General features: G+C 72.5%; 41 protein-coding genes (2 of these 41 cut by a window edge). 17 read left to right on the forward strand and 24 right to left on the reverse strand.

Features of this window, described 5'->3' with window-relative positions; genetic code table 11:
* From ACWCQM_RS05140 to ACWCQM_RS05165, 6 genes are all read left to right on the forward strand, one after another.
* Positions 1 to 1,721: the 3' portion of a GTPase gene (locus ACWCQM_RS05140; RefSeq protein ID WP_450913976.1), read on the forward strand. It extends 310 nt beyond the left edge of the window; the window shows 1,721 of its 2,031 coding nt (coding positions 311-2,031); its start codon lies beyond the left edge, outside the window; it ends in the stop codon at positions 1,719 to 1,721.
* 80 nt (positions 1,722 to 1,801) lie between these two features.
* On the forward strand, positions 1,802 to 2,227 hold the full coding sequence (locus ACWCQM_RS05145; protein ID WP_450913977.1) for a single-stranded DNA-binding protein: 426 nt from the start codon (positions 1,802 to 1,804) through the stop codon (positions 2,225 to 2,227).
* 187 nt (positions 2,228 to 2,414) lie between these two features.
* Positions 2,415 to 3,947: a Cys-Gln thioester bond-forming surface protein gene (locus ACWCQM_RS05150; RefSeq protein ID WP_450913978.1), complete on the forward strand. Its 1,533-nt coding sequence runs from the start codon at positions 2,415 to 2,417 to the stop codon at positions 3,945 to 3,947.
* A 225-nt stretch (positions 3,948 to 4,172) separates the two neighbouring features.
* The gene (gene ettA / locus ACWCQM_RS05155) at positions 4,173 to 5,837 is read left to right on the forward strand and encodes an energy-dependent translational throttle protein EttA (RefSeq protein WP_450913979.1); all 1,665 of its coding nucleotides are present in this window, start codon (positions 4,173 to 4,175) and stop codon (positions 5,835 to 5,837) included.
* Between the two features lie 5 nt (positions 5,838 to 5,842).
* Positions 5,843 to 6,265, forward strand: coding sequence for an acyl-CoA thioesterase (locus ACWCQM_RS05160; RefSeq protein ID WP_073746812.1), 423 nt, complete (start codon positions 5,843 to 5,845; stop codon positions 6,263 to 6,265).
* Positions 6,262 to 6,957 carry a hypothetical protein gene (locus ACWCQM_RS05165; RefSeq protein ID WP_450913980.1) on the forward strand — a complete coding sequence of 232 codons (696 nt, stop codon included), beginning with the start codon at positions 6,262 to 6,264 and terminating at the stop codon, positions 6,955 to 6,957. The genes ACWCQM_RS05160 and ACWCQM_RS05165 overlap by 4 nt, the downstream gene beginning before the upstream one ends.
* 156 nt (positions 6,958 to 7,113) lie before the next feature.
* Here the strand turns inward: ACWCQM_RS05165 and ACWCQM_RS05170 are convergent, their stop codons facing one another.
* The 18 genes from ACWCQM_RS05170 to ACWCQM_RS05255 form a co-directional block, all read right to left on the reverse strand.
* Positions 7,114 to 8,088, reverse strand: a complete 975-nt coding sequence (locus ACWCQM_RS05170) for an ABC transporter ATP-binding protein (RefSeq protein ID WP_450913981.1) — start codon at positions 8,086 to 8,088, stop codon at positions 7,114 to 7,116.
* A complete protein-coding gene (locus ACWCQM_RS05175; protein ID WP_450913982.1) occupies positions 8,085 to 10,856 on the reverse strand; it encodes an FtsX-like permease family protein in 2,772 nt (923 codons plus the stop codon). Before ACWCQM_RS05175 ends, ACWCQM_RS05170 begins: the two co-directional genes overlap by 4 nt.
* 1 nt (position 10,857) lies before the next feature.
* Positions 10,858 to 14,196, reverse strand: a complete 3,339-nt coding sequence (locus ACWCQM_RS05180; protein ID WP_450913983.1) for an FtsX-like permease family protein — start codon at positions 14,194 to 14,196, stop codon at positions 10,858 to 10,860.
* 166 nt (positions 14,197 to 14,362) lie between these two features.
* The gene (locus ACWCQM_RS05185; RefSeq protein ID WP_267075680.1) at positions 14,363 to 14,767 is read right to left on the reverse strand and encodes a globin; all 405 of its coding nucleotides are present in this window, start codon (positions 14,765 to 14,767) and stop codon (positions 14,363 to 14,365) included.
* An 83-nt stretch (positions 14,768 to 14,850) separates the two neighbouring features.
* Positions 14,851 to 16,224 (reverse strand): FHA domain-containing protein, encoded by a 1,374-nt coding sequence (locus ACWCQM_RS05190; RefSeq protein ID WP_450913984.1) that lies wholly within the window; start codon positions 16,222 to 16,224, stop codon positions 14,851 to 14,853.
* A gap of 112 nt (positions 16,225 to 16,336) precedes the next feature.
* Positions 16,337 to 17,698, reverse strand: coding sequence for a vWA domain-containing protein (locus ACWCQM_RS05195; RefSeq protein WP_450913985.1), 1,362 nt, complete (start codon positions 17,696 to 17,698; stop codon positions 16,337 to 16,339).
* 128 nt (positions 17,699 to 17,826) lie between these two features.
* Complete coding sequence (locus tag ACWCQM_RS05200; protein WP_450913986.1) at positions 17,827 to 19,197, reverse strand: PP2C family serine/threonine-protein phosphatase; 1,371 nt, start codon at positions 19,195 to 19,197, stop codon at positions 17,827 to 17,829.
* 2 nt (positions 19,198 to 19,199) lie between these two features.
* A complete protein-coding gene (locus ACWCQM_RS05205; protein WP_450913987.1) occupies positions 19,200 to 21,950 on the reverse strand; it encodes a tetratricopeptide repeat protein in 2,751 nt (916 codons plus the stop codon).
* Positions 21,947 to 23,284: a hypothetical protein gene (locus tag ACWCQM_RS05210; RefSeq protein ID WP_450913988.1), complete on the reverse strand. Its 1,338-nt coding sequence runs from the start codon at positions 23,282 to 23,284 to the stop codon at positions 21,947 to 21,949. Before ACWCQM_RS05210 ends, ACWCQM_RS05205 begins: the two co-directional genes overlap by 4 nt.
* 47 nt (positions 23,285 to 23,331) lie before the next feature.
* Positions 23,332 to 24,366: a glutamate ABC transporter substrate-binding protein gene (locus tag ACWCQM_RS05215; RefSeq protein ID WP_450913989.1), complete on the reverse strand. Its 1,035-nt coding sequence runs from the start codon at positions 24,364 to 24,366 to the stop codon at positions 23,332 to 23,334.
* An 11-nt stretch (positions 24,367 to 24,377) separates the two neighbouring features.
* A complete protein-coding gene (locus ACWCQM_RS05220; protein ID WP_450913990.1) occupies positions 24,378 to 25,769 on the reverse strand; it encodes a hypothetical protein in 1,392 nt (463 codons plus the stop codon).
* Positions 25,770 to 26,007: 238 nt separating this feature from the next.
* Positions 26,008 to 26,982 (reverse strand): N-acetylglucosamine kinase, encoded by a 975-nt coding sequence (locus tag ACWCQM_RS05225; RefSeq protein WP_450913991.1) that lies wholly within the window; start codon positions 26,980 to 26,982, stop codon positions 26,008 to 26,010.
* Positions 26,973 to 28,238 (reverse strand): 6-phospho-beta-glucosidase, encoded by a 1,266-nt coding sequence (locus tag ACWCQM_RS05230; protein WP_450913992.1) that lies wholly within the window; start codon positions 28,236 to 28,238, stop codon positions 26,973 to 26,975. The genes ACWCQM_RS05225 and ACWCQM_RS05230 overlap by 10 nt, the downstream gene beginning before the upstream one ends.
* Positions 28,239 to 28,243: 5 nt before the next feature.
* Positions 28,244 to 29,149, reverse strand: a complete 906-nt coding sequence (locus ACWCQM_RS05235) for a carbohydrate ABC transporter permease (protein WP_450913993.1) — start codon at positions 29,147 to 29,149, stop codon at positions 28,244 to 28,246.
* A 1-nt stretch (position 29,150) separates the two neighbouring features.
* Entirely contained in the window at positions 29,151 to 30,149 is a 999-nt protein-coding gene (locus ACWCQM_RS05240) for a carbohydrate ABC transporter permease (RefSeq protein ID WP_450913994.1), read from the reverse strand.
* 11 nt (positions 30,150 to 30,160) lie between these two features.
* Positions 30,161 to 31,501 (reverse strand): ABC transporter substrate-binding protein, encoded by a 1,341-nt coding sequence (locus ACWCQM_RS05245; protein ID WP_450913995.1) that lies wholly within the window; start codon positions 31,499 to 31,501, stop codon positions 30,161 to 30,163.
* Positions 31,502 to 31,618: 117 nt separating this feature from the next.
* Complete coding sequence (locus tag ACWCQM_RS05250) at positions 31,619 to 32,779, reverse strand: ROK family transcriptional regulator (protein WP_450913996.1); 1,161 nt, start codon at positions 32,777 to 32,779, stop codon at positions 31,619 to 31,621.
* A 169-nt stretch (positions 32,780 to 32,948) separates the two neighbouring features.
* Positions 32,949 to 34,016 (reverse strand): mechanosensitive ion channel family protein, encoded by a 1,068-nt coding sequence (locus ACWCQM_RS05255; protein WP_450913997.1) that lies wholly within the window; start codon positions 34,014 to 34,016, stop codon positions 32,949 to 32,951.
* A 316-nt stretch (positions 34,017 to 34,332) separates the two neighbouring features.
* Between ACWCQM_RS05255 and ACWCQM_RS05260 the strand changes: the two genes are divergently transcribed.
* The gene (locus tag ACWCQM_RS05260) at positions 34,333 to 34,869 is read left to right on the forward strand and encodes an HNH endonuclease (RefSeq protein ID WP_450913998.1); all 537 of its coding nucleotides are present in this window, start codon (positions 34,333 to 34,335) and stop codon (positions 34,867 to 34,869) included.
* Positions 34,870 to 34,898: 29 nt separating this feature from the next.
* Here the strand turns inward: ACWCQM_RS05260 and ACWCQM_RS05265 are convergent, their stop codons facing one another.
* On the reverse strand, positions 34,899 to 37,880 hold the full coding sequence (locus ACWCQM_RS05265; RefSeq protein ID WP_450913999.1) for a beta-N-acetylglucosaminidase domain-containing protein: 2,982 nt from the start codon (positions 37,878 to 37,880) through the stop codon (positions 34,899 to 34,901).
* 328 nt (positions 37,881 to 38,208) lie between these two features.
* On the opposite strand from ACWCQM_RS05265, the gene ACWCQM_RS05270 reads away from it, so the two are divergent.
* The 5 genes from ACWCQM_RS05270 to alc all read left to right on the forward strand — a co-directional run bounded on the left by ACWCQM_RS05270 (position 38,209) and on the right by alc (position 43,161).
* Entirely contained in the window at positions 38,209 to 38,523 is a 315-nt protein-coding gene (locus ACWCQM_RS05270; RefSeq protein WP_450914000.1) for a hypothetical protein, read from the forward strand.
* Positions 38,524 to 40,701, forward strand: coding sequence for a 4-alpha-glucanotransferase (gene malQ, locus ACWCQM_RS05275; protein ID WP_450914001.1), 2,178 nt, complete (start codon positions 38,524 to 38,526; stop codon positions 40,699 to 40,701).
* Positions 40,702 to 40,721: 20 nt separating this feature from the next.
* Complete coding sequence (locus ACWCQM_RS05280; protein WP_450914002.1) at positions 40,722 to 40,952, forward strand: hypothetical protein; 231 nt, start codon at positions 40,722 to 40,724, stop codon at positions 40,950 to 40,952.
* An 80-nt stretch (positions 40,953 to 41,032) separates the two neighbouring features.
* Positions 41,033 to 41,956, forward strand: coding sequence for a LysR substrate-binding domain-containing protein (locus ACWCQM_RS05285; RefSeq protein ID WP_450914003.1), 924 nt, complete (start codon positions 41,033 to 41,035; stop codon positions 41,954 to 41,956).
* A 59-nt stretch (positions 41,957 to 42,015) separates the two neighbouring features.
* The gene (alc, locus tag ACWCQM_RS05290) at positions 42,016 to 43,161 is read left to right on the forward strand and encodes an allantoicase (RefSeq protein ID WP_450914004.1); all 1,146 of its coding nucleotides are present in this window, start codon (positions 42,016 to 42,018) and stop codon (positions 43,159 to 43,161) included.
* A 164-nt stretch (positions 43,162 to 43,325) separates the two neighbouring features.
* Here the strand turns inward: alc and pepN (ACWCQM_RS05295) are convergent, their stop codons facing one another.
* Positions 43,326 to 45,902: an aminopeptidase N gene (pepN, locus tag ACWCQM_RS05295; protein ID WP_450914005.1), complete on the reverse strand. Its 2,577-nt coding sequence runs from the start codon at positions 45,900 to 45,902 to the stop codon at positions 43,326 to 43,328.
* A gap of 113 nt (positions 45,903 to 46,015) precedes the next feature.
* Between pepN (ACWCQM_RS05295) and ACWCQM_RS05300 the strand changes: the two genes are divergently transcribed.
* From ACWCQM_RS05300 to ACWCQM_RS05310, 3 genes are read left to right on the forward strand one after another with little or no spacing between them, the layout of a single operon-like run.
* Positions 46,016 to 46,516 carry a DUF1203 domain-containing protein gene (locus tag ACWCQM_RS05300; RefSeq protein ID WP_450914006.1) on the forward strand — a complete coding sequence of 167 codons (501 nt, stop codon included), beginning with the start codon at positions 46,016 to 46,018 and terminating at the stop codon, positions 46,514 to 46,516.
* A 46-nt stretch (positions 46,517 to 46,562) separates the two neighbouring features.
* A complete protein-coding gene (locus ACWCQM_RS05305; RefSeq protein WP_450914007.1) occupies positions 46,563 to 46,793 on the forward strand; it encodes a ribbon-helix-helix domain-containing protein in 231 nt (76 codons plus the stop codon).
* Positions 46,780 to 47,127 (forward strand): type II toxin-antitoxin system PemK/MazF family toxin, encoded by a 348-nt coding sequence (locus ACWCQM_RS05310; protein ID WP_450914008.1) that lies wholly within the window; start codon positions 46,780 to 46,782, stop codon positions 47,125 to 47,127. Before ACWCQM_RS05305 ends, ACWCQM_RS05310 begins: the two co-directional genes overlap by 14 nt.
* A gap of 68 nt (positions 47,128 to 47,195) precedes the next feature.
* Here the strand turns inward: ACWCQM_RS05310 and ACWCQM_RS05315 are convergent, their stop codons facing one another.
* The 4 genes from ACWCQM_RS05315 to pepN (ACWCQM_RS05330) form a co-directional block, all read right to left on the reverse strand.
* Positions 47,196 to 48,224: an aspartate-semialdehyde dehydrogenase gene (locus tag ACWCQM_RS05315; RefSeq protein WP_450914009.1), complete on the reverse strand. Its 1,029-nt coding sequence runs from the start codon at positions 48,222 to 48,224 to the stop codon at positions 47,196 to 47,198.
* 193 nt (positions 48,225 to 48,417) lie between these two features.
* The gene (locus ACWCQM_RS05320) at positions 48,418 to 51,726 is read right to left on the reverse strand and encodes a S8 family serine peptidase (protein WP_450914010.1); all 3,309 of its coding nucleotides are present in this window, start codon (positions 51,724 to 51,726) and stop codon (positions 48,418 to 48,420) included.
* 143 nt (positions 51,727 to 51,869) lie between these two features.
* Positions 51,870 to 52,877, reverse strand: a complete 1,008-nt coding sequence (locus ACWCQM_RS05325; RefSeq protein ID WP_450914011.1) for a hypothetical protein — start codon at positions 52,875 to 52,877, stop codon at positions 51,870 to 51,872.
* A gap of 171 nt (positions 52,878 to 53,048) precedes the next feature.
* A complete protein-coding gene (gene pepN / locus ACWCQM_RS05330; protein ID WP_450914012.1) occupies positions 53,049 to 55,640 on the reverse strand; it encodes an aminopeptidase N in 2,592 nt (863 codons plus the stop codon).
* A 132-nt stretch (positions 55,641 to 55,772) separates the two neighbouring features.
* Here pepN (ACWCQM_RS05330) and ACWCQM_RS05335 point away from each other — a divergent pair, with 132 nt between their 5' ends.
* Together ACWCQM_RS05335 and ACWCQM_RS05340 are read left to right on the forward strand one after the other, a co-directional pair.
* Positions 55,773 to 56,423 (forward strand): mycothiol-dependent nitroreductase Rv2466c family protein, encoded by a 651-nt coding sequence (locus ACWCQM_RS05335; protein ID WP_450914013.1) that lies wholly within the window; start codon positions 55,773 to 55,775, stop codon positions 56,421 to 56,423.
* A gap of 113 nt (positions 56,424 to 56,536) precedes the next feature.
* A protein-coding gene (locus tag ACWCQM_RS05340) for an MFS transporter (RefSeq protein ID WP_450914014.1) crosses the window boundary here: on the forward strand, positions 56,537 to 57,671 show its 5' portion. Its footprint extends 239 nt past the window's final position; only the first 1,135 of its 1,374 coding nucleotides appear in the window; it begins with the start codon at positions 56,537 to 56,539; its stop codon lies beyond the right edge, outside the window.

A 57,671-nucleotide genomic window follows, 5' to 3' on the forward strand; every position in this document is an offset into this window, starting at 1 on the left:
AGGCATCGGCCCGCCAGCGGCTCTCCTCCCGGCACACGGTCGTCGCGATCGCGGGAGCCACCGGCAGCGGCAAGTCCACCCTCTTCAACGCGCTGGCGGGCGTGCAGATCTCGGACACCGGGCTGCGCAGGCCGACCACCTCGTCGCCGATCGCGTGCAGTTGGACCGACGGCGCCGCGGGGCTGCTCGACCGGCTCGCCATTCCCGGCCGGCTGCGGCGCAGGCCGGTGCAGGGCGGCACGCCCACCGACGAGGCCCTGCAGGGGCTCGTCCTGGTGGACCTGCCCGACCACGACTCGGCGGCGACCGGGCACCGGGAGCAGGTGGACCGGGTGCTGGCCCTGGTCGACGCGGTGATCTGGGTCGTCGACCCCGAGAAGTACGCCGACGCCGCCCTGCACGAGCGCTATCTGCGACCACTCGCCGGACACGCCGAGATCTCCTTCGTCGTTCTCAACCAGATCGACCGGCTTCCCGGCGAGGCCGCCGACCTGGTGCTCGACGATCTGCGCCGGCTGCTCGACGAGGACGGCATGGCGGTGGGCGAGCACGGTGAGCCGGGCGCAACCGTCATGTCCCTGTCCGCGCTGACGGGCGAGGGTGTGGGTGAACTGCGCGAGATGCTCGGCACGTTCGTCCAGGACCGCACGGCCGCCGCCCGCAGGCTCCTGGCCGATGTGGACGCCGCCGCGGCCAGACTCCGGCCGGTGTACGTCGCCGAGGGGCGGCCGGGGCTGGGGGAGCGGGCCCGCGAGGAGTTCACCGACCGGCTCGCGGAGGCGGTGGGCGCGTCGGCGGCCGGTCAGGCGGCGGAGCGCGAGTGGCGCAGGAACGCCGGGCGGGCCTGCGGGACGCCGTGGCTGCGTCTGTGGCGCTGGTACGAGTCCACCCGGCAGCTCGGCGGACTGGACCTGATGGCGCAGGCCCTGGCGCCGCCCGAGGAGGAGATCACCGCCAGGCAGCGGGTGGAGCAGGCCGTACGGAAGCTGGCGGACGATGCGGTGGACGGGCTGCCCGCACCCTGGGCGCAGGCCGTGCGCGAGGCGGCGGTGAACGGCGCGGAGGGACTGCCGGAGGCACTGGACGATCTGTCGCGCGCCGCGCAGGCGGGCGGGGGCGGACGGGGCCGGGAGGCCGGGCAGGCCGGCGCGGGTCAGGGGCGGGGGACGGGCAAGGCGGGCAAGGCGGGGACCACCGGGCGGGGCACTGGCTCCGCGGAGTCGGGCCCCACGGGCTCGGCCTCGGTCCCCACGGGCTCGGCCTCGGGACCGGTGGGTTCCGCGGTGCGCGGGTCCGGTTCCCCGGGCAGAACCGTTGCTCCCGTCGCGGGGGCGCCGGGCGGCCGCGGTGCCAGGCCGCCGCGTCCCGCGTGGTGGCCGGCGGCCGTGCTGGCGCAGGCCTCGATGACCCTGCTCCAGATCTTCGGAGGACTGTGGCTGCTCGGCCAGATCGTCGGTGTGCTGGAGCCCGGTCTGCTCGTCCCCGCCCTGCTCATGCTCGCCGGTGTGATCGGCGGGCCGCTCGTCGAGTGGTCGTGCGCGGCGGCGGCCCGGGGTCCGGCCCGCAGGTACGGCCAGGAGGCGGAACGGCGGCTCCGTGAGGCGGCGGCCGGCTGCGGCAGGGCCAGGGTCCTGGACCCGGTGGCGGCGGAACTGGCGCGCTATCGGGAGGTACGGGAGCGGTATGTGGCGGTGACGGAGTTTTCCACAACCGGCCGGTAATCCACAGGCATCGGCAGGAATCCCGCTTTCCGTCCAGAGTGGTGGACAACGCATCGGACGGACACGGACGGGGACGGGAAATGAACGAGACGTTGGTGACGCTGGTGGGAAACGCCGCGACGGCGGTGGACTTCCGGGAGGCGGCGACCGGGCCGACGGCACGATTCCGTTTGGCGGTGACGCCCAGGCGATGGGACCGGGAGCAGCAGATCTGGTCGGACGGGCGCACCAGCTTCTACACGGTATGGGCGCGGCGGACCCTGGCCGCGAATCTCTCCGGTTCCGTCGCGGTGGGGGAGCCGCTCGTGGTGCACGGCCGTCTGAAGGTGCGCGAGGAGGAGCGGGACGGAGTGTGGAAGACCTCCGTGGACATCGAGGCCGTGGCGGTGGGACACGACCTGACCAGGGGGACAGCGGCCTTCCGGCGGATGGCCAGAGCCGATCCCACTCTGACGGCGCCTACGCATCGTCAGAAACCGGCCACGGAAATGGTATCGCTGTCCTGAACAAGAGGGACGCGCCGAAGAGGGCTATAACGATTACGAGTCGGAATGCTTATCTGACGGCATGACGGGGGACTGCCCTTCGCCCGCTCCTTACGATTCCCCAGTACTCATGCGGCACTTGAGTTTGCTGGCGAGACACCTCCCACACGCGCATCAAGCGTGAAGGTCTCGCCCGGAGGGGAATTCTGTGTTTTCTGTGTCTTCAGCATCCACTTCGTCGTCGACGGCGGCGACGGAGGGTTCCATAGGGAGCCGGAGCGGGAGCGGGCGATACGGCCAGGAGCCGGCCGGAACCGGGCGGGGCCGAGGTCTCCTCAGGACGGCAGCCGGCGTTCTGGCCGCCGGTCTGGTCGCGGCGGGGACCCTCGTCGGGGCGACGGCCGCGACGGCGGCGCCGGGCGACGAGACGGGTCAGCACCAGGGCGGCGCGACCGCCGTGCTGGACGGGCTCAAGACCTATGACAGCGCCCTGCTGCGCACCGGCGGCGAGAACGGCGAGGAGGCCGGTACCCAGGAGCTCCCCGCCGGCCTGTTCGAACTGGACGTCGACGGTGGCGGCCAGCTGAAGACGTACTGCATCGACATCCACAACCCCACCCAGGACCGGGCGAAGTATCTGGAGACCCCCTGGGCCCAGACCTCGCTGGGTGCCAACAAGGACGCCGGGAAGATCCGCTGGATCCTGCAGAACTCCTACCCGCAGGTCGACGACCTCGCGGCGCTCGCCGACGAGGCGGGCACCGGGCAGCTCACCGCGAAGACCGCCGCCGCGGGCACCCAGGTCGCCATCTGGCGCTTCTCGGACCAGGCCGATGTCGAGGCCAAGGACCCGCACGCGGAGAAGCTGGCCGACTGGCTGGAGAAGAACGCGAAGAGCCTCGCCGAGCCCAAGGCGTCCGTGGCGCTGGAGCCCGCCGCGGTCTCCGGCAAGGCCGGTGAGCGGGTCGGCCCGGTCACCGTGCGCACCGACGCGGGCCAGGTCTCGGTGACCCCGCCCGCCGACGCTGCCGCGGGCGGCGTCAAGGTCACGGACAAGGACGGCAAGCCCGTCACCGAGGCTGCCGACGGCGCCGGCCTCTACTTCGACATCCCCGAGGACGCGGCGGACGGCTCCGCCGCGCTGACCGTCCAGGCCACCACCTCCGTGCCGGTGGGTCGGGTCTTCGCCGGGCTGACCAAGAGCCAGACCATGATCCTCGCGGGCTCCAGCGAGTCCACGGTCACCGCCACGGCGACCGCGACCTGGGCCGAGAAGGGCGCGGTCCCCGCGCTCACCGCGCAGAAGAACTGCGCCAAGGGCGGCGTGGATATCACCGCGAGCAACAAGGGCGACGAGGCGTTCACCTTCGAGCTGGCCGGTGCGGAGCACACCATCGCGGCCGGCGAGACCCGCACGGTGACGATCCCGGTCGCCGAGGACCAGGCGTACGACTTCACGATCACCGGCCCCGGCGGCTTCAGCAAGAACTTCAAGGGTGTCCTGGACTGCGAGACCGCGGGCACCACCAACCCAGGTGACGGCGTCGGCACGCAGAGTGGCTCCGAGCCCGTGCCCGCCCAGACCGGCACCAGCTCCACCGGCGCCGAGGGCGACCTCGCCGCGACCGGCGGATCCAGCGCCACCCCCGTCATCGCGGGTGTCGCCATCGCCCTCGTCGTCCTCGGCGGCGGCGCGGTCTTCCTCCTCCGCCGGAAGAAGCCGCAGAACAGCGGTGAGTGACTGAGCGCTGAGCGCTGAGCCGAGGGCGCAGCGCGGGAATGCGCCGGTGAGGGCCCGGTACGGACAGCCGTACCGGGCCTTCGCGTACCCCGGGTGCGCCCTCACGGGGCTCCCCGGGACGTCCCCACGGGTGTACCGGGGAACGGACGGGTTTCCGTCCGGGTGCGGACGTCAGGCAAGATGGGTGTATCTGCCCACACCTCTATTGCTGCCGGACGGTTTCTCTTGGCTGAGTTCATCTACACCATGCGCAAGACGCGCAAGGCGCACGGCGACAAGGTGATTCTCGATGACGTCACCCTGAACTTCCTGCCCGGCGCGAAGATCGGTGTCGTGGGCCCCAACGGCGCCGGTAAGTCCACGGTGCTGAAGATCATGGCGGGCCTGGAGCAGCCGTCCAACGGTGACGCGTTCCTCTCGCCCGGCTTCAGCGTCGGCATCCTCATGCAGGAGCCGGAGCTCGACGAGAACAAGACCGTCCTGGAGAACGTCCAGGACGGCGCCGCCGAGACCATGGGCAAGCTCAAGCGCTTCAACGAGGTCGCCGAGCTCATGGCGACCGACTACTCCGACGCGCTCATGGACGAGATGGGCAAGCTCCAGGAGGACCTGGACCACGCCAACGCGTGGGACCTCGACGCCCAGCTGGAGCAGGCCATGGACGCCCTGGGCTGCCCGCCCGGCGACTGGCCCGTCAACAACCTCTCCGGTGGCGAGAAGCGTCGTGTGGCGCTCTGCAAGCTGCTCATCGAGGCCCCGGACCTGCTCCTCCTCGACGAGCCCACCAACCACCTCGACGCCGAGTCGGTGAACTGGCTGGAGCAGCACCTCTCGAAGTACGCGGGCGCCGTCGTCGCCGTCACGCACGACCGGTACTTCCTGAACAACGTCGCCGAGTGGATCCTCGAACTCGACCGCGGCCGCGCCCTGCCCTACGAGGGCAACTACTCCACGTACCTCGACAAGAAGGCCGCCCGCCTCAAGGTCGAGGGCCGCAAGGACGAGAAGCGCGCCAAGCGGCTCAAGGAAGAGCTGGAGTGGGTCCGCTCCAACGCCAAGGGCCGGCAGACCAAGTCCAAGGCCCGTCTCGCCCGTTACGAGGAGATGGCGGCCGAGGCGGACAAGATGCGGAAGCTGGACTTCGAGGAGATCCAGATCCCGCCGGGCCCGCGGCTCGGTTCCATCGTCGTCGAGGTCGAGAACCTCTCCAAGGCCTTCGGCGACAAGGTCCTCATCGACGACCTGTCGTTCACGCTGCCGCGCAACGGCATCGTCGGCGTCATCGGTCCGAACGGCGCGGGCAAGACCACGCTGTTCAAGATGATCCAGGGCCTGGAGACGCCGGACTCCGGCGCCATCAAGGTCGGCGACACGGTCAAGATCTCCTACGTCGACCAGTCCCGCGCCAACATCGACCCGAAGAAGACCCTCTGGGCCGTCGTCTCGGACGAGCTGGACTACATCAACGTCGGCCAGGTCGAGATGCCCTCGCGGGCGTACGTCTCCGCGTTCGGCTTCAAGGGCCCGGACCAGCAGAAGCCCGCCGGGGTTCTCTCCGGTGGTGAGCGCAACCGCCTCAACCTGGCGCTGACGCTCAAGGAGGGCGGCAACCTGCTGCTCCTCGACGAGCCCACCAACGACCTCGACGTCGAGACCCTGTCCTCGCTCGAGAACGCGCTGCTGGAGTTCCCCGGAGCGGCTGTGGTCATCTCCCACGACCGCTGGTTCCTGGACCGCGTCGCCACGCACATCCTGGCGTACGAGGGCGACTCCAAGTGGTACTGGTTCGAGGGCAACTTCGAGTCGTACGAGAAGAACAAGGTCGAGCGCCTCGGCGCGGACGCGGCCCGCCCGCACCGTGCCACGTACAAGAAGCTCACGCGAGGCTGATCGACTTGGCCCGTCACATCTACAGCTGCCCGCTGCGCTGGTCGGACATGGATGCCTTCGGCCACGTGAACAACGTGGTCTTCCTCCGCTACCTGGAGGAGGCGCGCATCGACTTCATGTTCCGGCTGGCGCCGGGGGACGGCTCGCCGTCCTTCTCGGGCGGCTCCGTCGTGGCCCGTCACGAGATCGACTACGTGCGTCCGCTCGTCCACCGGCACGCGCCGGTGACCATCGAGTCGTGGGTCACGAAGATAACCGCCGCCTCGCTGACGATCGCCTACGAGGTCAAGGACCCCGAGCAGGTCTACGTCCGCGCGTCGACGGTCGTCGTGCCCTACAACCTGGCCGAGGAGCGGCCCCGGCGGATCACCGCCGAGGAGAAGCTCTTCCTCCAGGAGTACCTCGACCAGGAGCCCGCCGTCGTATGACAGTGCCCGTACGGTCGCTGCGGTTCGCCGACGCGAGGGAGGCGGCGGATCTCGCCGCCTTCCTCGGCCGGCTGCTGCACTACGACCGGGCCGCCGCCGTCCGCCTCCAGGCGGGCGGCGGCGCGCTGGCGGTCTTCGGCCGCCCGCCGTCCTTCGAGGTCCTCGCGATCCGTACGGTCCGGCTGTCCGGAGTCCACGACTTCGACGTCACCGTCTCCGCCGGTGAACTCCTCGAAGCGCTGGACACCGAGGGCACCGACGAGACCGCGGGCGTGGGCGAACTGCCCGAGCCCGTCACCGGCCCGCCCTGGGCCGGGATGCTGCCCCCGCGCGGCGGCTGGCAGGAGCGCCCCGGGCTGCCGGGGCCCCTCGACCTGAGCAGCGCGCTCGCGGGTGCCGTGGCCGAGTTCAGGGCCCGTGACGCGGCGCTGCCCGAGGAGCGGCGCACCCGGGCGGAACGCGATCTGATCGGCCGCGACATCTGGTCCCGGACGGTCGGGGACACGGAGCTGCCGCTGCGCGCCGTGCACGCGGCCCAGTCGCTCGGCTTCCTGCGCCCCGCGCCCGGCTTCCCCGTCGCGCTGCTGACGTCCGGTGCCTGGCTCCGGCTGCGCACCCCGTTCGGCTCGATCGCCCTGCGCGGCGCGGGCGGCGGCCTCGGCACGCTCGCCGTGACGGTCGGGACGGTCTGAGGCGGAGCGGTTGCCGGTCGGGACGGTCCGAGCCGGAGCGGTTGCTGATCGGGACGGTCCGAGGCCGAGTGGTTGCCGGTCGGGACGGTCCGGGGCGGCGCGGTTGACCGCCGGGACGGTCCGGGGCCGAGCGGGCGCCTCCTGCCGGGGCCCGGTCTACTCCTTCGGCGCGTCCGGCTCCCTGGGCGCGTCCGGCCACACCCCGATGTGGTCCTGTTCGAGCTCCAGCATCACCCGGTGCTCCATCCCCAGTGCCTCCGTGTAGTCGGCGGGCAGCTGGAGCCGGCCCGCCCGGTCGAGCATCGCGTACTCCCGGGCCACCTGGGACTCCTGCCCCGTCGCCGCGTCCACCTCGGTGCGCCGCAGCACCTCGGAGGACGTACGGCCGTCGCGGATCGCGACCGTGCGGCGTACCTCGCTCGCCACCGCCTGGTCGTGGGTGACGATCACGATCGTCGTGCCGAGCTCCTCGTTGGCCCGGCGGAACGCCGCGAACACCTGCTCGCCCGTTGCGGAGTCCAGCTCGCCCGTCGGCTCGTCGGCGAGCAGCACCGAGGGGTTGTTGGCGAGGGCCACCGCGATCGCCACCCGCTGCTGCTGGCCGCCCGACATCTGCGCGGGACGGCGGTCGCGGCAGTCCGCGACCTCCAGCATCCGCAGCAACGACTCGGCACGCGCGGCCCGTTCACGGTTCCGGCCACGACCGCGCAGCTGCATCGGCAGCGTGACGTTCTGGACGGCGGTCAGATACGAGAGCAGATTGCGGGAGGTCTGCTGCCAGACGAAGCCGACGACATCGCGGCGGTAGCGCAGCCGCTCCTTCTGCCCCATCGCCAGGAGGTCGCAGCCCGCCACCTTCGCCGAACCGGCCGTGGGCACGTCCAGACCCGCCAGGATGTTCATCAGCGTCGACTTCCCGCTGCCCGACGCGCCGACCAGAGCCATCAACTCGCCCTCGCTGACCAGCAGATCGAGCCCCTGGAGCGCCTGCACCTCCACCCCGTCCGCGGAGAAGATGCGCACCAGCCGGTCGCACGCGATCAGGGCGTCGTGCCCGTACGAAGGACGGTCGCGGCGCGCGGCGGCCCGCTGTTCGAGCTCCGCCAGAGTGGTCTCTGTCGACGATGTCACCGGGTGTCTCCTGCCCTGAGTTCCTTGATCGATCCGTGGCGGCCCGCCCACCACGCCTGGACGCCCGCCACGGCGGCGGCCAGGACGACGACGCCGAGTGCCGGGAGCGCCAGCGACCACGGGTCGCTCCGCAGCACGGCGGTGTGCGCGGCCGAGGGGTCCGCGCCCGCCAGCGCCAGCGCCCCCAGGTCGATTCCGGGTGCCAGCAGGGCGATGGTCGCCCAGCCGACCAGGAGCCCGCCGCCCGAGGCCAGCAGCGCCTGCGGCATCGCCTCGAAGGCGAGCAGCCGCCTGCCCTGCCGGGTGGTGAGCCCCATGGTGCGCAGCCGCGCCAGCAGCGTGGTGCGCTCGGGCGCGGTCTGGAGCAGGGACAGCAGCACGGCGAGCAGCGCGTATCCCGCGCCCGCCGCGACAGCCGCCCCGTAGATCCGCTCGGCGCCCGACTGCATCGGGGTGTCGACGAGCTTCCCGCGCTCGTCCGACCGCAGCCGCACCCGGAAGTCCGGGCCCGCCTCACTCGCCGCGGCCCGCAGTCGCCCCGCGTCCAGGGAGGCTCCGGTGACCAGCAGGGTCGTGGGCGCGTGCGGGGCGAGCCGCTCCGCGTCCACGATCAGGAAGTCGGAGTCGTCCACCGCGGAGGTGCGCGGCAGGACGGCGGCGACCCGTACCTCGATGTCACCCTTCTGCGACCGGACGGTGAGCGGGCGCCCGCCGAGCCGCTCACCGAGCGCCGGTGAGGCGACGGCCGTGAGCACCCCGTCCTGCCCGCCCGCCTCCGTCAGCGCGGCCACGGGGAAGGCGGGCAGGCCGGTGGCGCGTGCCAGGCGGGCGTACGAATCGGGCTCGACCCCCATCAGGGTCGCCCGCTCCGTGTCAGACCTGACCTCCTGGGACGCCGCCAGCGGGGTCCCGTACTCGATGCGTACGGGAGCGACGTCCTCGACGCCGTCCACCGCGCTCACCCGTCGGACCGCGCCGTCGGAGAGCGGGTCGAGCGCGCCCTCCCCGCTGATCCGGGCGTCCGCGCCGACCGCCCGCAGCGCCGCCTCGTCCCGCGCGTCCGCGACCCCCGCGATCACCGAGCCGCCGAACGCCGCCGTGGTCAGCGCGATCAGCAGGGCGAGCAGCGGCAGCGTGCCTCCGGCCGAGGCCCGGCCCGCTCGCGCCAGCGACAGGAAGCCGACCGCCCCGCGCAGCCTCGCCATCGGGCGGGCCGCCAGCCGCAGAGGCAGCGGATACAGGCGTACGAGGACGAGCGCCGCGATCAGCCCCACCAGGACGGGAGCGGAGCTGACCAGCAGATCGGCGCCCGAGCCCGTCGACGTGCCGCGGCGGCGCAGCGCGGCGACCGCGCCGATCGCCAGGACGAGCACGGTCAGCTCGGCGACCGTACGCCGCCGGCTCGGCCTGGCGTCCATCACGTCCTCGCGGGCGCCGTGCAGCAGCGGCCTGCGGTGGAGCAGCGTCGTGCGCAGCGGCAGCACCACGCAGACCAGCGCGGCCACGGCGGCGGCTGCCCCCACCGCCGGCAGCAGCCGTGCCTCGCGGACGAGCAGCACGGCCGTCAGCAGCCCGAGCGCCGCGGCGGGCAGCACGGCGACCGCCGTCTCCGCGAGCAGCCGGCCACCGATGCCCCGGAGCGAGCCGCCGCGCGAACGCAGCAGGGCTAGCTCCTGATGGCGGCGCGCGCCGATCAGTCCGCCGGTCATCAGGAGGACGACCGCGGCGACCGCGCCGATGCCCACGGCGGCGACGGTCACGACGGGGCCGATCGCGGCCCGCGTCGCGGCGTACGCGTCGAGGATCGCGTCCAGGTCCGTCGTCAGCGTGGTGTTCGGCCCCGTGATGTCGCGCAGGGTCAGGAGCTCGGGGCCGTTCTCCATCGCGGCGACGGCACGGCCGAGCCGGGGCGCGTCGGAGGCGGTGAGATCCGTGGCGTCCGGTGCGAGACGCCAGTACAGCTCCGGTTCGCCGCTGGTGGCCAGCAGCGCGGGAGCGGCGTCCGGGGGCAGCAGCAGGGCCGCCGCCCAGTAGAAGGTGGGCACCGGCGACTGCGGGTCCCTGACCAGGGACGGCGCGCGGTACAGCGGCTCCACCGCCCAGTAGCCCCCGGTGGGACGCAGCGGCGCGACGACGCCGGTGACGCGTACGGTCAGCGTCTCCCCGTTCTGGGTGGGCACCGCGATCTCCGAGCCCGGCTTCATCTTCAGCTCGGCCGCGGTCTCCTGGGTGACGGCCGCCTCCACCTCACGGGTGGCGAGGGTCACCTCGCCCCGCACCTGTGGCCAGCGGCCCGCCTTCAGCGTGCTGTGGTCGGGGAGCGCCGCCGGGGCCGCATAGGTGAGCTGCGGCGGAAGGGCGTTCGGCCGGGGCAGCCAGGGCTCCGTCGCGACGAGGGGCCGCGTCGTGTGCACCCCGTACGAGGAGTTCGCCGCGTCGGCCCGCAGCGGGGCGGCGAGCGCCTCCACCAGCGCGGCATCGGCGTCCGACAGCGCCTCGTCCCGCATCGCCCGCTCGCGGACCGAGGGCGCCTGCCCCAGAGCGGGCGGCGGCGTCGTCACCTCCAGCACGCCCCGGCCCGGCGGCGAGGACGTCACGTCGTGGCGCAGCGCCTTCGTCTCGTACGCGTCCACCGCACGCGGGAACACGGCCGCGAGGAACGCGGTCAGGAACACCAGCAGCGCCAGTGCGGCGGAGATCCCGGGGGCGGTACGCAGTCTCGTACGCACCCACGGGGCGCAGGCGGCCGGGATTTTGGCGGCGTTCATGTCAGTTGTCCCCCTGGTGGCGCAGCGACACCGCGGGATCGGCCCGGCGCAGTGTCGTCGCGGCGACGGTCAGCAGCGGCAGCGCGGCGACCGAGGCCAGCAGCACGGCGACCTGCCAGGCCGGGAGCAGCACCAGCACATCGGGCACGGGCCGCGCCGCCTGCCCGGTCAGCACGACGAGGGGCACCACGGCCCTGGTCAGCACCGCCCCGAGGGCGAGCCCGATCAGCAGGGCCAGAGCGATCAGCACGCCCTGCTCGGCGGCGAGCATCCGGGCCAGCCGCCGGCGGGGCGCGCCCAGCGCCCTCAATACGGCGAACTCGAAGGCCCGTTCGCGCTGCGACCCCACGAGTCCCACGGCGAAGCCGACTGCGGCCAGCGCGGCGGCGACCACGGCGACCGCCAGCAGCGCGGACTGAGGACCCGCCCCCAGCGGGTCGTCGGCCAGTTCCCGCGCCACCTCGTCCCGGACGCGCACCTGCGCGGGATCGGTCCCCGGCAGCGCGCGCAGCCGGGCCGCCACCCGCGGACCGTCGCCGGGCGCGGTGCTCAGCCACCACTCGGTCGGCGCGAGGGTGGCGCCCTCCCGGTGGGCGAGCACCTCCGACACCGCCCTGAGGTCCAGCAGCAGGCCGCCGCCCGGCTTCACGGACGACTCCCCGGCAGGCACCGCCGCGTCGGGGGAGCCCGTGACGGCCGCCCCGGGGCCCGTGGTCGGCAGCTGACGCACCGCCTTCACCAGCCGCACCCGGACCGTGCTGCCCGCCAGGGTGAGATCGACCTCCTGGCCGGGCTTCGCCCCCGAATACGTCAGATACGCGTCGGTGGCCACGGCCTTCAACGCCGGAGCCGCCGGGCGGGCCGCGGTGATCCGGAGCGTGCTGACGCGCTCGGTCCCGAAGAACGAGGTGTCCGGCGGGACCGCTCCGGTGCCGTGGCGGAACGACGGTGCGGCGCCCGCGCCGGTCACCTCCCGCACCTGCTCGCCGGGGCGTGTCTCACCCGCCTCGGTCATCGTGGCCGCGGCCTTCCAGCGCACCGCCTCCGAGGCCGGCACCGGCCGCTCGGTCCCGCCCGAGGTGAGCACCCGCAGCCCCGAGACGGACACCAGCCGCTCCTCCGGGCTGCCCACGGGGGTCTCGCCGTCCACCTCGAAACCGGTCACGGCCAGCCGGCCCGACGCGGACACCGGGAAGGACAGGGTGTGCGCCGCGCCGTCGACGGGAACGGCCCCCGCGCCCACGCGGTAGCCGATGCCGTAACGATCCTCCAGCAGCACGCCGACCAGCGGCGCCGAGCCCGACGGCGACTTCCCGCCCGGCGCCGAGGTGTCGCGTATCCGCAGCTCGAACAGGACCCGGGTGCTGTCCTCGGGCAGCACCACCCCGGCCCGGGCGGTTCTCGGCGGGGCGATCGCGCCGAACAGCTCCCGCGAGGACGTGCCGGCCAGGTCCTGGCGCATCAGCATCCCCTCGTCCGCGTGCGCGGTGTCCAGGGCCAGCACCTCGGCCGTCCGCCCTCCGGAGAGGTCGGCCGTCGTACGGAACGCGGGAGCCGCTTCGCGTACGCCGTCGATGTCCGTGTACGGGGCCGCGTTCGCCGGGTCCCCGGCGAGCCCGCCCACCATGCGCACCGAGGCGCCCGACCTGAAGTCCGCCTGGTCGCCCTGCGAACGGTCCCAGGACGCGCTCTGGCCGATGGCCAGCATGCCCATGGCGACCGAGAGGACCAGGAGCAGCACCGGGCCCGCGCCCCGCAGCGGACGTCTGCTGAACTGCCAGCCCGCCAGAGCCGTGGCCAGCCCCCGGCCGCCCGCCGCACGGCGCTCCGCCAGCCGGGCCGCCGGCGGCAGCAGCCGCAGGGTCAGCACGGTGCCGGCGAGCAGGGCCAGCGCGGGGGCCGCCACCAGCAGCGGGTCGATGCCCAGCTCGCCCTCGCGGTCGCCGGTCAGGGCGCCACCGCCCGATGCCCCTGTCTGCCGGTCCAGCTGCCAGTACGCCACCCCGGCGATCAGCAGCAGCCCGAGGTCGGCGCCCGCGCGCACCGGAGTGGGCAGCGCCGAAGCCCGCGCGCCCCGGCGTCCGCCCACACCCTGCGCGAGCGCGGGCGCGACCACCGCGAGCGCGCACGCCAGCGCGACGGCGGCGGCCACCAGCCAGACCGTGCCGTCCACCCCGCCGTCGAGCCGCAGCCCGATCCGGGAGAGCTCGCTCCGTTCGGCCAGCAGCCGGGTCAGCGGCCCCGCGAGGAGCGGGGCGGCCACGGCGGCGGGCACCGCGAGCAGCAGCGCCTCGATCGCGGCGAGCGAGGCGATCCGGCCCCGGGACCCGCCCCGCGCACGCAGCAGTTCGGTCTCGCCGCCGCGCTCGCTGCTCAGCAGCCGGGCCACGAGCAGCAGCGCGTAACCGGCGAGCAGGACCAGCTGCACGGCCACGATCATGACCGTGGAGCGGGACACCAGCAGCGCCCGCTCGATCTGGTCCACGACGGTCGGCAGCGACGTCCGCACCGTGGCCCCGTCCCCGAAGACCGGGGAGGCCGCCAGCGCCTTCGGGCCGTCGGTCGCCGCCCGGCGCAGCGCCGTGGTCCGGTCCGTCGTCACCGTACGGAAGTCGGCGGCGGCCAGCCAGGAGACCGGCCCCGCGGTGAGCCTGCCGGAGCCGAGCACGGCCGGGTCGGCAAGCAGCGGGCCATAGGTGGTGAAGACGACCTCGCGGACACCGCGCCCGGCGAGCGGGTCCAGCTTCCAGTAGGGATCGGCCAGGTCGGACGCCTCGTACAGACCGGTGACCTCGATGCGGAGCGGGGTCTCCTCCAGCCGCTCGGTGAGCGTGATCCGCGCGCCCGGCCGCAGCTTCAGGGCCTCGGCGGCCTGACGCGGCAGTGCCACCTGCACGGGGTCCCCGGCAGCACCGGCACCGGCGTCCGGCATGCGCCCCTCGACGAGGCGGACACGGCTGCGGTCGAGGGAGGCGAGATGCGTCAGATCCGGCTCGCCGCGCTGCTCGGCGGGGCTCTGGAGACCGCGGGGCAGGGCGTACGGGCCGGAGCTCTCCAGCTTCCGTACGGTCACCGGCAGCCCGTCGAAGGTGTCACGGGCCGCCCGGCGCACCGCGGCGTCGGCCTCCTCCCGCCGCTCGCCGTCCACATCGGCGGAGACGAGGAGACAGGCCCCTTCGGCGGAGCGGTGGGTGAGGGTGTGCCGCAGGGCGGCGTCGCCCATGGCACCCGAGAAGGCGGTGAGCGCGGCGAGGACACAGGTGGTGAGCAGGACGGCCAGCAGGGCGGCGGTCAGCAGGAGCCGGTGCGCGCGAACCCGCAGAAGGACGAACCCCGTCACCTGATCCCCCGAAACTCAGCAGCCGTACGCCCCGTGCACCCCGCACGCCCCCGGCGCATCTCCGGATGCTTTCAGAGCGCACGGCTCCTGGAAACCGCTTGTGAGCGCACCTTGATGGGATCGTGACCGTTATGCGGCGGCGGGTCGCCGGAATCCGCACACGGTGTCAGCCGGCGGTGTTGATCATCGATGCGGCGGCATAGGTGAGGTAGTCCCACAACTGCCGCTCCTGCTCCGGGGGAAGGCCGAGCTCGTCGAGCGCCACCCGCATATGGCCGAGCCAGGCGTCGTGCGCCGCCCTGTCCACCTGGAAGGGGGCGTGCCGCATCCGCAGCCGGGGATGCCCCCGCTGGTCGCTGTAGGTGCGCGGACCTCCCCAGTACTGCATGAGGAACAGCGCGAACCGCTCCTCGGCCGGGCCCAGATCCGCCTCCGGGTACATCGGGCGCAGCAGCGGGTCGTCGGCGACGCCCTGGTAGAAGCGGTGGACCAGGCGCCGGAACGTCTCCTCGCCGCCGACCTGCTCGTAGAAGGTCTGCTCCTGAAGCGTGTCGCGCGGAATCTCTGTCACCCGTCCATCGTCGCAGACGCACGGAGGAGGGCCGGGGTCCTAGGACCCCGGCCCTCCTCCGTGCGCTTCCCGTACCCGCCGGATCAGTCGCGGCGGACCGTGATGGTCGTCCACGCGCCGACATGCACCTGGTCACCGTCCTGGAGCGGGACGGGGACATAGGGCTGGATCGGGTCCTCGGCGCCGTTGAGCGTGGTGCCGTTGGTGGAGTTCTGGTCGACCACGGCCCAGCTGCCGTCCGGCTGCTGCACCAGCACCGCGTGCTGGTGCGAGACACCCGGGTCCTCCGGCGGCCTGGCCAGATCGATGTCGGGGGACTCACCGGTGCTGTGCCTGCGGCGGCCGATGGTGATCTGGTTGCCGGTGAGCGCGAGGCGCTGCTCCGGGGAGTACGCGGGCAGGTTGAGCCCCGTCGCCTCGGGGCCGCTGCGCTGCATCATCGCCAGGAAGTAGTCACGGTCCGGGGCGATCACGGCGGTCCAGCTTCCCGGCGCCTGGTTCTGGCCGCCCTGGGCGGGACCCTGGCCGGGGAACTGCTGCTGCGGCGCCTGGGGCTGCGGGGGCTGCTGCTGAGGCGTCTGCGGACCCTGCTGGAAACCCTGCTGCTGCGGCGGCTGCTGGCGCGACGGCGGCGGCAGCATCCAGTCGTCGTCCCCGCCGGGCTGCGGAGCCTGCGGCTGCGCGGGCGCGGGCGGCGCGGACTGCTGCTGGAACGACGGCGGGGGCGGCGGCCCCTGACGCTGCGGGTCGAACGGCGAGGGCGGAGCCTGCGGGCCGCCCTGCGGTCCCTGCTGCCCCGGCTGCGGTCCCTGGGGAGCGAACGGCGAGGGCGGGCCGGGCGGAGTCTGCCGCCCCTGCTCCTGCTGCTCGAAGGGCGAGGGCGACTGCTGCTGGAACGACGGCGGAGGCGGCGGCCCCTGCCTGAACGACGGCGGCGGGCCACCCTGCTGGAAGGCCGGCGGGGGCGGCGCGCCCTGCTGTCCGCCCTGCTCCGGCGGACCCGGCCGGGAACCCTGCTCCGGCGAGAGCGGCTCGGCCGGGCGGTTCACCTGGGAGGGGCGGGAGCCCTGGTACTCGAACGGGTCCCGCTGCTGCGGCGGCGGCGGACCCTGCTGGGCCTGGAAGCCCGGCGGCAGATTCAGCCCCGGCACCGCCGAGCCCACGCCGCCCTGCGGGGCGAGCGGGGTGTACGACGTCGCCGTGTTCGTGAGGAAGTTCCAGCGGCACTCCTCGCAGAACGGCGCCATCGCCTCACGCGGGGTGCGGCACTGCGGGCAGAGCTCGGCCTGTGCGGTCGGCTCCCCGGAACCCTGCGGGTAGCCGTAACCGGGCGCGGGCGGCGGGGGAGGCGGCGGCGGGACCGCGCCCGCGGGCGCGCCCGCCCCGGCCATGCGATGTCCGCAGACCTCGCACCAGTCCTCGGAACCCGACTGGTGTCCGTTCGGGCAGGTCGGCATGTCGGCGCTTCCCCCTCTCCTCGTCCGGCCCGCAGGCCGCCATGCTTGTCGGTGCACCGCCCGGTCGGCCCGGAGGGCTTTCCGTACGGTTGCGTCATTGTCTTTCGTACGACTATTTCTTTACGCGAACGGTCTTGGTCGAGCGCGTTTCGAGTGTCATCTCGTCCGCTTCCGCCACCCTCGCTTTCAGTCGCACAGTACCGGTCGCCGCGTCGACGACGTCGACCACCTTCGAAAGCAGTTTCGCAGTATCCGCGTTTCCGGAAGCCGACGCGAGCTGCACCGCACGCCCCAGTTTCGCCGTCGCGCCGTCGAAGTCTCCCGATTTACGTGCATCGAGCCCCTGCTGGATGACTTGGGCCAGTTCCGCCTGTCCTGTGTAGTGCGCGACCTGGGGGTTGATCGAGGTGGAAGCCGCCATGTCGTCCGTCCACACCGCCCGTACGAGACCCTGCGAAAGCGTCTGCGCAGGGGCGCCGTCCGAGGGCGGGGGCAGGATCAGGGACACCCGGGCGGCCAGCATCTCCTGGCCGATCCCGGCCTCCGGAACCCTGACGCACACGTGGTAGTCCCGGGACTCGTCGCCCCAGGAACCCGTCGGGTAGTCCCCGGCGCGCGGGGGCGCCTCCGTGCGGCGGCCGGTCAGATCGGCGACCGTGGGCGCCACCTGCTTGACGAACACGATCTCCACGCCCACGGGGGTCCAGAGGCGCAGCGCCACGTCCGCGACCTCCTTGCCCATCGCGTTCTCCATCATCCGCGTGAAGTCCGCGGCGAGGCCCGAGGGATCGGCGACGATGTCGGCCGTGCCGAGCAGGGCGGAGGCGATCGCTGTGACCTCTTTCACCTCCCAGTCCGTCCCGACGCCCCGCGCGTCACAGGTGAACCGGCCCGCGCAGGAGTCCAGGGCGGCCCGCAGATCCTCCGGGGACTCGTGCTCGTTGCGCCCGTCGGTGAGCAGGATGCCGTGCCGGATGTCCACATCGGCGGCCCCCAGCAGCCGGTCCGCCAGCCGCAGCCAGGTCCCGATCGCCGTGCCGCCGCCCGCGCTCAGCCGGCGCAGGGCCTCCTTCGCCTGCGCCTTGGTCGCCGCGTCCGCGGTCGCCAGCCGTCCGTTGCCCGGATACACGTCCTTGGCCACGTGCGTCCCCGCGACGACGGCGAAGCGGGTGCCGTCGCGCAGGGTGTCGATCGCCGCGGCCGTCGCGTCGCGCGCGTTGCGCATCTTCGTCGGCGGGTAGTCCATCGAACCCGAACAGTCGACCATGAGCACCACGGCGGCGTCCGGCGCCTGCCCCGGGGCGCGCGCGGGCACCGGAGCCGCGTCGGACAGCGGCACACCGCCGGTCGTCCCCCCGCCCGTGGAGGTGACGGTGACGATCGCGTTGACCTCACGTCCGCCCTCGGGCAGATAGGCGTTCTGGTACACCTCGACGGAGAACTGCGGCACGTTCGACTTGGAGAAGTTGGCCATCTGATCGGCTCCTTGAGGCTCCACGTAGGTCAGGTGAAGACAGCTGTGCGGACAGAGTTCAGGAGGGTGGACGAGCGGAACGCGGGAGCGGACGGGCGGAGAGGGGAAGGACGGGGCCCGGGCCGGGCTCAGGCCGATCCTGCCCCCCGGGCCGCCACGGCGAACGGCAGCAGCGCCACTGTTACGTTGTCGTGGCCCCCGCCGTCGAGCGCGTGGCCGACCAGCACCTGGGCACCGTGCAACGGCCGTTCGTACGCGTCGAGCGGCACGGCGGCGGCCATCTCCACCGCCGCCTCCGCGTAGTTCCACAGGCCGTCGGTGCACACCACGACGAGTCCCGGCCGGTCCGGCTTGAAGGACGCGGTGTGCGGCTCCAGTTCGTACGCGTCGGCGCCGAGCCATCCCGTGATGGCGTGGGCGCGCTCGTCGGCGTAGGCCTCCGCCTCGTTCATCAGGCCCGTCGCCACCATCTGCGCGGCCCAGGAGTCGTCCTCCGTGAGCCGGGCCGGCGGGTTGGCGCGGTCCTCGGGCACCCAGTAGACCCGGCTGTCGCCGACCCAGCCGACGACCAGCAGGCCGCCCGCCATGATCGCGCCGACCAGGGTGCAGGCGGGGGCGTTCTGATGACGGTGCTGATCGTGCTCCATCGCCTGACCGGGCTCCAGCGCGAGGGAGTTGACGGCCTCGGACGCGGCCAGGATCGCGTCGTGCATCGCCTGCTGGGGGTGCGTGCCGCGCGGCAGCGACTCCAGCAGCGACTCGTTGGCGGCGCTCGCGGCGGCGGCCGACGCCTCGTCGGGGCGGCTCGCGGACGAGACGCCGTCGCAGACGATCGCGACGACGGCGGGCGAGCCGTCGGGCAGGGCGGTGGAGGACACCGCGAACGCGTCCTCGTTGCGGTGGTGGCGCAGGCCGCGGTCGCTGACCGCTGCCACGGAGCCGAGCTCCTGCTCCATGTGGTCGCGCTCGCGGGGCTGGGCGTGGCCGCAGTTCTCGCAGTAGCCGTCGGCGTCCACATGGCCCGAGCGGCAGGCGACGCACACCTTGGCGCCCGTCGCCGGTCCACCCGCGGGGGCGTGTTCCACCGTACGGGGATCGGGCGCGGCCAGCTCGAAGTCGCCCGAGCCCTCCGCCGGACCACCCGTCGCGCCCCCGCCGCCCGGCTCGTCGAGGCGGACCCCGGAAGGGGCCGCCGTGGGGGCCGCCGTGGGCAGGGGCCTGCCGCCCGAGTCCACGCCCGGGAGGTCGGCGGGCCGGTGCGTGGGAGCCGGCAGATCGGAGCTGTCGGTCTCCGAGGCGCGCGGCCACTCCACCGCACCGGCGGGGGGCACGCCGACGCTCTGCGGGGGCACCGTGATGGCGACCGTCGGACGGTCCGCGGGCGTGGGCACGGCCGAGAGGTCGTATCCGCACGCGCCGCAGAACAGGTCGCCCGGCTCCAGCGGTTCCTCGCAGCTGGGGCACCCCGGCAAGGAGGCCTGCTGGTGGCTCTGTGACATCTTCACACCCAGGTCCGGGGGCGGAAACGGTTGGCCCGCTCCACCAGTTCGATCCTCTCGTCGCCCCGCTGCGCGAGCCGGGCGAGCATCCTGTACGAGCGTTCGAGGCCGAACCTGAGGCCCCGCTCGTCCAGCTCGCAGCCCAGCACCGTCCTCGGGCCCGCGGCTGCGGGGGAGGGCGGACCCGGCGGCGGAGCCGTGGGACTACCGGAGAGTACCCAGTCAAGTGCCGTACCCAGCACCTCGGTCGACAACTGTTCACGTCGGACCGCGTCCAGGCCGTAGCCCTTCAGCGCCGTCACCTGGTCGGCGGCGGCCGAGAGATCGTCGATCAGCGGCTCCTGCGGGGCCCGCCCGCGCAGCCGGGCCCGCACCGCCGCCACCCGGGCGGCCGTGTAGTGGATCGACGACTCCGGTACGGACTCCAGGGTGCGCACCGCCGCCGCCCGGTCGCCCGCCGCGATCTGTACGCGGGCCAGGCCGAACGCGGCGCTGACGAAGCTCGGATCGGTCGTCCACACCAGCCGGTAGTACTCGGCGGCGTTGTCCAGCTGGCCCAGCACCTCCGCGCAGATGCCCAGCGCCAGCTTCGGCGCGGGCTCGCCGGGGAAGGCGTCGTAGACCGCGTCGAAGGACAGGGCGGCGTTCTCCTTGTCGCCGGTCACCAGTGAGGTGATCCCGCGATACCACACGACCCGCCAGTCGTCGGGGTGCCGGCCCTCCACCGAGGTCAGCGCCCTCATGGCGGAGTCGAGTTCGCTCAGCTCCAGCCGGGCGCGCAGCTCCCGCAGCCGGGTCTCCAGCGAGGCGGCGGGCACCGAGTGCAGGGCGGAGATCAGCTCGGCGGGCGCCGACGCCATCACCCCGGCGAGGAAACCGGCGTTGGGGTCGTTCGGATCGACGCGGGGGACCGGCAGGGCCAGCGAGGTCGCCCGCGCGTCGAAGACGGCGAGCCGGGGACCGGCCACCGGGAGCCGGACGGGCTCCGGGGCCGCCGCACGGGGAGCGGGGACCGCCACCCGGGCCTGCGCGTACGCGGGCGGGGCGCCGGCCGGGCCGCCCGCGGTGCCGCCCGTCGCGCCGCTCCTGACATGGGTGTCCGGCGCGTACACCGGGGCGGCGCCCGCCGGCCCGGCGAGCGGTGCCGGAGCGGCGGGGGCGGGAGCGGTGACGGCCGCGGGAGCGGAGGCGGGCAGGGCGGCTGCCGGACCGCGACGGCGGCCGAAGCGTCCCCGGCCACCGGACGGGTCCGTGCGCACGCCGAGCCGCGACACCTCGTCCGTCAGCACCGCGAACAACTCCGTGTCCGTCACCCGGAGTTCGGTGCCGAACAGCGTGGAGAGCGCCGGGCGCGGGCGTCCCGTCTGAAGGGCGACCACCTCCCGCAGCACCCCCGTCAGCTGCTCCGCCATCTCCGCGGCCGAGGCGAACCGGCGGGCCGGGTCCGGGTCCGTGGCCCGCACCAGCAGCCGGTAGAACGACTCGTATCTCCGGAACACCTCGATGTTGTCCGGGTCGGGCAGGGAGTCCACGAAGACGTTCGTGTAGCCCTGGAAGTCGAAGGTGAGCACCGCGAGCGTCCGCGCGACCGTGTAGAGGTCCGAGGCGACCGACGGGCCGGCCTCGGCCACCTCGGGGGCCTGGTAGCCGACGGTGCCGTAGATGGCCGACTCGTCGTCGTCCATCCTGCGCACCGCGCCCATGTCGATGAGCTTGAGCTGGTCCTCGGTCTGGATCGCGTTGTCGACCTTGAAGTCGCAGTAGAGCAGGTTGCGGCTGTGCAGATGGCCGAGCGCCTCCAGCGCCTCGATCCCGTACGCGCAAGCCTGCTCGACCGGCAGCGGGTCCCGCTTCCCGGCCGGGGTGCGGCGCTCGTTGGCGATCTCCTTGAGCGCCTTCCCGCCGACGTACTCCATCACGATGTAGCCGTCGAGCGAACCGGTGCGCTGGTCCAGGTGCTCCACGAAGTTGTAGATCCGGACGATGTTGGAGTGCTCGATCTCCGCGAGGAAGCGCCGCTCGGAGATGGCCGCGGCCATGGCGTCCTGGTCGCCGGTGTCCAGCAGGCCCTTCAGGACCACCCAGCGGTCGGAGACCGCGCGGTCCACCGCGAGATAGACCCAGCCGAGCCCGCCGTGCGCCAGGCAGCCCGCGACCTCGTACTGCCCGTGCACGATGTCGCCGCCGCGCAGCTTGGGCACGAAGGAGTACGGGTGGCCGCACTTGGTGCAGAAGCCCTCGGTGCGGCCGGGCCGCTCGCCGCGCGCCCGGCCCACCGGGGCGCCGCAGTCGGAGCGCGAGCAGAATCGCTTCCGCTCGGGAACCTCGGGGTTCTCCATCACCGCAGTGCGCGGGTCGGGGCGGGGCACGTCGGGCACGAGGACCAGGCCCGCGCCCAGCCTGCCGCGCCCGGTCGTGGAGCCCGTCGACGACCCCGAGGAACGCACCGACACCGAGCGGGACGTGGAACTGCCCGAGAGGGAGCGGGAGAGCCGCCCCGAGACCGAACGCCGGGAGGTCGACGAACGGGACGAGGAGCGCGAGGACGCCTGCGAACCGGTCCGCTGCGAGGTGCTGCTGCTTCCCCGGCCGCCGGACGCCCTGCCTCCGCCCGCGATGCCGGTGGGCGGCGAGCTCACCATGCCCGTCGGCGACACGACCGGCGCGAGGCCGCAGGTGTCGCAGTACAGCTCGCCGCCGCCCATGTCCTCGTAGGCGCCCTCGCACGCGGGGCGCTGGCACTGCGTACTCACGATGTCTCCCCCTGTCCGTCGTGCTCGCCCCGACGACGCGGTGTCAGCAGGTCCGTCGCGGCCCGCTGATAGCGCAGCACCGCCTGTTCGGCCACGCGCAGGTCGCACGGCGCGCTCCACAGCATCCGGCGGGCCGCGTCGTACCGCTCGATCAGGAACGGGTCCTCCGCCAGCCCGTGCCGGGCCACCTTCGCCTTGTAGGCGTCCAGCCTGCCGCGCAGCTCCGCACGGACCGCGAGCGGCGCGGTGACGGACGTCAGCGACTCCCGGGCGCGCAGCAGTTCGTCCTCGGCCTCTCGCTCCAGCGAGTCCAGCAGCGGCGACAGCCGGTTCCACTGGGCGTGCCTGCGGTACTCCGACGCGGCGGCCAGCCGCTCCTGGAGGGCGGTCGGCGGGCCGCTGACCGCGGGCACCTCGGAGGCGGCGATCTTCGCCAGCACCTCACCCCGCGCGGAGCGCGCCTCGGCGAGCGTGCGATCGGCGCGCGAGAGCACGTCCCGCAGCTGGACCAGGCGCTGTTCCGCGTCCTGCCGGACGGCGAGCACCGCCTCGATCTCCCGGCGTACGTCCTCCAGGGCGCGGGCCGCACGGTCGTAGCGCGTGGTGTCGGGGCGCCCGCCGCCCGGTGCGGCGCTGCCGGGGCCCGGCAGCCAGAACGCCAGCGGATCGGAGATCACCTGCACCCGCAGCGTGGTCAGCTCCTGGGTGATCGACTCCAGGTCGTCCCCGGCGGGATGCTCCCCCGGCCGCACCCCGACCGAGTGCGCCAGCGAGCGGGTGCGGCGCAGCTCCGCGGCGAGCAGGTCTATGCGGGCGGGCATCGCCGACCACACGGAGTCCGCGGCGACGACCATGTCCAGCGACCGGGCGTACAGGTCGTTCATCCGGGCGACGAGCTCCTCCAGCGTGAACCGCTCGGAGAGCCTGGCCACGCCGCCGGCCGAAGTCGCGGGGACGACCGCGCCCGGGTTGGCGACGGTCACGCTGTCGCCGCGCAGCAGCTCCGTCAGGGCCGCCAGATCGTCCTTGCTGGGATGACGGCGCCCGGCACGGATGCCGCGCGCCCTGGAGAGCGCGCCCGCGTAGGCGTCGAAGTACCCCCACAGCAGGGTGATCGACTGCTCGGTCGCGGCCCAGCGTTCCTTGGTGACCCCGGTCAGGTCGGCGCCCTCCAGGAGCCGGCGGCCGGCGTGGTCCTGCAAGGCCAGGAGCGAGGTCTCGATCGCCTCGTGCTCCGCACCGAGCCGGGCCAGCGCACGGTCAGCCTCGTCCCGGTCCATGACCGGGCCGGGGGGCCTCCCCGCGAAGCCGGGGAAGGAACCCGCCACGCCCATCGATCACCTCTCCGCTCATGCCGCCGGGCCCGGGGGCCCGGACCGCCTCAGTTGCTCCGGTACTTGGGAGCAGGGGGGCCCGTGATCCCGGGCAGCCCCGTCGCCAGCCAGGTGCGGTACGACGTCATCCAGGGGCTGTCCTTGCCGCCCTGGCGGTACTCGTCCAGCACATGGTTGATCCGGGCCACCAGGTCGTCGGAGCCCAGCTTCGCCGCGACGCCGTAGTACTCCGTGGTGAACGGCCCGTCGCCCTTGAGCTCCACCGCCGGGTCCTGGGCCGCCTGGCCCGCCGCCAGGGCGTTGTCCGTGACCACCGCGTCGACCTCGCCCAGCTGCAACCGCACCAGGCAGTCCAGCTGGTTGGGGACGGTCAGCTGGTCCCGGTCCTCCTCGGTGTCCTCGTGCTCGTCCTTGAACACCGCGCCGAACGACTTCTCGTTCAGCGCCTCGAAGGCCGTGGAGCCCTCCGCCGTGCAGACGCGCTTGCCCTTCAGCGACTCGTCGTAGCCCTCGATCGTGGACGCCTTGGGAGCCAGGACCTGCTGGCCCGCCTGGAAGTACGCCGTGGAGAACGCGACCTGGCCGATCCGCTTGCAGTTGATCGTCATCGTGCGCACGACGACGTCGACCTTGTCGTTCTCCAGCGCCGCGATGCGCTGGTTGGTGGGTATCGCGCGGAAGATCACCGCGTCCCGGTCGCCGAGGATGTCCTCCGCGATGGCGTGCACCAGATCGATGTCGAAGCCTTCGAGCGTGCGGCTCTCCGGATTCCGGTATCCCCACTGGAAGCTGTTCTGGTCGACGCCCGCGATCAGCTTCCCGCGTTCCTGGATCTTCTTGATGTTCGGTCCGTCGGCGCTCGACGCGGGGACGCTCGCCTCCGGGTCCTTGCAGTCGTCGGCACGGGCCGGCACCGCCGACGCCGCACCGCTGCCCGCGCTCTGCCCGCCGAACGTCCCGTCCCCGTGCGCCAGCGGCAGCAGGGTGAGCGAGGCCGTGACGACGCAGGCGACCGCCATCCCCGTCACCCCGCCCCAGCCGCGCAGTCCGCCGCGTACGGCCCGGCCCTTCGCCCTGGTCATCGGTCGTCCCCTCACCGGTACTCCGAGAGCCTGCGGTTGACCCCGACGATCGCGGCGACCGCTCCCAGCACGGCGAGCACGGCTGCCCCGACGGGCAGCCCGCCCAGTGCCCCGCGCCCGTCCTGAGCCGCCGCGTCGAACTCGTCCTGCTCATGGGCGAGCGCCTTCCGCAGCGCCTCGTCGACCTGTTCGAAGGACTCACCCGTGGTGTCCTTCGGGCCGATGATCTGCTTCAGCGCGGCATCGTACTCACCCCGGTCGTCCGTCGCCCGGGCTTCCTTGTGACGCTCCTGCCACTCGGACACATCGGCCATGGCGTCCCCCACCGGCTCGCTCCCCGCGGAGTCGTCGCCCGCGAGCTTCTCCGCGGTCCTCAGCTGCGCGCCGAGCTCCTTCATGCCTGTGCTGTAGTCGGTCTCGTACTTGTCCCGCGTGCCGTCCGGGGTGAGCACGGCACCACGGGCGACCAGCGTGAGGTTCTCATTCGCCCGCGCCTTCAGGGAGTTGATCCGGGCCTTGTTCAGGACATCGAGTGACTCCTGCCCCTGAGTCATCGCCGCACGCAGCTCGGCCCTGGCGACCGTGTGTCCCACGGCCAGCCAGAGCAGGACCACCGTGGCGGCGGCCGTCGCCGCGAGCAGCCCGTGGTTGAAGACGCGGTTCGTCCTGCGGTAGTTGCGCCGCTGCATCCACACCAGCGCGGCCAGCGCCAGTACCCCGGCAGCCAGCGAGAGGAAGGGCCACCGCCGGGCGTCGGCCGAGTCGGTGCCGAGCCGGCCGGTCTCCGCCGCGTACAGCCGCTCGGCCGCCGGGAGGAGTTCGTTCGTCATCTTCTGGTTGGCGTACCGCAGATAGGCGCCGCCGAGCGGCAGCCCCTGCCGGTTGTTGGCCCTGGCCCGCTCGATCAGACCGGTGTACTCGGGGAGCAGCTCGCCCAGGGTGGTGATCTCCCGGTGCGAGGAGGTCGAGGCGTCGGTGCTCGCCGCGGCCTGGACCAGGAGCCGGGAGGCCTCCTTGATGTCCCGCTCGTACCGCTCGTGCACGTCCTCGGGCTCCTCGGCCCCCGCCAGGAAGCCGCTCGCCGCCATCGTGTCCGCGTCGGCGAGCGAGCGGTAGATGTCCGCCGCGTCCGCGCTCAGCGGCTGGCTGCGCTCCACCACGTCGTGCGCGGCCGAGGCCCGCGCGGAGATCTCCAGGAAGGTGACCGCTCCGAACACCACGACCAGCAGGGCCAGTGCGGCGCCGATGATCTGGAGCCTGCCCGGCTCGGTCGTCGCGGCGGCGCGCAGCCGCTGGACCGCCTCGGACGGGCCGGCACGGCGCTGCGCGGGTACGCTCACGGGCGCGGCCGACCGATCCGGCTCGGGCTCCCGCAGCACGGTCCCGCTCGGCGGGTATGTCACTCGACCTCCCCCTCGGTCACTGACGGCGGCACGGCCCCCCGGCCGATGGGAGGACTGTTGTCCGGCCAGAAGTATGGCCGGACAGAACGGTATTCACCAGGAACACCCGTGTCCCGCGTCGGATCGATCTCCCCCTCATGAACACGTTCGAGGCATCCGATCGGTTCCCGGGCGGAGCCGGGGGTGCCTCCCGTGGCCCGACGCCCCCATGTCCGCCGCCATGTCCGCCGCCAGTCTGTCAGCTGTAATGGGCACGCAGCCTACGGTGTGCCGCGGGGGCCGCACCCGTACGGTCGAGGCCGAGCAGTGCCGCGCCGAGGACCGGAGGCTGGGCGACCACCTGGATCACCGCCTTCGGGGCGCGTTCGCCCAGGAGTTGGGCGATCCTGCCGTCCAGCCGGGAGTGGCGCGCGGCCAGGACGCTGCCGCCCAGCAGCACGGGCACCTCCTCGGCCAGCAGCCCCAGCCGGTCCAGGGCCACCGACGCCATGGCGACCACCTCGTCGGCCAGCCGGTCGACCAGGGCGCCCGCCACCGGGTCCCCGGCCGCGCTCGTCGCGAACAGCACCGGGGTCAGCTCGTGCCGGCGCCCGCCGGGGATGTGGCCCCGGTGCAGCGCCTCGATGAGCTCGTACATCGAACCGAGCCCGAAGTGTCCAGGCAGCGTGCGCACCAGCTCGGTCGGCTCCCCGCGGCCGTCCTCGGCCCGCGCCGCGAACCACAGGGCCTCCTCGGAGAGTCCCGAACCCCCGCCCCAGTCACCGGAGATGCGGCCGATCGCGGGGAAGCGCGCGGTCCGGCCGTCCGGCACCATCCCGACGCAGTTGATCCCGGCGCCGCAGACCACGGCCACGCCGCGCGGCTCGTCCACCCCGGCCCGCAGGATCGCGAAGGTGTCGTTGCGCACCTCCACCGTGCCGCCCCAGCCCCGGGCGTGCAGGGCCTCGGCCAACTCGGCCTCCTCCACCGGGAGATCGGCGTTGGCCAGACAGGCCGACACGTGCGCCACGCTCCCGACCGGCTCGGCGCAGCCCGCCAGCGCCTCACCGACCGCGGAGGCCAGGACGTCCACGGCCGCCTCCACCCCGACCGTCGGCGGCTGGAAGCCCCCGCCGCGGGCGGTGGACAGGACCGTGCCGTCCTCGCCCACCAGAGCCACGTCCGTCTTGCTGTTGCCCGCGTCGATGGCGAGGACCGAAGCGTTCACGCCCACGGCAGGTGCTCCCTGTTGTGCGCGAGGAGCCGGTCGGTGAGCGACTCGGCGTACTCGAACTGACCGATCAGCGGGTGCGCGAGCAGCGCCTTGAACACCCGGTCCCTGCCGCCGCGCAGCGCCGCGTCCAGGGCGAGGTCCTCGTACGCCGTCACGTGTGAGATCAGCCCCGAGTACATCGGGTCCAGCGACGGGACCGCGAGCGGGACGGCGCCCGTGCCGTCCACCCGGGCCTGCACCTCGATCACCGCGTCGTCCGGCAGGAAGGGCAGGGTGCCGTTGTTGTACGTGTTGACCACCTGCACCGGGGAACCGCCCCCGCCGAGCAGGGCCGAGGCCAGGTCGACGGCCGCCTCCGAGTAGAAGGCGCCGCCCCGCTTGGAGAGCAGCTCCGGCTTCTCGTCCAGCGCGGGATCGCCGTACATCGCCAGGAGTTCCTTCTCCATCGCCGCGACCTCCGCCGCCCGTGACGGCTTGGTGCCGAGCTCCCGGACGACCTCGTCGTGCGCGTAGAAGTACCGCAGGTAGTACGAGGGGACGACGCCGAGCCGGTCGACGATCTGCCGGGGCATGCGCAGGTCGCCCGCGATCGTGTCGCCGTGCTCCGCGAGCAGCGCGGGCAGGACGTTCTCGCCCTCCGGGCCGCCGAGGCGCACCCCGAGCTCCCACGACAGATGGTTCAGCCCGACGTGGTCCAGGTGCACCTCGCCCGGAGCGACGTCCAGGAGCCGGGCGAACTTCCGCTGGAAGCCGATCGCGACGTTGCACAGCCCGACGGCCTTGTGCCCGGCGTTCAGAAGGGCCCTGGTCACGATGCCGACCGGGTTGGTGAAGTCGATGATCCAGGCGTCCGGGTTGGTGCGCCGGACCCGCTCGGCGATGTCCAGGACGACGGGCACGGTACGCAGCGCCTTGGCGAGGCCGCCGGCCCCGGTGGTCTCCTGGCCGACGCAGCCGCACTCCAGCGGCCAGGTCTCGTCCTGGTTGCGCGCGGCCTGCCCGCCGACGCGGAGCTGGAGCAGCACCGCGTCCGCGCCCTCCACCCCCGCGTCCAGGTCGGAGGTGGTGACGATCTTCCCCGGGTGCCCCTGCTTGGCGAAGATCCGCCGTGCCAGGCCGCCGACGAGGTCCAGCCGGTCGGCCGCCGGGTCGATGAGCACCAGCTCCTCGACGGGCAGGGTGTCCCGCAGCCGTGCGAAACCGTCGATCAGTTCGGGTGTGTAGGTGGACCCGCCACCAACTACTGCGAGCTTCATGGTTCTCAGCCCTTTACTCCGGTGAGGGTGACGCCTTCTACGAAGGCCTTCTGTGCGAAGAAGAACACGATGACGACCGGCGCCATGACGAGCAGTGTCGCCGCCATCGTCAGGTTCCAGTTGACCGCGTGGGCGCTCTTGAAGGACTCCAGGCCGTAGCTCAGGGTCCAGGCACCCGGATTCTGCGCGGCGTAGATCTGCGGCCCGAAGTAGTCGTTCCAGCAGTAGAAGAACTGGAAGAGCGCCACGGCCGCGATGCCCGGCTTGGCCATCGGGACGACGATCCTGAGCAGGGTGCGGAACTCACCGCACCCGTCGACCTTCGCCGACTCGATGTACTCCTGCGGAATGGTCAGCAGGAACTGGCGCAGCAGGAAGATCGAGTAGGCGTCGCCGAACGCCATGGGGATGATCAGCGGCCACAGCGAGCCCGAGAGGTGGAACTGCTGGGCCCACACCAGGTACATCGGGATGATGATGACCTGCGGCGGCAGCATCATCGTGGAGATGACGAGGATCATCGCGGTACGCCGGCCACGGAAGCGGAACTTGGCGAGCGCGTAGGCGACCGGCACCGACGAGCACACGGTGAAGACGGTGCCCAGCAGCGCGTACATCAGCGAGTTGCGCCACCAGTCGAGGAATCCGGGGGTGTGGAAGACCGTCGAGTAGTTCGACCAGTTCCACGAGCCCGGCCACAGATCGCCGCTCATCGCCTGGTCGTCGCTCATCACGGACGTGAGGAAGACGAACACGAACGGCAGGACGAAGAACAGGGCGAGCGCGACGGCCACCGAATGGACCGCGATCCAGTTCAGGATCCGCTTGCGGCGCTGGCGGGCCGTGTCGGGGCCGCTCGGACGGCTCTGCACCGTGGTGTCCGGCCTGGTGAGCGTGGTGGTGGGTGTCATGTCAGTCCTCCGCCGGGATGAGGCCGACGCTCTTGCGCATCAGCAGAAGGGTCACGGCCATGGCGATGGCGAAGAGCACGAGGGACAGGACGCACGCGGCGCCGGTGTTGAAGTTCTGGAAGCCCAGCGAGTAGACGAGCTGCGGGACCGTCAGGGTGGAGTGGTCCGGATACCCGGGCTGGATCACCGTGCCCGGTCCGATGGAGACGCCCGAGGCGAGCTTCCCCGCGACGAGGGCCTGCGTGTAGTACTGCATCGTCTGCACCACCCCGGTGACGACGGCGAACAGCACGATCGGGGTGATGGCGGGCCAGGTGACGTAGCGGAACTTCGTCCAGGAACCCGCGCCGTCCAGCTCGGCGGCCTCGTACTGCTCCTTGGGGACGTCCAGCAGCGAGGCCATGAAGATGACCATCAGGTCGCCGATGCCCCACAGGGAGAGCAGGACCAGCGAGGGCTTGGACCAGTTCGGGTCGTTGAACCAGTTCGGCCCGTGCAGGCCGAACCACGACAGCACCTCGTTGACCGGTCCGGTGGACGGGTTGAGGAGGAAGACGAAGGCGACGGTGGCCGCGACGGGCGGGGCCAGGTACGGGATGTAGAAGGCCGTGCGGAACAGCCCGGTACCTGACTTGATCTTCGTGATCAGCAGGCCGATGCCGAGGCCGAAGACCACGCGCAGCGCGACCATCACGACGACCAGCCACAGCGTGTTCCACAGGGCCGGGCCGAACAGCGGCATCTGCTCCAGCACGTACCGCCAGTTCCGCAGCCCCACGAAGGTGGGCGCCTTGATCTGGTTGTAGTGCATGAACGAGAAGTAGACGGTCGCGATCAGCGGGTACCCGAAGAAGACGGAGAAGCCGACCAGCCAGGGCGAGAGGAACCCCAGGGTGCGCAGCCGCTCGCGGTTCCGCTTGCGCCGCAGGGGGGAGTTGCGGGGGCCCGGTTCGGCCGCCCGCCCGGCGGACTTCGCCGGGGTGGAGAGGGACAGTGCCATGACTCGGCTCCTCAGTTTTCCGACTGGAGGTTGTCGGCGTCGATCTGTTCGTCGAGGTCCTTCAGGGCGCGGTGCAGGTCCTTCGTCCTGCCGGCCTCCACGGACTGCGAGAAGTCACCGAACGAGGTGATGTACTGCCCGCCGTTGTTCGAGGGCGGGACCGCCTGGCTGTGCGGGTTCTGGGCGATCTCGATGAAGGCCCGGAAGGCCGGATCGGCGTCCAGGTCGGGAGATTCGAGTGCCTCGAACGTGGACGGCACGTTGTGGATCGCGTTGGCGAAGTGGACGACCGGCTCCGTGTCGATCGTCAGGTACTTCACCAGCTCCCAGGCCGCGTTCTGGTGCATGCTGCTGTGCGCGATGCCGGCCACGGTGCCCGTCAGATAGCCGCGCCCGTAGGTGTCCGCCTGGTCGTCGGGGACCGGCAGCGGGGCGACCGCCCAGTCGAAGTCCGCCTTCGCCTCGTCGAGCATCAGCCCGCGCCACTCACCGTCCAGGTGCATGGCGAGCTTGCCGGTCAGGAAGCCGTTCTGGGACGACATCTCGTCACCGAAGCGGGCGCGGAGCCTCTCCATGGCCGCGTAGCCCCCTTGCGCGTCGCTGAGTTCGCGCATGGTGGTGAAGAAGTCCTGGGTCTTCGGCTCGTCGGCGAGCTTCGCCCTGCCCTCGTCGTCGAAGTACTCGGGCCCCCACTGCGCGAACATCCGGTCGGGGGAGTTCTGGTACAGCTGGAAGTTCGGCATGAAGCCGGCCCGCTTCAGGGAGCCGTCCTTGTTCCTCTGCGTCAGCTTGACGGCGTCGGCCTTCATCTCGGACATGGTGCGCGGCGGCCGGGTGATGCCCGCCGCCTCGAAGGCGTCCTTGTTGTAGTACATGCCGAAGGCGTCGGCGAGCAGGGGCGTCGCGCACTGGACGCCCTCGTACCGCGTGTAGTCCAGCAGCGTCTTCGGGAAGACCTTCGCCTTGTCGATCCCGCTCTTCTTCATGAAGGGGTCGAGATCCACCCACATGCCCGACGAGCAGTACTGCCCGACGTTGTTGGTGGTGAAGGACGTGACGACGTCGGGTGCGTCGCCACCGCCCGCACGCAGCGCCTGGTTGATCGTCTCGTCGCTCACGTTGCCGGTGGAGACGACGTCGATGTTCGGGTGGAGCTTCTCGAACCGGGCGATGTTCTCGTTGATCGCCTTGACCTCACCGGGGGCCGACCAGCCGTGCCAGAACTTCAGCGTGACGGGCTCCGTGGGGTCATCGGTGTTGCTGCCGGTACTCGGATTGGCGCAGCCGGACAGCAGCAACGCGGCTGCGCCGAGCACCAGGGGCACGCGGGTACGAAAGCGCCAGAGCGCCATAGCGGACTTCCTTTGCGGCGGTACTTCGGGGGGGACGGGAGGCGGGGAGCCCTCCGGGTATGGGGGTGCCGTACGCACCGCCCCGTGCGGGCGGCGCGGTGGTGCGTGGAGGCGGGTTCAGGCGGTGTCGAAGACGCTGTCGCGGGCCTGGGCGAGTGCCGTCCGCAGTGCTCCGGTCAGGATCGGGTCGCCCTCGATGTCGCTGACGCGGAGCAGCGGCCGGGGCAGTGCCAGGCCGGTCATCTCGGCCTCGACGAGCGCGCGGAGCTCCTCCCCGCCGGCCTGGGCGACCCGGCCGGAGAGCACGACCAGCTCCGGGTCGACCACGGCGACGACGGAGGCGAGGCCGGTGGCCAGCCTCCGGGCGACCTCGGCCCGCACGGACGCGTCGGCGAGGGCTTCGTCCAGCGGCCTGCCTCCGGCCAGGGCACGCACGGCGGGGCCGGAGACCTGGCTCTGGAAGCCGCCTCCCGCGTCGGCGCCCGCCCAGTCGGCCGCGCCGCCCCGGGCGAGGGGGGCGCCGGGCAGCGGCATGTAGCCGATCTCCCCCGCGCCGCCGGTCGCGCCGCGCAGGAGGGTGCCGCCCAGGACGATCGCGGCCCCCACGCCCTCGTCGACGTAGGCGAGGACGAAGTGGTCGTGGTCCTGCGCGGCGCCCTCGTACTGCTCGGCGATCGCCGCGAGGTTCACGTCGTTCTCGATGACGACGGGCCGTCCGACCACTTCGGCGAGGTCGGCGAGCAGGGTGCGGGAGTGCCAGCCCGGCAGATGGGGGGCGTAGCGCAGCTGTCCGGTGTGAGGGTCGATCGCGCCCGGCGTCCCGATCACCACGGAGGAGAGGTCGTCGTGGCCGAGACCGGTCGGACGCAGGGCGCCGTCCACGGCCTCGGCGACGAGCTGGGCGGTGCGGTGGCGTACGTCCTCCGCGACGGCCTCGACCTCCACGCGGCAGGAGCCGACGACGGTGCCGGTGATGTCGGCGACCACGGCGTCTATGCCGGTGGGCCCGACGGAGAGCGCGGCGACATGGGCGGCGTCCGGGGCGATCTCGTACAGCACGGCGTTCGGCCCTGGCCGCCCGCTCTGGCTGCCCGTCGAGCGCACCAGACCCGCTTCCTCCAGCCTGGCCAGCAGCTGGGAGGCGGTGGGCTTGGACAGGCCCGTCAGCTCGCCGACGCGCGTGCGGGTGAGGGGCCCCTGGGTGACCAGGAGGTCGAGTGCCGTCCGGTCGTTCATGGCGCGCAGGACGCGGGGGGTGCCCGGGGTGGTTCCGGCCATGAATCACGCACCAGCTCTCTGTTAGGAAACTTTCCTATTGGATGAGAGGAAGGTAGGACCCTGGCCGCCGGATCGTCAATGGGGTGCGGCGCAGCGACACCGGAGCGTGACGCGGGGAACGGCAAGGGGCGCCCCGCGGTCTCGCGGGGCGCCCCTTGCCGTGCCTGCGCTACTTCGTCAGGTTGGTGGGCGGCGGTATCGGCGTCGCCGCCAGCGACTGCGGCGACGTCGTGGACGCGTACGCCGACGGAGCCGCCATCGCCGCCGTCGGGTCGGCGGTGGACTCGCCCTCGGTCGGGAGGGGGGTGGCGCCGATCATCCGGATGCCCGCCGCGTCCAGCGCCTGCTTGATCCGCCAGCGGAGCTCGCGCTCGACGCCCAGGGACTTGCCCGGCATGGTCTTCGCCGTCACCCGTACGGTCATCGAGTCGAGCAGGACCGCGTCCAGGCCGAGGATCTCCACCGGGCCCCACAGCCGCTCCGACCAGGGCTCTTCCTTGGTCATCGTCTCGCCGGCCTCGGTGATCGCCTTGCGGACCAGGTCCAGGTCCTCCGTGGGGCGGACCGTGACGTCGACACCGGCCGTGGACCAGCCCTGGCTGAGGTTGCCGATCCGCTTCACCTCGCCGTTGCGGACGTACCAGATCTCGCCGTTGTCGCCGCGCAGCTTGGTGACCCGCAGCCCGACCTCGATGACCTCGCCGGAGGCGACGCCCGCGTCGATCGTGTCACCGACGCCGTACTGGTCCTCCAGGATCATGAAGACGCCGGAGAGGAAGTCGGTGACGAGGTTGCGGGCGCCGAAGCCCAGTGCCACACCGGCGACACCCGCGGAGGCCAGCAGCGGGGCCAGGTTGATCTGGAAGGCGCCCAGGATCATCAGGGCCGCGGTGCCGAGGATCAGGAACGAGGTGACCGAGCGGAGTACGGAGCCGATCGCCTCCGAGCGCTGGCGGCGGCGTTCCGCGTTGACCAGCAGGCCGCCCAGCGCCGTGCCCTCCACCGCCTGGGCGCTGCGGTTCATCCGGTCGATGAGGTTGGTGAGGGCCCGCCGGATCAGATACCGCAGCACGATGGCTATCGCGGCGATGAGGATGATGCGCAGACCGGTGTTCAGCCAGGTGGACCAGTTCTCCTCGACCCAGCCTGCGGCGTTCCCGGCCCGTTCGGCGGCTTCGTCCAGCGATCCGGCTGCCCCGGGGGACGGAGCCGCGGCCAAGAGGGCGGACAGGGACACGGCGGGGACCTCCAGATGGGGCGACAGCAGACCAACCACATTAACGAAGAGGCGGGAGTGGTTCGTTGCCGCCGAGGGAGGAGATACACGTCTCACCCCGAGGGGCGGCGGGTGTGTCCGATCACACAGAGGCACCGGCCGCCCTGCTGAAGCGGCTGTTCCGGTGTCCTTCGGGGTGTCCGCGGCGGGCCGGTGAGAAAAATCCTTCCGGCCCGTTACCCGCACGTGGTGGCGCTCGGACCAGGCATGAGGAGAGACTTGGATCGGATCGTCCCGGCGCGAGCCACGCGTCGCCGGCGTACAAGGAGGCATCCACGTGCCGCACGTCCTGGTTCTCAACGCTTCGTACGAGCCGCTCGGCGTCGTACCTCTCCGCCGCGCGCTCGTCCTCGTCCTCGAGAGCAAGGCCATCTGCCTCGAGGAGTCCGGCGCGTTCATGCACAGCGCCACCCGGGCCCTGCCGGCGCCCAGTGTCATCCGTCTCAAGCGGTTCGTACGGGTCCCCTACCGGGGGCCCGTACCGCTCACCCGCCGTGCCCTCTTCGCGAGGGACGGCGGTCGCTGCATGTACTGCGGGGCCGCCGCGACCAGCGTCGACCACGTCATTCCGCGCAGCCGGGGCGGCCAGCACGCCTGGGACAACGTGGTGGCGGCCTGCCGCCGCTGCAACCACGTCAAGGCCGACCGCCATCTGCCCGAGCTGGGCTGGCGGCTGCGCCACCAGCCCGCACCGCCCAGCGGCCTCGCCTGGCGGATCATCGGGACCGGGCACCGGGACCCGCGCTGGCTGCCCTACCTGCAGCCGTTCGGCGCGGACGACGTGATGGCCCGGATCGATGGCGTTTCCGCCTGAGAGACCGGGCCGTCGGCGTTCCGGGGCCCTCAGTCCTCGACCGCGTACGCCTCCACCGACCACAGCGAGTAGCCGTACTCCGTGGCGCGTCCGTCGCCCTGGATCCGGATGAAGCGGGTGTCCTTCGCGTCCATCCGGACCGGTTCACGCCCGCCCGCGCCCTCCCGCACGGTCGCCGCCGTACGCCAGGTGCGGCCGTCGGCCGAGACCTGGACGCGGTAGCGGGCGGCGTAGGCGTCCTGCCAGCGCAGCACGACCTGACCCAGCCGCACCGGTCCCGGCAGCTCGGCCTGCCACCAGGCGCCGTCCTCGGCGGGGGAGGACCAGCGGGTCTCCGGGTCGCCGTCCGAGGCCGCCGACGCCGGGAAGTCCGGGGTCTCGTCGCCGGACGAGGACGCCCTGGCCGTACGGAGCAGATCGGGGCCCGAGGTGCGCGGGAAGGCCCGCACGGTCAGCGTGCTCTCCTCGCCGCCGAAGCTCAGCGGCACCTCGTACTCGCCCGCCGGGGTGTCCGCCGGCACGGTGATGTCCACCGGGACGTCGGCGCGGGAGCCGCGCGCCACCGTCGTCTGCTTCGGCACCTTCACCTCGATGCCCTTGGGGGCCTTCGCCTTCAACCTGCCCTTGACCTCGGTGGGGCGCCCCCCGTCCAGCCGCGCCTCGACCCGCTGCGGGCCGCCGCCGATCACGGCGTCCGTCCGGTCGCGTACGAGGCCGAGCCGGGCGGCCGGCTCATCGCCGAACCAGGGGACGAGCGCCCGCACCCGCGCCGGCGCCCGGTCCGGGTCCGTGCCCGTGACGCCCGGCGCCAGGGGGCCGGTGAGGAACGGGCGGGCCGAGGGGACCGAGACCCGGAGCGCGTCCGCGCGCAGGCCCTTCACCGCCGTCTGGGTCCAGCCCTGTGCCGACAGGGCGCCGAGGCCGCGCCAGCCCTCACCCGGCACATGGGCTTCGAGGACCGCGTCCTCGGCCCCCTCGCCCGGCCGTGCCAGCGTGGTGACCGCCTCCAGCGGGCGGGCCCGGCCGAGCCGGACCGTGTAGCTCCGCTCGTCCCGGCTGACCTCCCCGGCCGTGCGGTCGGTGCCGTTCCAGGCGTCGGCCTCCTTGCGGACCCGGTCCAGGAACGGGTCCAGGACACCCTTGCCGACCGTCGCCCCGCTCGCCGCGATCTCCTTGCGCAGCGGCTCCAGCGCCAGCAGGGCCTTCCAGGCCGCCGCCCCGTCGCCGCGCTCCTGCGCCCGCAGCAGATCGACGGCGATCTCACCCGCCCGGCCGTACCGGGCCAGCTGCCGGGTCCACGGCCGTACCTCGTCCTCCAGCCGCCCGTCCGCCGCCGTCCTCAGCCGCTCCGGGGCCTGCCGCATCACTCCGAAGGCGGCCCGCAGCTCGCGTGCCGCCTTGTCGCGGGCCGCCGTGTCCGCCGGCTCCGCGGTCGAGCGGGACGCCCAGAAGGCCGCCAGCAGCGGCTTCAGGTACGCGGACTCGTCACCGCCCAGCACCGAGGCGGCGCTGTTGCCCGCCAGCGCTCCCAGGGCCGCCCGTGCCGCCGTGTCTCCGCCCGCCAGCTCGTCCATGGCCGCCTGCCAGGACTCCTGGGGGCGGTATCCCTTCGGGTTCCAGGCGAAGTCGGCCGCCGTGAACAGGGGCACGCGGGACGCCGAGGGCTGCTGCATGGCGTTGGCGAGCAGCGCCGCGGAACCACCGGCCACCGCCGGGTCGCGGCCGGTGTACGGGCCGAGGAAGATCCGGTCCCGCGCGTAGTCGTTGACCGGGTAGTTGTCCATGGTGACCAGGGGGTGGCGGAAGGCCTCCCGCGCGCCCGCCAGCTCCTTGCCCGTGATCGTCCGGGGCACGACCCCGACACCGGTCCAGGCCACCTGCACCCGGTCGTCCAGCTGAGCGGCGAGCGCCGTGCGGTAGTCGGTGGCCCCGTCCTGGTAGAACTCGGTCGGCATCACCGACAGCGGCTCCGCGCCGGGGTGCCGGTCCGCCAGATGCCGGGCCACCGCACTCGCGACCCGGGCCTGCGCCCCGGCCGCCGCCTCCGGCCCGCTGCCGAAGGTCTCCGCGTCCAGGTCGCAGTGCCATTCGCTGTAGCTGACGTCCTGGAACTGCAGCTGGAAGGCACGGACCCCCAGCGCCCACATCGCGTCGATCTTCCGGTTCAGCGCCCGCACGTCCGCGTCCGAGGCCAGGCACATCGCCTGCCCGGGGGAGACGGCCCAGCCCAGCGTCACATGCTCGGCCCGCGCCTTCGCGGCCAGCGCCCGGAAGTCGGCACGCTCCTCGGCCGGGTACGGCTCGCGCCAGCGCGCCTGGCGGTAGGGGTCGTCACCGGCGGCGTAGAGATAGCGGTTCTGCTTCGTGCGGCCCATGAAGCCGAGCTGGGCGAGCCGCTCCTCGCGGGTCCAGGGCTGCCCGTAGAAGCCCTCGGCCATCCCGCGGACGGCGGTTCCCGGCCAGTCGCGGACCACGGCTCCGGCGACCGTGCCGTCCTTCACGAGCTGGCGCAGGGTCTGGACACCGTGGAACAGGCCGTCCTCGCCCACGCCGTCCAGCGCGACCGAGGGGCGGTTCTCCACCCTGCCCACGGCGACGCGGTAGCCACCGGCCGGCAGATCGGCCCGTTCGGGTGCGCCGAGGGCCCGCAGTGCCCGGCCCGCGTCCGTGCCGCCGAGCCGGATCACGGGACCGCCGCCGGGCAGCGCGTCGTGCACGGTGCGTACGCCGGCGTCGAGCAGCAGGGTCCTGAGCGCGTCGACGGCGTACGGATCGGCGTCCGCGCCGGCGAGGAGGGTGACCTCGGTGCCCAGGTGCACGGGCTGCCCGGACGCCTTCAGGGACTGCGGCCGTGGCCAGACGGACGGCAGGGCCGACGCGCCGCTCGTGTCCGACGTGGTCGCCGCGGGGGCGACGGGGGCCGCGACTGCGGCCGGTGCGAACGGCCCGAGCAGCCCGCCGATCACCGCGACGGCGACGGCCGTCGCATGCCTCCTGCGCCCGAGCTGCACGCCGTACTCCCTCGTCCTGACCTCGCCCGGCAGTGGACGTCCGAGCCCACCACCCGGGGCGCGAGGGTGTCAATGTGCGTGGCCGTTCTGGTGTGTATGCCCGATTCAGCGCATGGCGTGACGCATGGGTGTTCGAGGGTGTTCGGAGAAGAGCATGCCGGGCGACGCCAGTTGGCCAAAAAGCGCCCATACCAGGCACTCTGGGGAACGGAATGTGACCCACGGCACGTTGGGCTCGTTGTCATAACGCCTATGTCACGTCCACGCCTGCTCCCGCGCCCTCTGGGTAGGCCTGCTGTGTCCTGTTGTCCACGGCCAGGAGGCCAACGTGCCCGCTTCCGCGCAGCTTCTGTTCTCCGCCCTCTCCAAACAGGTGCCGAGCCTCACGGGCCCCGGTCCGCTGGCGCGCGAGACGTACACCACCACCGCCCCTCCGATGATCAGTGAGCTCCCGCTCGCCGAGGTCTCCCACCTGACCGGTGAGCCGGCGTTCGCCGACGACGCCGCACCGCTCACCAGCGAGCCCCCGCTCGCCGACGCCACACCCCTCACGAGCGAGCCACCGCTCGCCGCCACCGCCCCTCTGACGAGCGAGCCGACAGCGCCCGGCACCGCAGGGGGTCTGGAGTCCCCAGGAGTCTGAATGGGCTTGTCCCGGCTCGCCGCACTGCACGGCGTCGCCACCTCCTTCTCCCCGTCCGCGGATGTCACGGTCCCCGTCCCCGACGACACGGTCACCGCCGTGCTCGCCGCCCTGGGCGTCGACGCCGCCACTCCCGCGGACGTGCGGAGATCACTCGACGCGGCCGAATCGGCAGCGGCCTCCCGACTGCTCCCGCCGACGGTGGTGACCTGGTCGGGAGAGCCGCTGCCGGCCGCCCTGACCGCACTGCCGCCCGGCGCGGTGCTGACGGTCGACCACGAGGCCGGCACCACCGACGCGCCCGTGCCGTTGCGCATGCGGGTGACCTCCGCCCCGCCGTCCAGCGCCCCCGGCAGGCCGTCCTGGTGGACCGAACCGCCCCTGGGCGTCCACCGGCTGACCGTCAGTACACCGGACCACCGCCGGGCCACCGTCACCCTCGTCGTCGCCCCCGACCGCGTACCCCGGGCGCCCGGCCGCACGCACGGATTCCTCGTCCAGCTCTACTCCCTGCTCTCCGCCCGCTCCTGGGGCATGGGCGACCTCGCGGACCTCGCCGACCTCGCCGCCTGGTCCGGGCGGACGCTCGGGACCGGCTTCGTCCAGGTCAACCCGCTGCACGCCGCCGTACCCGGCAGCCCGACCGACCCCTCCCCGTACCGCCCCTCCTCACGGCGCTTCCCCGACCCGGTCCATCTCCACATCGAGTCGGTCCCGGAGTACGGGCACGTCCCCGAGCCCGGCAGGGCGGCCCTCGACGACCTGCGCCAGGAGGCCGCCGCACTGCGCGAGGCCGTGCTCAACAAGGGCGCGCTGATCGACCGGGACGCCGTCTGGGCACTCAAGAAGCAGGCCCTGGAGATCGTCCACCAGGTCCCCCTGACCCCCGGCCGCCGCGCCGCCTACTGCGACTTCCTCGCCGGACAGGGCCGGGCCCTGGAGGACCACGCCCTGTGGTGCGCCCTGGCCGAGGTCCACGGCCCCCGGTGGCGCACCTGGCCCGAAGGGCTGCGCGACCCCCGCTCCCCGCAGAGCGCCCGCGCCCGCACCGAGCTCCTGGAGCGGGTCGACTTCCACTGCCGGCTGGCCTGGCTGACGGACACCCAGCTCGCCACGGCGCAGAGCGCCGCGCGAGAGTCCGGGATGGCCGTCGGGATCGTCCACGACCTGGCCGTCGGCGTCCACCCGGACGGCGCGGACGCCTGGGCCCAGCAGGACGCCTTCGCCCACGGCATGTCCGTCGGCGCGCCGCCCGACGCCTTCAACGCCCACGGCCAGGACTGGGGGCTGCCCCCCTGGCGCCCCGACGCCCTCGCGGCGACCGGCTACGCCCCCTACCGCAACCTCCTGCGCGGCCTCCTCGCCCACGCGGGGGCCCTGCGCATCGACCACGTCATGGGCCTCTTCCGGCTCTGGTGGGTGCCCGAGGGCCGCCCGCCGACCGAGGGCACGTACGTCGCTCACGACGCCGAGGCGATGCTCGCCGTGCTCGTCCTGGAAGCACACCGGGCCGGTGCCGTCGTCATAGGGGAGGACCTCGGCACCGTCGAGCCCGGCGTGCGCGAGGCGCTCGCCCGGCGCGGGGTGCTCGGCACCTCCGTGCTCTGGTTCGAGCGCGACTGGGACGGCACCGGACGCCCGCTCGCCCCCGAGCAGTGGCGCCGCGACTGCGTGGCCACGGCGACCACCCACGATCTGCCGTCCACCGCCGCCCGGCTGACGGGCGACCATGTGACGCTCCGCCACCGGCTCGGGCTGCTCGCACGCGGGCTGGAGCAGGAGCTCGCCGAGGACGCCGCCGACACCGCCGAGTGGCTGGGCTACCTCGCCAGACTGCGGCTGCTGCCCGAGGGCGACGGGGACGAGGAGGCCGCCGTCCGCGCCGTCCACCGCTTCCTGCTGAGCACCCCGGCCAGGATGGTGGGGGTCTGGCTCCCCGACACCGTGGGCGACCGCCGTCCGCAGAACCTCCCCGGCACCTGGGACCAGTACCCCAACTGGCGCCTGCCCGTCGCCGATGCGGAGGGCCACCCGCTCACCCTGGAGGAGATCGCGGCATCGCCCCGGCTGCACCGGCTCATGGAGGTCCTGCCGGCCGCCCCGGACGGCACCGGCGGCACGGGGTCTCCCGGCGGCCCCAAGGCCCGTACGGCACCCCCGGGCGCGCGCCCCTCGTAGGCGTTCGCTACGTTTGCACCGTGGACAAGAAGAACGCTATGCGCGCCGGCGCCGTTGCGGCCGGTACGACGCTGATGATGCTGCTCATGTCGTCCCCGGCGCTCGCCCTCACCCGCGACGACGGTGACGACCCCGGCACGGGGCTGAGCGTGCTGGAGACCCTCGGTCTCTACGTCGCCGCACCGATCGTCCTGTTCGCGGTGATCGCGGGCCTCGTCATGGTCCTCGACAAGTCCAAGAAGCAGGCCTAGCAGCCGTTCCACCGAGTGCGCCGCCGGTACGCAGTGCCGCGCGGCGCACCGGCATGTCCGGGCACCGATAGGTTTCGGCCATGACCGAGTGGGACGTCAGAAAGCTCCGCATCCTGCGCACACTGCGCGACCGGGGAACGGTCACGGCGACGGCCGAGGCGCTCCTCATGACGCCTTCGGCCGTCTCCCAGCAGCTGACCAATCTGTCCAGGCAGCTCGGCGTGCCGCTCCTGGAGGCACAGGGCCGCAGGGTCCGGCTCACCGACGCCGCGCACCTCGTGCTGCGCCACGCCGAGGCGGTCTTCGCCCAGCTGGAGCGGGCCGACGCCGATCTGGCCGGCTATCTGCGCGGTGAGGCGGGCCTGGTGAGGGTCGGCGCCTTCTCGACGGCCGTGTCCGCCCTCGTGGTGCCCGCCGTGACGCTCCTGGGGGCCGAGGAGCGGCCGGGGCCCCAGGTGCGCGTGCGGGAGTCGGAGGCCGCCGAGGCGTACGAACTGCTGTCGGCCGGGGAGGTGGACCTGGCGCTCTCCCTCGCCGCGCACGCCCCCACGGCCCGGGACCCGCGCTTCACCCTGCTGCCGCTCCTGGCCGACCCGCTGGACGTGGCCCTGCCCGCCGGGCACCCCCTCGCCGGATCGTCCACGCTGCGCCTCGCGGACCTCTCCCGCGAACCCTGGATCTTCGGCGGATCGGGCCCCTGGTCGGAGATCACCACCGCCGCCTGCGAGGCCGCCGGTTTCGTCCCGGAGCAGGCCCACAGCGCCGCCGGCTGGACCACGATCCTCGCCATGGTGCGCGCGGGCATGGGCGTCGCGCTGATCCCCCGGATGGTCTCCGCGTCCGACCGGCCGCGCGAGGGCGTGGCGATGCGCGTCCTGGCGGCCGACCGGCCGTACCGCCATGTGGTGGCCGCGGTGCGGCAGGGCGCCGAACAGGGTCCGGCGACCGCCAGGGTGCTGGCGGCGCTGCAGCGGGTGGCGGCGCGATCCGTTCAGCAGAACTGAAAGAACCGTACGGAAACTTTCGATGGACCTGATGGAAGCCGGGCCAGCACAGTAGGCCCATGCTCACCGACAGGAATCAGACGGAGCTCCCTTCCACCGACCCCCACGCGAACGACGCGGCGCCCTACGGAGGCGGCGACCCGTACGCCGACTACCGCGCGGGCGACTTCGCCTTCACCGAGCTGGTCGACCTCGCCGACCGCCGCCTGGGCGCGGGCGTGATCGCCGCCAACGACGAGTTCTTCGCCGAGCGCGAGAATCTCCTGATCCGTGAACCCGCCGTCTTCGACCCCGAGCGCTTCGGCCACAAGGGCAAGATCATGGACGGCTGGGAGACCCGCCGCCGCAGGGGCGCGGACGCGGACCACCCCTTCCCCGCCCCCGAGGAGCACGACTGGGCGATCGTCCGGCTCGGCGCCCCCGGGATCATCAGGGGCGTCGTCGTCGACACCGCCCACTTCCGCGGCAACTACCCGCAGCGCGTCTCCGTGCAGGCGACAGCCGTCGAGGGCGCCCCCGGGCCCGGGGAACTCCTCGCCGACGACGTGAAGTGGGAGGAGATCGTCCCGCCGGCCCCCGTGCGCGGCCACGCCGCCAACGGCTTCGAGGTCACCGGCGGACGCCGCTACACCCACGTCCGCGTCTGCCAGCACCCCGACGGCGGAATCGCCCGCCTCCGCGTCCACGGCGAGGTCGTCCCCGACCCGGCCTGGCTCGCGGCACTGGGCACGATCGACCTGATCTCGATCCTGAACGGCGGCATGTACGAGGACGCCTCGGACCGCTTCTACTCCTCGCCGGCCCAGATCATCCTGCCCGGCACCTCCCGCAAGATGGACGACGGCTGGGAGAACCGCCGCCGCAGGGTCCGCGACACCAACGACTGGGTCCGCTTCCGGCTGCCCGCCCAGGGCGCCGTACGCGCGGTCGAGATCGACACCGCCTGCCTCAAGGGCAACGCGGCGGGCTGGATCAGCCTGCACGGCCGCGACGGCGACACCGGCGAGTGGTTCGAGATCATCCCCCGCACCAGGCTCCAGCCGGACACCCCGCACCGCTTCGTCCTGGACGCCGAGGCCGTGGTCACCCATGTCCGCCTGGACGCCTACCCCGACGGAGGGGTGGCCCGGATGCGCCTGCACGGCACGCCGACCGAGGCGGGCGCGGCCGAGCTGGCCCGCCGCCACCGCGAATCGGCCGCGTAGGGGCGAGTCCCGCGGTCCAGGGCCCACCCGTGGGGCGAGTCCCGCGGTCCAGGGCCCGCCCGTAGGGCCGGTCCCGCAGACCAGGGCCCGCCCGCCCCACCCCAGGTCCCCGCCCGGCGGACGGCTGCGCGACCGCGCCTGTCCGCCGGGCGGTTCCCAGCCGGCTAGGCGGTGGCCGCCGCCGCGTCCGCCGCCTGCGCCTTCAGCGCACGCTCCACGCCTGCCCGGGACTCCGACATCAGCCGGCGCAGGGCGGCGCCGGGCTGCGCCGACTCCAGCCAGGCGTCCGTGGCGTCCAGGGTCTCCTGGGAGACCTGGAGGGCCGGGTAGAGGCCGACCGCGATCTGCTGGGCCATCTCGTGGCTGCGCGAGTCCCAGACGTCCTTGACCGCCGCGAAGTACTTCTCCGTGTAGGGAGCGAGCAGGTCACGCTGGTCGGTCTGCACGAAGCCGTCGATGACCGACTCCTGGAGGGAGTTCGGCAGCTTGTCCGACTCGACGACCGACGCCCACGCCTCGGCCTTCGCCTCCTCCGAGGGCTGGGCCGCCCGCGCGGACGCCGCGTGGCGCTCGCCGGCCGCCGTCCTGTCACGCTCGTACTCGGCGGCGATCTCCTCCTCGTCGAGCAGGCCCGTCGAGGCCAGGCGCTGCACGAACGCCCAGCGCAGCTCGGTGTCGACGGCGAGGCCCTCGATCTCCTGGGTGCCGTCCAGCAGCGACTGCAGCACGTCCAGGTGGAGCGGGCTGCGGGCCGTCGCGGCGAAGGCACGGGCCCAGGCCAGCTGGTGGTCACTGCCCGGCTCCGCCGCGCGCAGGTGCGCGAGGGTCGCCTCGGTCCACTGGTTCAGACCCGCCTCGCGCCACTCGGGGGCGGAGTAGAGGTCCAGGGCCAGCTTCACCTGGCGGTGCAGGGACTGTACGACGCCGATGTCCGACTCCTTGCCGATGCCGGAGAGCACCAGCGCCAGGTAGTCGCGCGTCGCCAGCTCGCCGTCGCGCGTCATGTCCCAGGCCGAGGCCCAGCTCAGGGCGCGGGGGAGGGACTCGGCGAAGTCGCCGAGGTGCGCGGTGACGACCCGCAGCGACTCCTCGTCGAGGCGGACCTTGGCGTACGACAGGTCGTCGTCGTTGAGCAGGACGACCGCCGGGCGCGGGCTGCCGGCCGGGAACGGCACGTCTGTGCGCTCGCCGTCGACGTCCAGCTCGATCCGGTCCGTGCGGACCAGCTTCCCGGCCCCGTCGAGGTCGTAGCAGCCGATCGCGATCCGGTGCGGGCGCAGCGTCGGCTCGCCCTTCGCGCCGGCGGGGAGCGCCGGGGCCTCCTGGAGCACGGTGAACGAGGTGACGTGGCCGTTCTCGTCCGTCTCGATCTCCGGGCGCAGGATGTTGATCCCGGCCGTCTCCAGCCACGCCTTCGACCAGGTCTTCAGATCGCGGCCGGAGGTCTCCTCCAGCGCGCCGAGGAGGTCCGACAGGCGCGTGTTGCCGTAGGCGTGCGCCTTGAAGTACGCCTGCACGCCCTTGAAGAAGGCGTCCTTGCCGACGTACGCCACGAGCTGCTTCAGGACCGAGGCGCCCTTGGCGTACGTGATCCCGTCGAAGTTCACCAGGACGTCGTCGAGGTCCCGGATGTCCGCCATGATCGGGTGCGTCGAGGGCAGCTGGTCCTGGCGGTAGGCCCACGTCTTCATGGAGTTGGCGAAGGTGGTCCAGGAGTGCGGCCACTTCGAGCCCTCGGCGTCCGCCTGGCAGGCGATCGAGGTGTACGTCGCGAACGACTCGTTCAGCCAGAGGTCGTTCCACCACTCCATGGTGACCAGGTCGCCGAACCACATGTGGGCCAGCTCGTGGAGGATGGTCTCGGCCCGCGTCTCGTACGCCGCGTCCGTGACCTTCGAGCGGAAGACGTACTGGTCGCGGATGGTGACCGCGCCCGCGTTCTCCATCGCGCCGGCGTTGAACTCCGGGACGAAGAGCTGGTCGTACTTGGCGAAGGGGTACGCGTAGTCGAACTTCTCCTGGAACCAGTCGAAGCCCTGCCGCGTGACCGCGAAGATCTCCTCCGCGTCGAGGTACTCGGCGAGCGACGGGCGGCAGTAGATGCCGAGCGGGACGGTCTGGCCGTCCTTCTCGTAGCTGCTGTGCACCGCGTGGTACGGACCGGCGATCAGGGCCGTGATGTAGGTCGAGATGCGCGGCGTCGGCTCGAACGACCAGACGTCGTCCACGGGCTCGGGCGTCGGCGAGTTGGAGATCACGGTCCAGCCGGACGGCGCCTTCACGGTGAAGCGGAAGGTCGCCTTCAGGTCGGGCTGCTCGAAGCTGGCGAACACCCGGCGGGCGTCCGGGACCTCGAACTGGGTGTAGAGGTACGCCTGCTCGTCGACGGGGTCGACGAACCGGTGCAGCCCCTCACCGGTGTTGGTGTACGAGCAGTCGGCGACGACCTTGAGCTCGTTGGCGCCGGCCTTGAGGTGCTTCAGCGCGATCCGCGAGTCCCGGAAGACGGCGGCGATGTCCAGGTCCTTGCCGTTCAGCACGACATCGTGCACGGCGGGGGCGACCAGATCGATGAAGGTCTCCGCACCGGCCTCGGCGGAGTCGAAGCGCACGGTGGTGACGGACCGGTAGGTGCCGCCCTCCTGCGCGCCGGAGAGGTCGAGATCGATCTCGTACGCGTCCACGGTCAGCAGGCGCGCCCGCTCCTGTGCCTCTTCGCGGGTCAGATTCGTGCCAGGCACGCGGTCATCTCCTTGATCTGTGACGTTTTCGGTCATCCTTCCACGTGAGGAGGGCGCAGCGCGATGTCCGTTTTCCGCCGGACCGGCGCGGGGATCGGGGGCACCCTCGGACCATGACCACCTACACGGCCCGGCCCATCGGTCCGGGCACCCTGCCGGAGCTCCGCACCGCCGACGACGCGGGACGTCCCTGCGTCCCGTACACCGCCACGGAGAGCGGCGCCCCTCTGCGCTGCTGCCTGCGCGGCGCCGAGGCGGGGGAGCGGATCGCACTGGTCTCGTACGCGCCCCTGCGGCGCTGGGCGGCACGGACCGGGGCCCGCCCGGGTGCCTACGACGAACAGGGGCCGGTCTTCATCCACGCCGAGGAGTGCGAGGGTCCGGCCGGGGACCGGGGCGGCTACCCGTTCTCCCGCGCGGGCGCCCTGCGCACGGTACGGCGCTACGACGCGGAGGGCGCGATCGTCGGAGGCCGGCTCCTGGAGATCCCCGACGACGAGGAGCGGGGCTTCGACGAGGCGCTCTCGGAGGCCTTCGCCGACCCGGAGGTGATGCTGGTGCACGTACGGGCCGTGGAGTACGGGTGCTACCACTTCGAGGTGCGCAGGGACTGATACCTGAGGTAGCCACGTGCATCCTACCGGCGGTAGGATGGTTGGCATGAAGATCAGCGTGAGCCTGCCGCAGGAGGACGTCGCCTTCCTCGACGAGTACGCCGCGAAGACCGAGGCGGACTCCCGGTCGGCGGTGATACACGCCGCCATCGAGGCTCTGCGCGCCTCCAACCTGGAGGCCGACTACGAGGCCGCGTTCGCGGAGTGGGACGCGAGTGAGGACGCCGCGTTCTGGGACCGGTTCTCCGGGGACGGGCTGACCGATGAAGCGCGGTGACATCTACCTGGTCGAGTACGAACCAGTCCGAGGCAGTGAGGCCAACAAGGCGAGGCCCTCGGTGATCGTCTCGAACGACGGCGCCAACGCGGTGGTGGACCGGACCGGGCGCGGCGTGGTCACGGTCGTGCCGCTGACCTCCAACACCTCTCGGGTCTACCCTTTCCAGGTGCTGCTGCAGGCGGACGAGTCAGGCCTGCCCAAGGACAGCAAAGTGCAGTGCGAGCAGGTCCGCGCGATGGCGTACGAGCGGTTCCTGAAGCGTGTCGGGACCGTGCCGCGTCAGCGGATGGGGGAGATCGAGGCCGCCCTGCGCAGGCACCTCGCCCTCTGACCCGAGGCGCGCGAAGGGGCGGCCACCGGATGCCGGTGGCCGCCCCCTTCGCGCGGGTGGGGAGGGGGTCAGCCCTTGAGCTCCGCCGCCACCAGCTCCGCGATCTGCACCGCGTTCAGCGCGGCGCCCTTGCGCAGGTTGTCGTTGGAGACGAACAGCGCGAGGCCGTGCTCGACGGTCTCGTCGGCCCGGATGCGGCCCACGTACGAGGCGTCCTTGCCGGCCGCCTGGAGCGGGGTCGGGATCTCGGAGAGTTCCACGCCCTCGGCGTCCTTCAGCAGCTCGTAGGCGCGCTCGACGCTGATCGGACGGGCGAAACGGGCGTTGATCTGGAGGGAGTGGCCCGAGAAGACCGGGACCCGGACGCAGGTGCCGGACACCTTGAGCTCCGGGATCTCCAGGATCTTGCGGGACTCGTTGCGGAGCTTCTGCTCCTCGTCCGTCTCGAAGGAGCCGTCGTCGACGATCGAGCCGGCGAGCGGCAGCACGTTGAAGGCGATCGGGCGCTTGTAGACGCCCGGCTCGGGGAAGTCGACCGCGTCTCCGTCGTGCGTCAGCTTGTCCGCCTCGGCGACAACCTTGGACGCCTGGCCGTGCAGCTCGGCGACACCGGCGACACCGGAACCGGACACCGCCTGGTAGGTGGCGACGGTCAGCGCGTCGAGCTGCGCCTCCTGGTGCAGCGGGCGAAGCACGGGCATGGCCGCCATGGTGGTGCAGTTCGGGTTGGCGATGATGCCCTTGGGGCGGTTCCTGATCGCGTGGGCGTTGACCTCGGAGACCACGAGCGGGACCTCGGGGTCCCTGCGCCAGGCGGAGGAGTTGTCGATCACGACGGCGCCCTGCGACGCGACCTTCTCGGCCAGTGCCTTCGACGTGGCCCCGCCCGCCGAGAACAGCACGATGTCGAGCCCCGTGTAGTCCGCCGTGGAGGCGTCCTCCACGGTGATGTCCTTGCCCTCGTACGCGAGGGTGGAGCCCGCGGAGCGTGCGGAGGCGAAGAGCCGCAGTTCGGCGACGGGGAACTTCCGCTCGGCCAGAATCCTGCGCATGACTGTGCCGACCTGACCGGTGGCGCCGACGATTCCGACCTTCACGGGAACTCCTCACAGACACGAAACAGACAAGAACGGGCACGGTTGCCGGTCCATGATGCGTATGTCCACGGCTTCCTTGTCCAATCCATTGTCCGGCAGGCGGACGGCGGGTGCACAGAGCTGTGGGGCGGGGGCCCTTGAGAGCCCCCGCCCCACAGTGTCCGGTGTCGTGCGGATCACACCGTCCGGATGGCTACGGCGCGACCTTTTCGATCACGACGCTGCCGGTTCCCGCCGCGGTGCCGCGGGCGTTCACCAGCTGCACCTCGCCGAAGAACTGCCGGCCCTCGGGAGCCGCTCCGGCGACCACGACCTCGGCGCCGACCTGGGCGGACGCGCCGTTGGCCAGGTTCACGGCCTTCGACTCGTCGACCTTGATCTCGCCGAGCGACGTGGAGTAGTACACGTCCCGGTAGTCGTACTCGGTGGTACCGGCCGGGACCGAGTAGCCGTCGATGACGACGGTGTAGGTGCCGGCCGCCGGGTTCACCAGGCTGACCGACTCCTCCGAGCCCGCCGAGGTCGACGCGCCGACCTCGGTGCTGCCCTGGTAGACGTAGAGGTCGATGTCGGCGTTGGCGTCCGAGGTGTTGCCGATGGCGATGTCGAGCTTCTCGACGCCCTCACCGATGGTGACCTCCTTGACGTACTCGCCACCCGTGGCGATCGACGGACGCTCGACGTCGGCCGAGCCCAGCGAGCCGCCCTTGAGCGCGCCCTCCAGGTCACCCGCGTTGTTGGTGACCGTCCACTCGACCGGGGCCGGGGTGCCGATCTTCGCCTCGGCGATGGTCTGCACCGCCGGGTCGAAGGAGGCGCCGAGCAGCGAGACATCCAGCTTGTACGGGTTGTCCAGCAGCGGCGACGTACGGCGGGACTCGACCTCGATCTCCCAGACGCCGGGCTGCGGGTCCTTGTAGGAGCGCGTGTCCGGGCGGCAGGTGTTGGCCGGGTTCTCGTAGTTCGGGTAGCAGTAGATCGTGGAGCTGTCCTCCACCGCCACACCGTACGGGTGGATGGAGATGAACCGGGTCTGGCTGCCCGAGCGAAGGGCGCTCAGCGCGACCTCCAGGGTCTCGGCGCCCTCCGGGACGTTCAGGAAGTACGACGTGGTGCCGTTGCGCTGCACCGAGCCGCTCGCCGTGAACGCGTAGGCAGGCTTCACCAGGTCCTTGGCGACGACCACCGTGGAGAGGATCTGCTGGTCCACGCCGGAGGTCTTCGCGTCGTCCACCACCAGGATCGCGCTGTGGACGCCCGCCGTGCGGGGCTTCGCCTGCACCTTGACGGTGACCGGCTTGCCCAGCGGCAGCGAGACGGTGCTCGAACCGGTGAGGGAGAAGGTGCCGTCGTTGTTCTTCCACGACAGCTTGTGCTTCACGGCCGTGTCCGGACCCGTGGTGCGGGTCACGACGACGTCGTACGACTTCTTCTCGCCGGCCTTCAGGCCGCCCTCACGGTCGTACAGGCCGGTGCCGAAGCCCGGGGTCTTCAGCGCGAAGTCGATCGCGGTGTCGACCGGGGCCTTCACCGCGTACTCGTGCGCCGGGGCGCCCTTCTTCTCGATCTGCTTCCAGGCGCCGACGATGTTGATCAGACCGGAGCCCTGGGCGTGCGCGGGCACCCCGTCGATGTGGGTCGCGGTGCTGGTCAGCGCGGTCCGCAGGTCGGCCGGGGGCAGCTCGATGTTCTTCTGCTTCGCGGCGGACAGCAGCAGCGCGGTCGCTCCGGCGGCCTGCGGCGAGGACATCGAGGTGCCCTGCAGCATGGAGTAGCCGGCCGGGAGGGAGTAGCCCGCCTCCTTGACCGGGCCGCCGGGCAGCCAGGTCTGGGTGGTGTTGATGGAGGCGCCCGGGGCGGTCAGGATCGGCGCGAAGCCGCCGTCCTCACGCGGACCGCGCGAGGAGAAGGGCAGCATGTCGTACTTCTTGGTGACGTTCGAGCCGTAGTTGGCGGCCCAGGTCTCCTTGGAGATGGACGCGCCCACCGAGATGACGTGGTCGGCGAGACCGGGGTCACCGATGGTGTTCACACCGGGGCCGTCGTTGCCGGCCGAGATGACCAGCTGGACGCCGTAGATGTCGATGAGCCGCTTGTAGAGCTCGGCGCGCGCGTTGTTGCCGTCGTTGAGCGGCGGCAGGCCGCCGATCGACATGTTGACGACATCGACACCGCGGTTGACGACGAGGTCGATCATGCCCTCGGTCAGCGCGATGTTGGTGCAGCCGCCGGACCAGGTGCAGGCGCGCGAGGAGACGATCTTCGCGCCGGGCGCGGCACCGTTCATCTTGCCGCCGAACAGGCCGTTGGCCGCGGTGATGCCCGCGACGTGCGTGCCGTGCTCGCTCTCGATCACGCCGATGTTCACGTAGTCGGCGGTGGCGCCGGCCGCGTTGTAGACGACGTTCTTACGGGTCTCGATGACGAACGGGATGCGCTCGACGACCTCGGTCGCGGGGTTGTCCGTGCCGAAGTAGCCGACCTGGTGGCCGTCCTTGTAGGGCTTCAGCGCGGCGTCGTTGCCGAAGTCCGCGTCGTTGTTCAGGTCGACCCGGGCGGTGCCGGCGACCGGGTCGTAGAGCACGGCCCAGACGTCGGTCGTGTCGCCGTCCCGGTTCAGGTCCCCGGCCATGTCGCCACCGCGGGTGGCGGCCTCGGAGAAGAGCTGGATCTTGTAGGACCCCTCCGGCGCCGAATAGGTACGGCCGCCGATGGTGAAGGTCGGACCGGCGACCGAGGCCGTCATCCGCAGCCAGGTGCCGTCGCCGTCGCTGACGGGGTCGGTGGCGGTCACCCAGTCGACGATCTTGCGCTCGCCCGTGGTGGTCTTCTGGAGCGCGGGGTGCCCGAGGTCGACACCGGAGTCCAGGACACCGATGGTGATCCCGCGGCCGTCCGCCTTCGGGTGCTGCTTGACGAAGTCGACCGCGCCCGTCTCGAAGGACGGGTTGTACGGGTTCTTCGCCGGGGTCTTCCTGTCCGGCGCGGGGTAGGTGCCCGTGGCCGCCTTCTGCTTCGCTCCGGCGGCCCGGTCCGCCGAGGGCGTCGGGTCGTCGAGCTCGATCTCCTGCTTGAGATCGATCCCGTACACGGAGGAGAGCTTCTGCGCCGCCTTGATGGTGGCGTCGGCGGTCGCGGTCGGCACGGTCGCCCGGACATAGCCGAGCTTGTCGTACGTCCGGCCCAGCACGGACCCCTCGACGGCCTCCAGCTGCGCGGTGACCTGCTCGGTCGCACCGGGCGCGGTGGCGACCATCATCGTGATGTTCTTCTCGCCCTTGGCCTCGGCCTTCGCCAGCACATCGGCGTCGGCCTCGCCCAGCTTGTCGCCCTTCGTGCTCGTGGCGGCCGGCTTCACCGGAGAGGCGGCCGGGTCGTCGGCGGCGAAGACCGGGGCGGCGCCGGAGGCCGTCAGCGCGGCCGCCAGACCGGCCGCGGCCGCGATGCGCGCCGCGCGTCTCGCCCCGGGTATGGAGCTGGGGGATTCCTTGGTCATCAGCATCCCTGTTTGTGAAAGAAAGAGAGAGTCCGGAATTCGGTACCCGATGACCGCTCAGCCTTTCGTAAATGACAGGGGTTTGTGGAGAGTTGACGGTGACGAGAACGGGACATGGCGTAGATCCGCCACTGCGCCCATTGCGCCACTCAACGTGGCAATACCACCACGTACGCCGCCGGTTCACGGTCCTCGGCCGCCATCAGCGCCGTACGCACCACCACCGCCTGCTGGGCCGCCGACTCGCGCAGCTGCTTCGGTGTCACCCGCACCAGGGTGACCCCCAGCCTCTCCAGGTGCTCACGCTCGGCGGCGAAGGCGACGTGGTCCTCGCGGCGGGAGCGGGCGTCGAGTTCCAGGGCCACGGCCTGCTCCGGCCAGTAGGCGTCCACCCCGCCCAGGACACCGCCGCCCGGCAGTGACAGCTCCACGTTCCACACCGGCTCGGGCAGCCTGTGGCCGCGCACCATCTCGTACAGCCTGCTCTCCGCCACCGCCCGGCCCTCGACGAGCAGGGCGTCGACGGCGTCCACCACATGGGCCCGGCCCAGCAGCTTCGCCGCGTTCAGTTCCCGTACCACCGGCGCGGGTTCGCAGTGCCCGTCGCGCACCGCCTCGGTCAGGAGCCGGCGCACCGTCGAGGCATCGGTGAGCGCGGCCACCGCGTCGGCGAGGGCCCGCTCCACCGGGGCCAGCGGCACCCCGAGCCGGCGCTGCGGCCGGGGGAGGACGGCTGCCCGGGTCACCTGGACGAAGCGGGTGGAGCGCGGCCGCCGGGTGCGCGGCACCAGTACGTCGATCCGGTGCAGCGCGATCACCGGGGGCGCGGACGTGAAGCCGTACAGGGCCAGTGCCGCCAGCCCCGTGACCATGGCCTCGCCGTAACCCGGCCCGGACTGCGGGGGCACGGACCGGCGGGCGGTCGCCGGGGGCCGCCCCGCGTAGAGCAGCGCTCCGTGCACCCGGTCCTCGTTCGTCGGCGGGCCCGGGTGCAGCAGGTAGACGCCGGGGAGCAGTTGCTGCCACGGCCCGCCGGGGAGGCACTGGGCGGCGGTCTGCGCGGCTGTCACGCCCCGGGCGCGCAACTGTGCGGCCGACTGCACGCGGTGGCGCACATCGTGGACGGGGCAGGGGGACAGCGGGGTGTTCTGGGTCATGCCGGGGAGGTTCCCGCAGGCCCGCTGCGCGGTAACCCGTGTTACACGCCCGTCGACAATCCAGGACAACGCCGTCCTAAAGTACGGCAGTTCGACTACCGAAAAGAGTCATCGCGGCAGGGATTGTACGGCGCACGCCCCGCACTGGTGTGCGGGGCGTGCGCCCGGCGCTCACGCCCTCGCGTCGCGCTGCTGCCCCCGCAGCGCCCGCGCCAGATCGTCCCGCGCCTCCAGGACGAGACGCCGCAGCGCCGGTGCCGCGTCCGGGTGCGAGGTCAGCCAGGCGTCCGTGGCGGCGAGCGTCGCCGGGTCGTCCTGGAGCCCCGGGAACAGGCCCCGGACCACGTCCATTCCGATCTGGATGGACCGCTCGGCCCAGACCCGCTCGATCGCCTCGAAGTACGAGGCGGTGTACGGCGCGAGCAGCTCACGCTGGGAGGGCTGCCCGAAGCCGGCGATCGTCGCCCCCGCGAGGGCGTTGGACAGCTTGTCCGACTCCACGACCGCCGCCCACGCCTGCGCCTTGACCGCGGCCGAGGGGCGCGAGGCCAGGCACCGCACGTGGTGCCGCTTGCCGGACGCCGTGTCGTCACGGGCGAGTTCGGCGTCCATGGCGGCCTCGTCGGCCTTGCCGTGCGAGGCCAGCGGGGAGAGGAAGGCCCAGCGCAGCTCCTGGTCGACGTCGAGGCCCTCGATCACGGCCGATCCGTCCAGCAGCCCGCCCAGCAGCTCGAAGTCCGCGTCCGACTCGGCGACGGCGGCGAAGAACCGGGCCCACGTCAGCTGGTGCTGGCTGCCCGGCTCCGCTCGCCGCAGCTCGGCCAGCGCGCCCTCGGCCAGTGCCCGGCCGCCCTCCGCGCGCCAGGCCGGCGCGGCGTAGTGCACCAGCGCCGACTGCGCCCAGGCGTGCAGCATCTGGAGCACGCCGATGTCCGACTCGCGGCCCGCGGCGGACAGCACCAGGGAGACGAAGTCCCGCGCGGGCAGCAGCGCGTCCCGCGTCAGGTTCCACAGAGCGGACCAGCACAGCGCCCTGGCCAGCGGATCGGTGATGTCGCCGAGGTGCTCGCGCAGGGTGGCCAGGGACACCTCGTCGAAGCGGACCTTGCAGTAGGTGAGGTCGTCGTCGTTGACCAGGACCAGGTCGGGCCTCTCGGCACCCGCCAGCTCGGCCACCACGGTCCGCTCGCCCGCGACATCGGTCTCCGCGCGGGCGTACCGCACGAGTCCGCCCTCGGGGGAGAGCCGGTACAGGCCCACCGCGACGCGGTGCGGACGCAGCTCCGGGTGGGAGGCCGCGGCCTCCTGGGTCACGGCGAGCTCGGCGACCCTGCCCTCGCCGTCGTACGTCACGACCGGCGTCAGGACGTTGACCCCCGCCGTCTGGAGCCAGGAGCGCGACCATGCCGTCATGTCGCGCCCCGACGTCTCGGCCAGCACCGAGAGCAGGTCGCCCAGCTGCGTGTTGCCGTACGCGTGCCGCTTGAAGTAGCGGCGCGCGCCCTCCAGGAAGGCGTCCCGTCCCACATAGGCGACGAGCTGCTTCAGCACCGACGCGCCCTTGGCGTACGTGATGCCGTCGAAGTTCAGCTTGGCGTCCTCCAGGTCACGGATGTCGGCCGTGACCGGGTGGGTGGAGGGCAGCTGGTCCGCGCGGTAGGCCCACGCCTTGCGGTTGTTGGCGAAGGTGATCCAGCCGTTGGTGAAGCGGGTCGCCTCCACCATCGAGAACGTCCCCATGAAGTCCGCGAAGGACTCCTTCAGCCACAGGTCGTCCCACCACTGCATGGTCACCAGGTCGCCGAACCACATGTGCGCCATCTCGTGCAGGATGACGTTGGCGCGGCGCTCGTAGGACGCCGACGTGACCTTGCCGCGGTAGATGTACTCCTCGCGGAAGGTGACGAGGCCCGGGTTCTCCATGGCGCCGAGGTTGTACTCGGGCACGAACGCCTGGTCGTACTTCCCGAAGGGGTACGGGTAGTCGAAGTGGTCGTGGAAGAAGTCCAGGCCCTGCTTGGTGATCAGGAAGACGTCGTCCGCGTCGAAGTACCGCGCGAGCCCCTTGCGGCACATCGCGCCGAGCGGGACCTCCAGCGTCGACCCGTCGTCGAACGTGCGCGTGTAGGTGTCGCTCACGTAGTGGTACGGGCCCGCGACGACCACCGTGATGTACGTCGAGATCGGCAGGGTCTCCGCGAACCGGTGGACCCCGCCCTCCACCGACTCCTCCGCGCCGTTGCTCCGGACCTGCCAGCCCTCGGGCGCCGTCACCTCGAAGCGGTAGGGCGCCTTGAGGTCGGGCTGCTCGAAGTTGGCGAAAACCCGCCGTGCGTCGGCCGGCTCGTACTGCGTGTAGAGGTAGACCTCGCCGTCCTCGGGGTCGACGAAGCGGTGCATGCCCTCGCCGGTCCTGCTGTACGCGCACCGCGCGTCGACCACCAGGACGTTCTCGCCGGCGGGCAGGCCGTCCAGGGCGATCCGGGTGCCGTCGAAGACGGCCGCGGGGTCCAGGTCCTTGCCGTTCAGCGTCACCGCGTCCACGGCGGGCGCCAGCAGATCGGCGAAGGTCGAGGCGCCGTCGCGGGCCACGCGGAAGCGGATGGTGGTCTGCGAACGGAAGGTGCGCGGACCGGCCTCCCCGTCGCCCCCGTCGGGCTCACCGACGGCGGAACGCAGGTCGAGGGCGACCTCGTAACCATCGACGGTCAGCAGCTCGGCCCTCTCACGGGCCTCGTCGCGGGACAGGTTTTCACCGGGCACGGAGCACTCCTTCGTGTCTCGTTCGAACACATTGATCCTCCCATGCGGCTGCCGGCGGCCCCGCACGGGAATGGCCGGCGGTGCCGACGGTGTTCCGGGACTCAGGCGCAGACCGACCTCATGAGGAGAGACATGCCCGAGAACAGCACTGCCGCCGGCAAGGTTCCGGCCGACTTCTGGTTCGACCCGCTCTGTCCCTGGGCCTGGATGACCTCCCGCTGGATGCTGGAGGTGGAGAAGGTCCGGGACGTCGAGGTGCGCTGGCACGTGATGAGCCTCGCCGTGCTCAACGAGCCCAAGCTCGACGAGCTGCCCGAGGAGTACCAGGACATGATGCGCACCCAGGCCTGGGCGCCGGTCCGGGTCGTGGTCGCGGCCCAGCAGAAGCACGGCGACGAGATCGTCGGCCCGCTCTACACGGCCCTCGGCACCCGCATCCACAACAACGGCGAGGGCCCGACCCGCGAGGCCATCGCGGGCGCCCTGGCGGACGTCGGCCTCCCGGCCGAGCTGCTGGAGTACGCCGACTCCGACGCGTACGACAAGGAGCTGCGCGCCTCCCACCAGGAGGGCATCGACAAGGTCGGCCAGGACGTCGGCACCCCGGTCATCGCCGTGCCCGGCCCCGACGGCGAGCAGATCGCCTTCTTCGGCCCGGTCGTCACTCCCGCCCCGAAGGGCGAGGAGGCGGCGAAGCTCTGGGACGGCACGCTGCTGGTGGCGTCCATCCCCGGTTTCTACGAGATCAAGCGGACCCGCACGCAGGGCCCCGTCTTCGACTGACCGTGCGCCCGCCGCGGGCCGGGACACCGTGCCCGGCCCGCGGATATGGCGATCATGTGTCGTGGGCGGCACGGGTATTGCCGAAAAGATGAACATCATTCAAGATCTGCCCCATGCCAGCGGCCGGTTCCGACCTCCACTCGGCCCCGCCCCTCCCGCCCACCGTGCGGATCGGCTACGGGCTCGGCTCCCTCTGCACCGGCACCTTCGCGACCGTGCCGGGCCTGATCCTGCTCTACTACCTCACCAACGTCCTCGCCGTGCCCGCCGCCGTCGCGGGGGCCGCCGTCTTCCTGCCCAAGGCCTGGGACGTCCTGATCAACCCCCTGGTCGGCGCGGTCTCCGACCGCAGCCGGCTGCGCGGCGGACCGCGCAGGCCGTTCCTGCTGATCGGCGCCTGCACCCTCCCGCCGCTCTTCGCCCTGATCTTCGCGGCGCCGCCGCTGAGGGGCGCGGCGGCAGCGGGCTATGTCGCCGCGCTGTTCCTGCTCGCCGCCACCGCGTACGCCGTCTTCCAGGTGCCGTACGTGACCATGCCCGCCGAGATGACCGAGGACCCGCACGAGCGGGGCCGCGTCCTCGGCTGGCGGGTGGGCTTCCTCGGCGTCGCCATCCTGCTGTCCGGGGCGCTCGCCCCTGCCATCGCCCACGCCGACGGCGACACCCCGGGGAGCTACCGGCTGATGGGTGCCGTCGTCGCCGTGCTGCTCGCCCTCGGCATGTTCGGGGCGTGGGCCGCCACCCGCCGCGCCCCGCAGGCCGCCCGCAGCGAGGCCGAACCCTCCCTGCGCGCCCAGCTCGCCGCCGCCCGCTCCAGCCGGCCGTTCCTGTATCTGGCCGGGATGTGGACGCTCCAGGCGCTGGCCATCGGCGTGATGCTCGCCGGGGTCCAGTACTTCGCGACGTACACCCTCGGATCGGCGGGTGCCGTCACCCCGCTGTTCGCGTGCCTGATCGGCCCGCTCGTCCTCTTCATGCCGCTGTGGAACAGGCTGGCCCGCCGCAAGGGCGTGACGTACGCCCAGTGGTGCGCGTCCCTGCTCTACACGGCCGGGGCGGTGCTCCTCGCCTTCACCGGGGTCGCGGGCCCCGCCGTCGGCTACGCGGCGGTCGTCCTCGTCGGGATCGCCTACGCGGGACTCCAGCTGCTGCCGCTGACGATGCTCGCGGACACCCTGGCCGCCGACGCCGTCGCCACCGGACGGCGCAGGGCCGCCACCTTCACCGGGCTGTGGACGGCGGCCGAGA

The organism is Streptomyces sp. NPDC002125 (genome assembly GCF_053593715.1).

What these genes read in the sequence shown, in the direction of transcription:
- ACWCQM_RS05145 (WP_450913977.1), top strand. Translation starts at nt 1,802, where the DNA reads ATGAACGAGACGTTGGTGACGCTGGTGGGAAACGCCGCGACGGCGGTG.
- ACWCQM_RS05165 (WP_450913980.1), top strand. Translation starts at nt 6,262, where the DNA reads ATGACAGTGCCCGTACGGTCGCTGCGGTTCGCCGACGCGAGGGAGGCG.
- ACWCQM_RS05175 (WP_450913982.1), bottom strand. Translation starts at nt 10,856, where the DNA reads ATGAACGCCGCCAAAATCCCGGCCGCCTGCGCCCCGTGGGTGCGTACG.
- ACWCQM_RS05190 (WP_450913984.1), bottom strand. Translation starts at nt 16,224, where the DNA reads ATGCCGACCTGCCCGAACGGACACCAGTCGGGTTCCGAGGACTGGTGC.
- ACWCQM_RS05195 (WP_450913985.1), bottom strand. Translation starts at nt 17,698, where the DNA reads ATGGCCAACTTCTCCAAGTCGAACGTGCCGCAGTTCTCCGTCGAGGTG.
- ACWCQM_RS05200 (WP_450913986.1), bottom strand. Translation starts at nt 19,197, where the DNA reads ATGTCACAGAGCCACCAGCAGGCCTCCTTGCCGGGGTGCCCCAGCTGC.
- ACWCQM_RS05210 (WP_450913988.1), bottom strand. Translation starts at nt 23,284, where the DNA reads ATGGGCGTGGCGGGTTCCTTCCCCGGCTTCGCGGGGAGGCCCCCCGGC.
- ACWCQM_RS05215 (WP_450913989.1), bottom strand. Translation starts at nt 24,366, where the DNA reads ATGACCAGGGCGAAGGGCCGGGCCGTACGCGGCGGACTGCGCGGCTGG.
- ACWCQM_RS05230 (WP_450913992.1), bottom strand. Translation starts at nt 28,238, where the DNA reads ATGAAGCTCGCAGTAGTTGGTGGCGGGTCCACCTACACACCCGAACTG.
- ACWCQM_RS05235 (WP_450913993.1), bottom strand. Translation starts at nt 29,149, where the DNA reads ATGACACCCACCACCACGCTCACCAGGCCGGACACCACGGTGCAGAGC.
- ACWCQM_RS05240 (WP_450913994.1), bottom strand. Translation starts at nt 30,149, where the DNA reads ATGGCACTGTCCCTCTCCACCCCGGCGAAGTCCGCCGGGCGGGCGGCC.
- ACWCQM_RS05245 (WP_450913995.1), bottom strand. Translation starts at nt 31,501, where the DNA reads ATGGCGCTCTGGCGCTTTCGTACCCGCGTGCCCCTGGTGCTCGGCGCA.
- ACWCQM_RS05250 (WP_450913996.1), bottom strand. Translation starts at nt 32,779, where the DNA reads ATGGCCGGAACCACCCCGGGCACCCCCCGCGTCCTGCGCGCCATGAAC.
- malQ (WP_450914001.1), top strand. Translation starts at nt 38,524, where the DNA reads ATGGGCTTGTCCCGGCTCGCCGCACTGCACGGCGTCGCCACCTCCTTC.
- ACWCQM_RS05285 (WP_450914003.1), top strand. Translation starts at nt 41,033, where the DNA reads ATGACCGAGTGGGACGTCAGAAAGCTCCGCATCCTGCGCACACTGCGC.
- alc (WP_450914004.1), top strand. Translation starts at nt 42,016, where the DNA reads ATGCTCACCGACAGGAATCAGACGGAGCTCCCTTCCACCGACCCCCAC.
- ACWCQM_RS05300 (WP_450914006.1), top strand. Translation starts at nt 46,016, where the DNA reads ATGACCACCTACACGGCCCGGCCCATCGGTCCGGGCACCCTGCCGGAG.
- ACWCQM_RS05305 (WP_450914007.1), top strand. Translation starts at nt 46,563, where the DNA reads ATGAAGATCAGCGTGAGCCTGCCGCAGGAGGACGTCGCCTTCCTCGAC.
- ACWCQM_RS05310 (WP_450914008.1), top strand. Translation starts at nt 46,780, where the DNA reads ATGAAGCGCGGTGACATCTACCTGGTCGAGTACGAACCAGTCCGAGGC.
- ACWCQM_RS05320 (WP_450914010.1), bottom strand. Translation starts at nt 51,726, where the DNA reads ATGCTGATGACCAAGGAATCCCCCAGCTCCATACCCGGGGCGAGACGC.
- ACWCQM_RS05325 (WP_450914011.1), bottom strand. Translation starts at nt 52,877, where the DNA reads ATGACCCAGAACACCCCGCTGTCCCCCTGCCCCGTCCACGATGTGCGC.
- ACWCQM_RS05335 (WP_450914013.1), top strand. Translation starts at nt 55,773, where the DNA reads ATGCCCGAGAACAGCACTGCCGCCGGCAAGGTTCCGGCCGACTTCTGG.